This is a genomic window from Halomonas sp. OfavH-34-E (assembly GCF_024124525.1).
Lineage (GTDB): Bacteria > Pseudomonadota > Gammaproteobacteria > Pseudomonadales > Halomonadaceae > Halomonas > Halomonas litopenaei.
Genome location: NZ_JAMXRY010000024.1, coordinates 1 through 57165 on the forward strand (window position 1 = coordinate 1; position 57165 = coordinate 57165).

Annotated in this window: 53 protein-coding genes (1 of these 53 only partly in view); 15 read left to right on the top strand and 38 right to left on the bottom strand. The window is 63.6% G+C overall.

The genetic code is table 11. From position 1 onward, the window contains the following. The coding region (locus NH448_RS11905) for a hypothetical protein (protein ID WP_253028793.1) at positions 1–703 on the bottom strand (703 nt) is incomplete at its 3' end. 107 nt (positions 704–810) lie between these two features. Beyond that, complete coding sequence (gene tssI / locus NH448_RS11910; protein ID WP_253028794.1) at positions 811–4035, bottom strand: type VI secretion system Vgr family protein; 3225 nt, start codon at positions 4033–4035, stop codon at positions 811–813. On the opposite strand from tssI, the gene NH448_RS11915 reads away from it, so the two are divergent. Next, complete coding sequence (locus tag NH448_RS11915; protein WP_253028795.1) at positions 4034–4411, top strand: hypothetical protein; 378 nt, start codon at positions 4034–4036, stop codon at positions 4409–4411. The genes tssI and NH448_RS11915 overlap by 2 nt on opposite strands. A 17-nt stretch (positions 4412–4428) precedes the next feature. Here NH448_RS11915 and NH448_RS11920 read toward each other — a convergent pair whose 3' ends face one another. Then, the gene (locus NH448_RS11920) at positions 4429–5463 is read right to left on the bottom strand and encodes a DNA-binding protein (RefSeq protein ID WP_181248715.1); all 1035 of its coding nucleotides are present in this window, start codon (positions 5461–5463) and stop codon (positions 4429–4431) included. A 1338-nt stretch (positions 5464–6801) separates the two neighbouring features. Between NH448_RS11920 and NH448_RS11925 the strand changes: the two genes are divergently transcribed. Beyond that, positions 6802–8010 carry a site-specific integrase gene (locus NH448_RS11925; protein WP_253028796.1) on the top strand — a complete coding sequence of 403 codons (1209 nt, stop codon included), beginning with the start codon at positions 6802–6804 and terminating at the stop codon, positions 8008–8010. A 74-nt stretch (positions 8011–8084) separates the two neighbouring features. On the opposite strand, the gene NH448_RS11930 is transcribed toward NH448_RS11925, so the two are convergent. Then, entirely contained in the window at positions 8085–8243 is a 159-nt protein-coding gene (locus NH448_RS11930; RefSeq protein WP_156088610.1) for a hypothetical protein, read from the bottom strand. Then, entirely contained in the window at positions 8243–8665 is a 423-nt protein-coding gene (locus NH448_RS11935) for a hypothetical protein (RefSeq protein WP_253028797.1), read from the bottom strand. Before NH448_RS11935 ends, NH448_RS11930 begins: the two co-directional genes overlap by 1 nt. A gap of 178 nt (positions 8666–8843) precedes the next feature. On the opposite strand from NH448_RS11935, the gene NH448_RS11940 reads away from it, so the two are divergent. Further along, entirely contained in the window at positions 8844–9269 is a 426-nt protein-coding gene (locus NH448_RS11940) for a SufE family protein (protein WP_045992080.1), read from the top strand. A 34-nt stretch (positions 9270–9303) separates the two neighbouring features. Here the strand turns inward: NH448_RS11940 and yidD are convergent, their stop codons facing one another. From yidD to NH448_RS11970, 6 genes are all read right to left on the bottom strand, one after another. Further along, positions 9304–9603: a membrane protein insertion efficiency factor YidD gene (yidD, locus tag NH448_RS11945; RefSeq protein WP_197037158.1), complete on the bottom strand. Its 300-nt coding sequence runs from the start codon at positions 9601–9603 to the stop codon at positions 9304–9306. A 100-nt stretch (positions 9604–9703) separates the two neighbouring features. Continuing rightward, complete coding sequence (hisI, locus tag NH448_RS11950; RefSeq protein ID WP_045992079.1) at positions 9704–10147, bottom strand: phosphoribosyl-AMP cyclohydrolase; 444 nt, start codon at positions 10145–10147, stop codon at positions 9704–9706. Positions 10148–10152: 5 nt separating this feature from the next. Continuing rightward, positions 10153–10671: a transcriptional repressor gene (locus NH448_RS11955; RefSeq protein WP_045992078.1), complete on the bottom strand. Its 519-nt coding sequence runs from the start codon at positions 10669–10671 to the stop codon at positions 10153–10155. Between the two features lie 72 nt (positions 10672–10743). Then, positions 10744–11724, bottom strand: a complete 981-nt coding sequence (locus NH448_RS11960) for an alpha-L-glutamate ligase-like protein (RefSeq protein WP_045992077.1) — start codon at positions 11722–11724, stop codon at positions 10744–10746. Positions 11725–11727: 3 nt separating this feature from the next. After that, positions 11728–13242, bottom strand: a complete 1515-nt coding sequence (locus tag NH448_RS11965; RefSeq protein WP_108447945.1) for an inactive transglutaminase family protein — start codon at positions 13240–13242, stop codon at positions 11728–11730. A gap of 61 nt (positions 13243–13303) precedes the next feature. Continuing rightward, positions 13304–14155 carry an ATP-dependent zinc protease gene (locus NH448_RS11970; RefSeq protein ID WP_253028798.1) on the bottom strand — a complete coding sequence of 284 codons (852 nt, stop codon included), beginning with the start codon at positions 14153–14155 and terminating at the stop codon, positions 13304–13306. A gap of 450 nt (positions 14156–14605) precedes the next feature. On the opposite strand from NH448_RS11970, the gene NH448_RS11975 reads away from it, so the two are divergent. Beyond that, positions 14606–15289 carry a type 1 glutamine amidotransferase domain-containing protein gene (locus tag NH448_RS11975; protein ID WP_045992074.1) on the top strand — a complete coding sequence of 228 codons (684 nt, stop codon included), beginning with the start codon at positions 14606–14608 and terminating at the stop codon, positions 15287–15289. A gap of 368 nt (positions 15290–15657) precedes the next feature. On the opposite strand, the gene NH448_RS11980 is transcribed toward NH448_RS11975, so the two are convergent. The 12 genes from NH448_RS11980 to gorA all read right to left on the bottom strand — a co-directional run bounded on the left by NH448_RS11980 (position 15658) and on the right by gorA (position 28586). After that, positions 15658–16416, bottom strand: coding sequence for a FadR/GntR family transcriptional regulator (locus NH448_RS11980; protein ID WP_045992073.1), 759 nt, complete (start codon positions 16414–16416; stop codon positions 15658–15660). A gap of 233 nt (positions 16417–16649) precedes the next feature. Continuing rightward, positions 16650–17462, bottom strand: a complete 813-nt coding sequence (locus tag NH448_RS11985) for an NAD(P)-dependent oxidoreductase (RefSeq protein ID WP_045992072.1) — start codon at positions 17460–17462, stop codon at positions 16650–16652. Positions 17463–17512: 50 nt separating this feature from the next. After that, on the bottom strand, positions 17513–18376 hold the full coding sequence (locus NH448_RS11990) for an amidohydrolase family protein (protein ID WP_083970299.1): 864 nt from the start codon (positions 18374–18376) through the stop codon (positions 17513–17515). Beyond that, the gene (locus tag NH448_RS11995) at positions 18373–19515 is read right to left on the bottom strand and encodes a mandelate racemase/muconate lactonizing enzyme family protein (RefSeq protein WP_045992071.1); all 1143 of its coding nucleotides are present in this window, start codon (positions 19513–19515) and stop codon (positions 18373–18375) included. Before NH448_RS11995 ends, NH448_RS11990 begins: the two co-directional genes overlap by 4 nt. Positions 19516–19588: 73 nt before the next feature. Continuing rightward, a complete protein-coding gene (locus NH448_RS12000; protein WP_045992070.1) occupies positions 19589–20869 on the bottom strand; it encodes a TRAP transporter large permease in 1281 nt (426 codons plus the stop codon). 2 nt (positions 20870–20871) lie between these two features. Next, positions 20872–21501: a TRAP transporter small permease gene (locus tag NH448_RS12005; RefSeq protein WP_231498708.1), complete on the bottom strand. Its 630-nt coding sequence runs from the start codon at positions 21499–21501 to the stop codon at positions 20872–20874. A 57-nt stretch (positions 21502–21558) separates the two neighbouring features. Next, positions 21559–22566, bottom strand: coding sequence for a TRAP transporter substrate-binding protein (locus NH448_RS12010; RefSeq protein WP_045992069.1), 1008 nt, complete (start codon positions 22564–22566; stop codon positions 21559–21561). Between the two features lie 589 nt (positions 22567–23155). Continuing rightward, entirely contained in the window at positions 23156–24127 is a 972-nt protein-coding gene (locus tag NH448_RS12015) for a transporter (protein ID WP_052704298.1), read from the bottom strand. Between the two features lie 261 nt (positions 24128–24388). Beyond that, positions 24389–24781, bottom strand: coding sequence for an ectoine synthase (locus NH448_RS12020; protein ID WP_045992068.1), 393 nt, complete (start codon positions 24779–24781; stop codon positions 24389–24391). 202 nt (positions 24782–24983) lie between these two features. After that, positions 24984–26249 carry a diaminobutyrate--2-oxoglutarate transaminase gene (gene ectB, locus NH448_RS12025; RefSeq protein ID WP_045992067.1) on the bottom strand — a complete coding sequence of 422 codons (1266 nt, stop codon included), beginning with the start codon at positions 26247–26249 and terminating at the stop codon, positions 24984–24986. Between the two features lie 85 nt (positions 26250–26334). Then, the gene (gene ectA / locus NH448_RS12030; RefSeq protein ID WP_045992066.1) at positions 26335–26913 is read right to left on the bottom strand and encodes a diaminobutyrate acetyltransferase; all 579 of its coding nucleotides are present in this window, start codon (positions 26911–26913) and stop codon (positions 26335–26337) included. 311 nt (positions 26914–27224) lie between these two features. Then, complete coding sequence (gene gorA / locus NH448_RS12035; protein ID WP_239452524.1) at positions 27225–28586, bottom strand: glutathione-disulfide reductase; 1362 nt, start codon at positions 28584–28586, stop codon at positions 27225–27227. A gap of 222 nt (positions 28587–28808) precedes the next feature. Between gorA and can the strand changes: the two genes are divergently transcribed. The 8 genes from can to NH448_RS12075 all read left to right on the top strand — a co-directional run bounded on the left by can (position 28809) and on the right by NH448_RS12075 (position 37754). Beyond that, positions 28809–29456 carry a carbonate dehydratase gene (gene can, locus NH448_RS12040; protein ID WP_045992064.1) on the top strand — a complete coding sequence of 216 codons (648 nt, stop codon included), beginning with the start codon at positions 28809–28811 and terminating at the stop codon, positions 29454–29456. A gap of 397 nt (positions 29457–29853) precedes the next feature. Then, the gene (locus NH448_RS12045) at positions 29854–31425 is read left to right on the top strand and encodes an ABC transporter substrate-binding protein (protein ID WP_045992063.1); all 1572 of its coding nucleotides are present in this window, start codon (positions 29854–29856) and stop codon (positions 31423–31425) included. Positions 31426–31529: 104 nt separating this feature from the next. Continuing rightward, entirely contained in the window at positions 31530–32576 is a 1047-nt protein-coding gene (locus tag NH448_RS12050; protein ID WP_045992062.1) for an ABC transporter permease, read from the top strand. Further along, positions 32573–33514, top strand: coding sequence for an ABC transporter permease (locus NH448_RS12055; protein ID WP_045992061.1), 942 nt, complete (start codon positions 32573–32575; stop codon positions 33512–33514). Before NH448_RS12050 ends, NH448_RS12055 begins: the two co-directional genes overlap by 4 nt. Before the next feature lie 10 nt (positions 33515–33524). Further along, on the top strand, positions 33525–34547 hold the full coding sequence (locus NH448_RS12060) for an ABC transporter ATP-binding protein (RefSeq protein WP_045992060.1): 1023 nt from the start codon (positions 33525–33527) through the stop codon (positions 34545–34547). Positions 34548–34612: 65 nt separating this feature from the next. Next, entirely contained in the window at positions 34613–35641 is a 1029-nt protein-coding gene (locus tag NH448_RS12065; RefSeq protein ID WP_045992090.1) for an oligopeptide/dipeptide ABC transporter ATP-binding protein, read from the top strand. A gap of 109 nt (positions 35642–35750) precedes the next feature. Beyond that, a complete protein-coding gene (locus NH448_RS12070) occupies positions 35751–36680 on the top strand; it encodes a LysR family transcriptional regulator (RefSeq protein ID WP_045992059.1) in 930 nt (309 codons plus the stop codon). Between the two features lie 27 nt (positions 36681–36707). Beyond that, positions 36708–37754, top strand: coding sequence for a hydrolase (locus tag NH448_RS12075; RefSeq protein ID WP_239452523.1), 1047 nt, complete (start codon positions 36708–36710; stop codon positions 37752–37754). A gap of 29 nt (positions 37755–37783) precedes the next feature. Here the strand turns inward: NH448_RS12075 and NH448_RS12080 are convergent, their stop codons facing one another. The 5 genes from NH448_RS12080 to NH448_RS12100 form a co-directional block, all read right to left on the bottom strand. Next, a complete protein-coding gene (locus NH448_RS12080; RefSeq protein ID WP_045992058.1) occupies positions 37784–38077 on the bottom strand; it encodes a HigA family addiction module antitoxin in 294 nt (97 codons plus the stop codon). Positions 38078–38176: 99 nt separating this feature from the next. After that, positions 38177–38455, bottom strand: coding sequence for a type II toxin-antitoxin system RelE/ParE family toxin (locus NH448_RS12085; protein WP_045992057.1), 279 nt, complete (start codon positions 38453–38455; stop codon positions 38177–38179). Positions 38456–38627: 172 nt separating this feature from the next. Next, a complete protein-coding gene (locus NH448_RS12090) occupies positions 38628–42716 on the bottom strand; it encodes a translocation/assembly module TamB domain-containing protein (RefSeq protein WP_045992056.1) in 4089 nt (1362 codons plus the stop codon). Positions 42717–42750: 34 nt separating this feature from the next. After that, complete coding sequence (locus NH448_RS12095; RefSeq protein ID WP_253028799.1) at positions 42751–44631, bottom strand: autotransporter assembly complex family protein; 1881 nt, start codon at positions 44629–44631, stop codon at positions 42751–42753. 32 nt (positions 44632–44663) lie between these two features. After that, a complete protein-coding gene (locus NH448_RS12100; RefSeq protein WP_124804730.1) occupies positions 44664–45533 on the bottom strand; it encodes a hypothetical protein in 870 nt (289 codons plus the stop codon). 234 nt (positions 45534–45767) lie between these two features. Here NH448_RS12100 and NH448_RS12105 point away from each other — a divergent pair, with 234 nt between their 5' ends. Further along, positions 45768–46334, top strand: coding sequence for a Fe-Mn family superoxide dismutase (locus NH448_RS12105; RefSeq protein ID WP_083970298.1), 567 nt, complete (start codon positions 45768–45770; stop codon positions 46332–46334). A 154-nt stretch (positions 46335–46488) separates the two neighbouring features. On the opposite strand, the gene NH448_RS12110 is transcribed toward NH448_RS12105, so the two are convergent. Further along, complete coding sequence (locus NH448_RS12110) at positions 46489–47781, bottom strand: nucleotide sugar dehydrogenase (RefSeq protein ID WP_045992054.1); 1293 nt, start codon at positions 47779–47781, stop codon at positions 46489–46491. A gap of 4 nt (positions 47782–47785) precedes the next feature. Then, positions 47786–48676, bottom strand: a complete 891-nt coding sequence (gene galU, locus NH448_RS12115; protein ID WP_045992053.1) for a UTP--glucose-1-phosphate uridylyltransferase GalU — start codon at positions 48674–48676, stop codon at positions 47786–47788. A gap of 145 nt (positions 48677–48821) precedes the next feature. On the opposite strand from galU, the gene ubiG reads away from it, so the two are divergent. Together ubiG and NH448_RS12125 are read left to right on the top strand one after the other, a co-directional pair. Continuing rightward, on the top strand, positions 48822–49547 hold the full coding sequence (gene ubiG, locus NH448_RS12120; protein WP_108133608.1) for a bifunctional 2-polyprenyl-6-hydroxyphenol methylase/3-demethylubiquinol 3-O-methyltransferase UbiG: 726 nt from the start codon (positions 48822–48824) through the stop codon (positions 49545–49547). Next, positions 49544–50206 (top strand): HAD-IA family hydrolase, encoded by a 663-nt coding sequence (locus NH448_RS12125; RefSeq protein ID WP_045992051.1) that lies wholly within the window; start codon positions 49544–49546, stop codon positions 50204–50206. Before ubiG ends, NH448_RS12125 begins: the two co-directional genes overlap by 4 nt. Before the next feature lie 257 nt (positions 50207–50463). On the opposite strand, the gene NH448_RS12130 is transcribed toward NH448_RS12125, so the two are convergent. The 8 genes from NH448_RS12130 to ruvB form a co-directional block, all read right to left on the bottom strand. Further along, positions 50464–51228 (bottom strand): YciK family oxidoreductase, encoded by a 765-nt coding sequence (locus NH448_RS12130; protein ID WP_045992050.1) that lies wholly within the window; start codon positions 51226–51228, stop codon positions 50464–50466. A 13-nt stretch (positions 51229–51241) separates the two neighbouring features. Next, the gene (gene ybgF, locus NH448_RS12135; protein ID WP_253028800.1) at positions 51242–52069 is read right to left on the bottom strand and encodes a tol-pal system protein YbgF; all 828 of its coding nucleotides are present in this window, start codon (positions 52067–52069) and stop codon (positions 51242–51244) included. Positions 52070–52100: 31 nt separating this feature from the next. Then, positions 52101–52652 (bottom strand): peptidoglycan-associated lipoprotein Pal, encoded by a 552-nt coding sequence (pal, locus tag NH448_RS12140; RefSeq protein ID WP_045992086.1) that lies wholly within the window; start codon positions 52650–52652, stop codon positions 52101–52103. A 58-nt stretch (positions 52653–52710) separates the two neighbouring features. Beyond that, a complete protein-coding gene (gene tolB / locus NH448_RS12145) occupies positions 52711–53970 on the bottom strand; it encodes a Tol-Pal system beta propeller repeat protein TolB (RefSeq protein ID WP_045992085.1) in 1260 nt (419 codons plus the stop codon). A 95-nt stretch (positions 53971–54065) separates the two neighbouring features. After that, positions 54066–55307 carry a cell envelope integrity protein TolA gene (tolA, locus tag NH448_RS12150; protein ID WP_045992048.1) on the bottom strand — a complete coding sequence of 414 codons (1242 nt, stop codon included), beginning with the start codon at positions 55305–55307 and terminating at the stop codon, positions 54066–54068. Between the two features lie 8 nt (positions 55308–55315). Continuing rightward, a complete protein-coding gene (gene tolR, locus NH448_RS12155) occupies positions 55316–55756 on the bottom strand; it encodes a protein TolR (RefSeq protein WP_045992047.1) in 441 nt (146 codons plus the stop codon). A gap of 15 nt (positions 55757–55771) precedes the next feature. Further along, positions 55772–56461 (bottom strand): protein TolQ, encoded by a 690-nt coding sequence (tolQ, locus tag NH448_RS12160; protein ID WP_045992046.1) that lies wholly within the window; start codon positions 56459–56461, stop codon positions 55772–55774. An 18-nt stretch (positions 56462–56479) separates the two neighbouring features. After that, positions 56480–57165 carry the 3' portion of a Holliday junction branch migration DNA helicase RuvB gene (ruvB, locus tag NH448_RS12165; protein WP_045992045.1) on the bottom strand. It continues 343 nt past the right edge of the window, so 686 of the gene's 1029 nt are visible here — the last part of the coding sequence; the start codon falls outside the window, past its right edge; it ends in the stop codon at positions 56480–56482.

Here is a 57165-nt window from a genome sequence, read left to right on the forward strand (position 1 = left end):
GACGGTCGTCACCAAAGGCCTCGAGCAGGCGGTCAAAGGCAATGAATACGACACGCTTGCCTTTCTCGAGAAGGTTCCACCACTCGGGGTTCTCGTCGATCAGTTTGAGCTGTGTGGCGGCATCGACCGGATTGTTGATGAACTCGGTGAGTTTGCCGACGATGGTGTCAATTTCGCGCACCAACTTCGGTTTCTGTTCCTCGAGCTTGGAGTCGAGTTCTGCCAGAAAATCCATCGCCGCACCGCCGGCCATGTTGAGCAGGATATCTGCGGCGATATCGACGCCTTCACCGCGGGCAAAGGCCTGTATGCCTTCGCGGGTACCCACGCGGATAGGGCGGGAGGCGTTGCCAAAGGCGGGCACCAGACCGATGGCGTCGATCACCAGCACCGCCCAGAGCCAGACGTTCTGGTAGTTCGGCGTGCCGTCTGCGTCGTTGCCATCGAGGTCAACCACGTCGCGGGCGACGTCGCCGATGGCCATGACGTTACCGACCACCGGCAGCATGTAGGCGGCCTGGACGACCACGTCGAGTACCGTGACGGAATCTTCCTCCACGTCCATCATGATCACGGCTTCCGGGGTCTCGCCTTCGCTGTAGGGCTCGGCGGTGACCACCCGGCGATGGTTGAGTGCCTCTTTCAGAGGATCGTGGTCCAAACCTGGAATGACGTGGTTGCCCCAGCTTCTTCTCGCGGCCATGCTAAGTTTCCTTCCTTATGTCCCCACAAGAGGGCGCCATCCCTGATGCATTCAGTGAGGTATTGACCGCTACCCACCGAGCCCCTTGGCGATATTGGCCTGTCGACTCAGGAGCGTTTCTTCGGTGATCCACCCGGCCAGCCTGGCGACGTCAGGTCGGTGTCCTGAGCGTGAGGGGTATCCTTGAGGTCGCCGAATGTCGGACTGGTGGGGACGTCACCCTTCCAACCGGGTGATGACAGCTCGGTATTGCCAAGCCCTGGGAGCTGCTCCTGAAGCTTCTCCTGCGCGATCTTTTCGAGTTGTGTCCTGGCTTGCTGACCGACACGCCCCGGAAGATCGCTCGGGATGTCACCTGGGATGGTTGGCAGCGGAGGCCCCTTGGGCCAACCTGGCGACGATAGACCCGCGCCGGAAGTGCTTGGCATTCTTCCGGACGTTCCGCCGGCCCAGCCAGGAGACTGGAGGAGGCTGGGCGCTGGTTGGCTGGTCGACCCCAGGCCACCGGCGCTGCCCGGTACGGCGGCCTGGGTATCGCCGGACGCCGTGGCATACGTTGGCTTGATCGGCACCTTGACGGGCCATGCCTGGGGCCGTTTGTCGATTTCTCGCGGGTCCTGGAAGTACTCGACCTGGACTCCCCCCAGAGGCAGCCCAGGCAGCGTTGCCTTGCCGGCGGCGTCCAGCACCCCTTGGCGTACCGAGCCATCGGCGAGGAAAGCGCGATAGCGGGCGCCGGGCACCGGCCGACCGTTGCCATAGAGGTGTTCAAGATCCAGGTTGGAGGGTTCGGTTTCTGGAAGGTTGTCCAGCGGATAACTCAGACTCGTGGGCCCGCCAAACAGGTGCTGGCTGCCCTTGACGTCGATAGTGCCGGGGGCGTGAATTTCGATGTCGCCACCCTTGAGTCGGATATAGCCGCCGCCGCAGGTCAGCAGCACTTCCTCGGCAGCGGCAATGTGCACGGCGTCTTCGGTGGAGGTGATGCTGAGCTTTTTCTCTGCTGTCAGCGCCATCTCGTCGCTCTGGGCCTGCACCTCGACCTTGCCCTGGGCGGCGAACAGCTTGATCCCGGCACGCTGGACGAACAGCGACAGTCGGTCGGCGATGCTGGCGACCAGGCGTTTGCCGGCGGCCAGGTTGATGTCCTCGCTTGCGGTGACGCTCAGCGACTTGCCCTGGGCCAGGTGGGTGGACTGGGGGGTGCTGATGGCGATGCCCGCCGGGGAGGCCAATTGCAGCCAGGGCTCCTTGAGTCGCGCGGCCTCGCCACGCCCACCTTTGCTTGCCGTTGTCACACTGCTGCCGTCGAAGGCTGTGGCAGAGTCGGCACTACCGTGGCGCTCCTGGGCGTCGTCGCTGGCCTTGTGCAGGTCGGTGCGGCTGGCAAGCGCCTCGGCGTCGTGGTCGACAGCGCTGTCGCTGAGGCTGTCGGCAAGCTGCCAGGCGCTTTGTAGCTCGCGCCAGGCGGGGCGCATGTCGAGCTGCTCACCGTTGGCACCAAGCTGTCCCCAGCTGCTGACCAACAGGCCCTGGTTGGCGCGCACGGCGCCGTAGGCGTCGGTGCGCAGCTCGAAGCCGGTGCCGCGAAAGTCGCCGCGGGTATTGCCGTGCTGGTGGATCAGATAGCCGAGGTTCAACTGGCTCTTGGCGTGCTCGGAGTTGAGCCGCACCCGCTCCTGGTCGGTGGCGTCATCGAACACCAGCTCGTTGTACTTGCCGCCGCGATAGGTCTTCGACTTGAAGCCCGACAGCAGGCCGTTGGAATGCCATTCCGGACGTTCATCGCCGTTGTAGACCCGACCGGTGATCAAGGGGCGATCCGGGTCGCCCTCGAGGAAGTCAACGATCACCTCCTGGCCGATGCGCGGGACAAAGACCGCGCCCCAGCCGGCGCTGGCGTTGGGCTCGCTGACCCTCAGCCAGCAGCTCGAGCCAGCGTCGTGGTGACCCAGCCTGTCCCAGTGAAACTGCACCTTGACCCGGTTGAGCCCGTCGGTGTGGATTTCCTCGCCTTCCGGCCCCACCACGGTGGCGGTCTGGGGGCCACCCATCACTGGGCGCGGATGGTCGAGGCTCGAGCGATAGGGCAGGCACAGGCGCTGGGTCTCGATGTCGACCAGATAGTGACCGGTGCCGGCGCGCTGGTAATCGTCACGGTGGAGGCTGGAGTCTTTATCAGAAAGACCCAGCCCGTGGGCGCGACGCGCCTGATCGAGCTGTTCCTGCAAGCTGCCGGGCAGGGTCGACAGATGCGCCGATACCGGCAGGGCATTCTCGGCATGCACGCTGAGGCCCAGCACCAGGAACTCGCGCTCGCTGTCGTCGCCGCGCTCATGTTGGCCATGCTGGGTCAGGGTGAAGTGGCCGCCTACCTGAAGCTGGCGGGCGCCACCGGCGCCATGGAAGCGCTTGGCGCGGGACTCCAGGGCTTCCAGACGATTGACCGCCAGTCGCTCACCGCGACGGTGGTCCGGGTAGTAGTACTCGCCGGGATAATCGTAGACCTCGGTGTCCGGCAGGTGGCCCTGGTCGCGGATGGTGTCCTGGGCGATGTCGCTGGGGTGGCGAGGCTGCTTGTAGTTGAAGGTGGCGAGGCTTACGCGGGTGGGCTGCTGCTGACGGCGCCCACCCCACTGAGTCAGTGCGTCCTCGGCCTCAGTGGCGGCCTGGCGATGGAAGCGGATGGCCTGGGGGGTTACCGCTGGGCAGGTATCTACGCTGTCGGTGATCACCAGGCAGTGATCGCCTTCGCCATGGCTGAAATAGAAAAACAGTCCTTCTTGTTCCATCAGCCGGTTGACGAAGTGGAAGTCGCTCTCTCGGTACTGCACGCAGTAGCTGCGCGCGGGGTAGTCGCGACGAAGATCAAAGCGGTAGCGCCCCTTGGCGATCTCGTGGCCCTGGAACACCACCTCGATCACCTCGGTGACGGTCTTGTCCTGGAAGATGCGGCTGTCACGACCGAGGCTCAACAGGGATAGCCAGGGCACCAGCACCAGTTGGTAGTAGTAGACGCCACCGTCTTCGCCGAGCAGGGCGGCGGTGTCGACCAGGCCTGAGAGCGGACGGTAGCCGCCGTCGGCCTGGCGGATCTCGATCAATGCCGGCTGCGCGATCAGCGACTTGAGCTCGATGTCGCCACGCTGGGAGATCACGTCGAGGGTGTAGCAGAAGGGGCGCGAAATGGCCTCTTCACCGACCAGGCGATGGGGGATCAGCGATTGCCCGGCCAGATGAAACTTGAGCAGGCGCTGATCCTGACTCAGTGTGACGTCAAAAGCACCCAGCAGGTCGCTTGGGCGATACGAGGACCAGGAGGGGTCGTCCATGCTCAGCACCCTCCTGCCAAACGTGCCCACTCGGTGGGCGCCGATGGAAGACGCAGTGATGCGCGCAAATGATGGGGAGCAGATGGCATGGCGGTTCCTCCCTGAACGATTCCGTCAGTCCGAATCTGGAGGATCTTACCGGCGGGACGGGGCCCGGGCAGCAGGGGAAAGGCGTTTTCAGAAAGGGCTTACGCAGGAAAACGACATGTCGAGCAAGCTGTGCCTTGGCAACACCGCAAACCGGGCATTGAAGGAGGCGGTGCACGCCGCTTGGGCCCTGAATGGCGGCTTGTGGTTTGCAGTGCCGCTGCGCTGGATCCCGGGCTTGCCGTGTGAACGCCACCCTATGCAATCACACGGCAAGGCCGCTGGCTGAATCCTGGAGGCGCTGCCCTAGGGCGAAGAGGTCTGTTGTTTGGCGTTTCCGCTGGATGTGCCTTCGTTGTCATCGGGGCGTTCGCGCTGTTGTCTGGCCAGCGCCCAGATCTTCTCGTCAAGCTTGGCCTCGAGCGCCTTGAGTCGCTCTGACTGATTTGCCAGCAGGCGCCTCTGCTCTTCGATACGCTCGTTGAGCAGGTCAACCTCGTGGCCTCGAGCGCGCAGGTTCTCCTCGGCTCGCGAGCGCTCCATCTGCGTCTCGCGATGGCGCTTTTCCTCTTCTGACAGTTCGCCCCGCAGTGCCTGAAGCTGCTGCTGCAACACCTCCTGGCGCTGATCGGCCTGCTTGAGGCGCTGGGCATGAGCCTTTTCCGCACTTTGTCGTTCCTGGCGTGCTTCGTCCAGCATGGCCATCAGCCGCGCCTCGGCGGCCTCGTGGCGCTGTTCTTCCTGGGCCAGGCGCTCGCGATGCTGCTTCTGCTGGTCATCCAGCGCCTGCTGGTACTCCCTGCCTTCACGCTCCTTGTCCTGCTGCAGACGATCAAGCTGAGCTTCGAGCTGGGTGGCGCGTTCGCCTTCCTTGATGAGCTGCTGCTCCAGCGCTTGATTGGCGCTCGCCAGTCGTGCCGATTCCGAGGCCGCCTCCTGCAGGCGCTGCTCCATGGATGACAGATGGGCCGACAGGGCGCTTTCGCGCTGTTCGGCGTCCTCGGCGCGACGATCAGCGGCGGCCACCTTTTCAAGCGCGCCTTCCACGTTGCGATCGGCCTCCTGGCGATAGTGGGCCAGGTTTTCCGCCGCTGCCTCCTGGGCCTTGCTCCAGAGCTCTTCGGCCAATCCCTGAAGCTCCACGGGCATCCCCTGGGGTGGCGGAACGTCTCGTCGCTCTTCCCGGCGTGAACGCCATTCGCGCAGATGTTCGCTGATGGTGGTGAAGCTGCCGGTGCCGAGTATCTCTCGGACCTTCTGAACGCTGGGGGCTTCCTGCTGCTTGAGCAGAGTATCCACCGCTCGTTGAACGTCGTCGTAGGTGATCCCGGTACGGGCCATGAAGCTCTCCTTGTGCGGTGGTCGATTCCGCCAGCGGCTGATCATGCCTGAATGCCCCCTCGCTCGCCATGCTCCGGTTCGCTTTCTGTGACACCCGTTGGCACTGCCTTGCGGTGTCGTCACGTGAGCGGTGCTCACATTCCTGCGAACCCCTGCCTGCTCCGTGAGGGGGCGGCTGGTGCCGCCAGCCATCATTTCCATTAAGCAAAGGCGATAGTACGTGTAATTACATAAAGCGTAAATACGTAGGAATATTTATGATATGCGACAATAAATCAAGATTACGCGCCTTATCTTGAATTTATTGGCCTACAGGGGCAGACTAAAGCGATCAGCGCTCGTTGCGGATGCATGGGAGAAGTTGGCGTCGTATAGCGCGGGAAGGGCTGCTGCGAGTTGGTTGCAGCGGTAGAAGCGGCGCGCCTTCTCGTTGATGTCGAACAAGGGCGCGTAGAGGACGTCTAGGGAGAAGTTCTTCTTCGGATAATGGATGGTTTAAAATCAATGCGTTACATGGTTTCTTGCTCGCCCGGCAGGGCGGCCTTGGGTTAGGCTAGAGCAGGGAAAAACGAGACCAGGAGAGAGCGCGGGCATGGCAGCGCCAGACCGGGGAAAGCGAGAGCGGAGAATGGCTAGAGAAGAGAAGAGCTAGAGCCGAGAAGGGCCAGGCCGGGGAAAAGCGAGAGCTGAGAATGGCTAGATCAGAGAAGGGCCAGAATAGAGAGCGGCAAAAGTAGAGAAGCACGAGGGCGGGAGAGGGCGGCTGGCAGGTGAGTAGCGGTCAAGCCACCCTGACATCAAGGGTTATGCCCACGCCACTTGGCATAAGCTGCCGTTTCAAGCGCCAGAACGATCAGCGGCGAAGCCACGAACAGGAACGTCTTCAGGGATTCGAGAATATCCGGTGTCATACGTCCTCCTCAGAGGAAAACCTCTTCTTAGAATAGATTCCGAGAGCTGCACAGCCAATCCCCAGCAGCACCCCCGCGAGCGAAAGGAGTGCGGGTATCTGAGGCGTGAACAGGCCGCCCATGAGACTGAGTGCCGCGATGGTGGCACCAACCCGGTCAACGAAGTCCCCGAAGCCACGGGCAACGAAATGCTGGTTGTGACTCATGATCCATCTCGACGGCTCCCTGTCGTTCATACATCAGCATACCCGAGACCCTCAGATACCGGCGCAACCAGGCTGCGCGCTATCGCGTTCTCGCACATTGGCCGCGCGCAACCGGATGTGGCCATCGGTGTCTTGAGCGGCCAGCTGGTCAGCAGGACTTTTTATCTATTCAGCCGCGCCAAGCGACGACACGCAATGGCGCAAGCCAATGGGCAGGTCATATGAGCAAGACACCTCCGATACAGGCACAGGACGGCAGGGCGATCGTCGGCAGCACGCCGGGGGGCACCCTGGTCGAGGGCGAATTACCGTCTTCGTCGTCCCCGCAGGCCCTGATCGAGGCGGAAGATGACTGGCAGGCGGTGGCTCACTGGCTTGCCGAATACGCCGGCAGTGCGCAGACCCATCGCGCCTACCGCCGCGAGGCCGAGCGGCTGCTGCTGTGGCTTGAAGAGCGCCGCCTTTCTTTGGCCCAGATGACCCGGGGTCACCTTGATGAGTTCGAGGCCTTTCTCGCCGACCCGCGCCCCCGCGAACAGTGGATAGGCCCGGTCAGGCCGCGCCAGGATCCTCGTTGGCGACCGTTTCGTGGCCCACTGTCGCCGGCAAGTCGACGCCAGAGCCTGGTGATCCTGCAAGGCATGATGGCCTGGCTGGTGGAGGCGGGCTGGCTGTCGCGCAACCCGTTTCGATTGATGCGCGACAAGCGCAGGCGCCTCAACAATGGCCAGCGGCGTGTCGAGCGCTATCTGGAGCGTCCGCTGTGGGACTGGTTGTGGGCCTGGCTCAATGAGCCAATGGAGCCAGGTGCCGACCGACGAGCCAGATTTCTCTGGACCAGGCGGCGGCTGGTGTTCGGCTTTGCCTACCTGCTGGCCCCGCGGATCAACGAGATGAGCCAGGCGCGCATGGAGGATCTGGTGAGGCGGGAAGGGCGCTGGTGGTGGCAGGTGGTCGGCAAGGGCGGCAAGTTTGCCGAGATTCCGGTGCCGCCCGACATGATCGAGCTGGTCCGGGAGGCGCGGACGCTCTACGGCGAGCCGGCAGATCCCGCCGGAGACCCGGCGCCACTGTTGAGACGCCTGGATGGAAAGACCGCGCTGGGTGACAACCAGTTGTACCGACTGATACGCACGACCTTCAGTCAGGCCGCGGACTGCCTGGAAGAGCAGGGCGGGGATCCCCAGGCGGTGGCACGGCTACGACAGGCTACGCCGCACTGGCTCAGGCATACCGCTCTGACCCATCAGGCCCAGGCGGGCGTGGAGCTTCGTTATCTGGCGCAGTCGGCACGTCACTCACGCCTGGAGACGACGTCACGCTACCTTCACACCGAAGATGAGGAATGGCATCGCCAGCAGTCGCTGCACGGCCTTGGCCAGGCAGAAGGGGCAACATGGGGGAAAGGGATGGGGGAGAATAAGGAATGAAGAAACAGCCCCTTGGACAGGTTTCTGGCTGAGGGCTGCTAGTGGAGCCCGCCAATGGAGCCAACCAGGCAAGCCTAGTGCTCGAGGGGGCCGCGCTTTCGGGCGATATAACGATTGGCGTGCTCGGTGAGCGCCTTGACGTCGGACTTGTAGCCACGGTCGAGTCGGTAGGCAGCCACCGCCAGCGCCAAGGTGGCGCCCAGCATGATCAGCATGGCGATATGGAATGTCATCACTTGTCCCTCCAGGTGAGCAGGGCCTTGGCATAGGATGCCACGAGAGCCAGACCAAAGCCAACGAAGGCGCCCCAAAGCGGCTTGGCCGTGCTGGCCACCACCAGCGTCGCCCCCGAGCTATCCTTGTCGGCGAAGAACAGCGCAATCAGCGAAAGCGCGCCGACGGTGGTGCCCGCGCGATCGGCCAGATCCAGCAGATTGGTAAGGATGGCCGCTCGCTTGGCTCGCCGCTGGGCGGCCAGGTGAGCGATGATTTCTTCCAGCTGCTGCTGCGTCAGGCCTCGCTCGGAGGCCGGCGTGCCGGTCTTGTCGGCCCGTGACGAGCCCAGGTACTGGTCGAGCTCCTTTTCCAGTGCATCGAGTCGTCTGTCACGTGCGCGATGCGGGCCCTGTCCTTGGGGGTCTGGCGCTGCTGGCATGTCTATCTCTTTACGTAGCTTAGGCGGCGAGCGACAGCGAGTGCTCCGCTCCGTTGTCACCCGCTCAGGGCGAATTCTAGCATGACGCCTGGCCGGGTTCTCCGAACCGGGGCTGACCGGGGGAGGACGACGGCGGGGCCTGGCAGGTATAATCCTGGCAGCATTCTAGGGAGTCACCATGACCACGACGAGTACCGCAGAACAGGCCCAGCAGGAGCTGCTGGAAGAGTTTGAACTGTTCGACAACTGGATGGACCGCTATCAGTACATCATCGACATGGGCAAGGCATTGCCGGCCTTCCCCGATGAGCACAAGCGTGACGAGCTGAAGATTCAGGGCTGTCAGTCCAATGTGTGGATGCACCACGAGCGCCAGGGCGACACCCTGCACTTTGCCGCCATCTCGGACGCCGCCATCGTGTCAGGGCTGATCGCCGTGCTGATGCGCATCTACAACGATCGAAAGCCCAGCGACATCCTCGCCACCAGTCCGCATTTTCTCAAGGACCTGGGTCTCGACAAGCACCTGTCGCCGACCCGCAGCAATGGCCTCAACGCCATGCTCGAGCGCATCTATCGCGTCGCGGAGCAGGAAGCTGCCTGACGCTTGAACCCTGGGCGTCGACGAGGCGCCCGCGTCAGTCCGCTGATCTCGAGTCGCTGTCGCCGCGCACCTCAAACCGCTCGTCGAGCTCCGGATCCTGGCGGCAAAGCCTCTCGCTGGGCCCGCCAGGCACAGGATCGATGCCGCCCTTGGCGCCAGGATGGCAGCGCAGAATACGCTTGAGCGCTAGCCAACCGCCCCGTATCGGGCCGTGAACCGTTATGGCTTCGTGACTGTAGTGCGAGCAGCTTGGCCAGTAGCGACAGCGTGGGCCCAGCAATGGGCTGATGACACCCTGGTAGAGGCGAATCAGCGCCAGTAACGGCCATGCCAGCCAGCGCTTCGGTCCGCGCCCTCGGAGTGATGGCTCCTGCGCGGGGGGCGATCGATCATCGCGACCACGGCCGCTGTCAGCCCCGGCCGTCGCCGATGACTCAGGATCCCTTGGTGTAGAGCTCATCGGGATCGATCAGCGCAGCGCTGCTGATGCGGGCGCTGTCAGCCTCCAGGGACAGATAGAAACAGCTACGACGGCCGGTATGGCAGGCCGGACCGGTCTGCTCGACCTGCAGCAGCAGGGTATCGCCGTCACAGTCCAGCGACGCACTCTTGAGATGCTGCTGCTGGCCGGAAGACTCGCCCTTGCGCCACAGCTTGGCGCGGGAGCGGGAGTAGTAGCATACCCGGCCAGTGCGCAGCGTTTCCTCCAGCGCCTCCCGGTTCATCCACGCCATCATCAGCACTTCGCCGCTATCGTGCTGCTGGGCGATGGCCGGCAGCAGACCATCGCCGTTGAATCGCACATTGGCCAGCACCTCTTCGAGAGAATGACGGCTATCGCAGGGTTCGCGCTCGAGGCGTTTGAGCAGGTCGGTCATGGGGCTCAGGTGGCGTCCTTGGGGGTGGAAGAGGATGTATTGACTGGATCAGCGGTGGCGTCGGCACGCTCCTCCGCACCATCGTTGCTGCCGCCTTGGCAGGCCTGGCACAGGCCAAGCAGTTCGATGGTCTGGCGCTGTACCTGGAAGCCCAGCGTCCTGGCACGGCTTGCCAGTTGCTCGTTGATCTCGTCGAGGTGCAATTCCTCGACGCGCCCGCAGTCCCGGCAGATCAGCAACTGGAAGCGATGGGCATGCTCGGGGCAGGGGCAGGCGACGTAGGCATTGAGCGACTCGATGCGATGTACCAGCCCCTGTTCGATCAGGAACTCCAGCGCACGGTACACCGTCGGGGGGCGCGCGGCGGCGTGATCCTTGGCTAGCCGATCCAGCAGATCGTAAGCCTTGAGGCCACCGCTGGCCTCACCGATCAGTTCCAGTACACGTCGCCGGATGGGGGTGAAGCGCACGCCACGATGTGCGCAGTGAGCTTCAGCCTGTTGTAGCAGGGCGGTTTCGGTCATGGGGTCCAATATTCACGAAGCGGCAACCTAGTCTACGCGCTGGCCCGCCGGCGGGCCAGACACGCGAAACTGTCAAATGGCTTCTGCCGGGGCTTCCTGCAGCTCGCCCTGGCGGGCGAAATGGTGCTGGGCGAAGGCCACCCGCTCGGCAGCGCTGCGCTCCTCGGTCTGCGCCTCGATCAGATCGAGGCGTCGCCGCAAGCCTTCGCCATTGGCCATCTGGATCGCCAGGCCAGGGCGGGCGTTCAGCTCGAGCAACATGGGGCCGCGGTCACGATCGAGCACCATGTCGGTGCCGAGATAGCCAAGCCCGGTCATCTCGTAGCAGCCGGAGGCGAGTTCAAGAAGGGTGGTCCAGCCAGTGATCTGCAGGCTGGCCAGTTCGTGGCCGGTATCGGGATGGTCGGTGCGCGAACGATCGAACTGGACACCTCGTACGGCGCGCCCGCTGGCGATATCGATACCGACGCCCACCGCACCCTGGTGCAGGTTGGCCTTGCCGTCGGAGGCGGCGGTGGACAGCCGCATCATCGCCATCACCGGGTAGCCCTTGAACACGATGACACGGATATCCGGCACGCCTTCGTAGGTATAGGCAGCGAAGGTGGTATCGAAGTTGATCAGCCCCTCGACCAGGGCAACGTCCGGGGAGCCCCCAAGCGAATAGAGCCCCGAAAGGATATTGGAGACGTGGCGTTCGACATCCTCGATATCCAGCTCCGCGCCGCTGGGCTTGATGAAGTGCTTGCCCTCGACTCGCTCGATGACCAGGATGCCCTTGCCGCCGCTGCCCTTGGCCGGCTTGATCACAAAACCGTTGTGGCCCGCCAGCATCTCGCTGATGTGCTTGACACTAAACTGGGTCGACACCGTACCGATATGCTCCGGCGTGGTGATGCCGTATTCCTGTGCCAGCAGCTTGGTCTTGAGCTTGTCATCCACCAGCGGATACAGCTTGCGACTGTTGTAGCGACCGATGTAACGGATGTTACGCCGGTTCATGCCGATGATGCCCTTGGCCTTGAGCTTGCCGGGACTGGTCCAGTTGAGCATGGCTCAGTCCTCCGTGACCGGCTTGAAACGACGCAGTTCTAGCAGCCGGTAACCGGTGTAGTTGCCCAGCAGCAGGATCAGCGCCATCAGGATGAGCTGCAGGCCGAGGAAGTTAAAGGTGATGTGGCGAATCCACGGATTGTTCATCGCCAGATATGCCAGTACCGCGGTCAGCAGGCTGCCGCCGCCCTGGATCAGCACCTCCTTGGGGCCTTCTTCTTCCCACAGGATCGACATCCGTTCGATGGTCCAGGACAGGATGATCATCGGGAAGAAGGTGATCGTCAGGCCCGCATTGAGGCCAAAGCGATAGGACAGCACGGTGAAGATCGAGATGATCGCTATCACCGTTATTATCACCGCCGTCACCCTGGCCACCAGCAATAGATTCAAGTGTGACAGATAGCTGCGGATGACCAGACCGACGGCCACCACCAGCAGAAACCCGACCAGGCCGGTGAGCAGGGTGGTCTGGATGAAGGCCAGGGCAATCAGTACCGGCATGAAGGTACCGGACGTCTTGATGCCGATCAGCACCCGCAGCAGCACCACCACCAGCGCACCGATCGGGATCAGCAGGATCGTCTGGAACAGCGCCTGCTCCTCGAGCGGCAAGCTGTGAATCGAGAAGTTGAGCAGGGTATCGCTGTCCTCGGCGAGCTGGCTGCGCACTGCCGCCGCGGCGGGCTGATTGCGTACCAGCATGGAGAAGGAAATACGTGAATCGCGACCGCCTTCCACCTCGAGCACGGCATTGCCAGCGCTTTCCCACATCAACAGGTTGTCGGGCTTGCCCTGTTCGCCGGTGGCCGGATTGAACAGTGCGCGCTTGTCGCCGTCATAGACCTGTATCCACGAGGTCAGGCTCTGGCGCCGACGGCCGCTGTCGAGCATCAGGCCACTGACCTCACGGGCGGCAACGCCGGCCTGGTTCAACAGGCGCACGGCCAGCGGCACACGATCGAACTGGGTCAGCAGTAGCCTGGCATTTTCCCCCTGGCGGTCATCGGCGAATTCGCTCAGCAATTCACGGGCGAAGGTAAAGGCGTCGGACGAGCGTGCCCAGGCGCGGTCGATCACCTGCTGGGCGGCGGTGTCGTAGGGACGCTCCCAGGCGACATCGGTCACCGGCGGCGGCGGGGGCGGAGCAGTTGCCTTGCGGGCACCTTCGGTCACCAGTACCTGGGCGGTGTAGTAGAGGCGCTGATCGCCCACCGCCTCGCGGGTGGACCACTCGGCGCGACGTGCGCCGTTTTCCTGCAGGAACGCCAGGCCATAACCCGGCGAGGCGGTGTGCTCGGTCAGCACCCGAAAACCGGCCTGAGAGGAGGGCAGGGCCATGTCCACCTTGGCCGGCTCGCCCTGGCCATCGAAGGTGACCTGAGCCTCGATTTCCCAGACCTGGCGCTGTTCACCCGGCGTCCAGGGGACCTCGAATTCCACGTGGCGGTGAATGCTCATCGCGATGCCAACCACCATCAGCAGGGCGACGATCAGATAAAAGGGCAGTCTGGACATGGGTCTTCCTTAATCGGGAGCGAAAGGCCGACGCCCCGGGGCGTCGGCACACAGCGTTATCTCAGGGCTGTTCCTGATCATCACGATCGGCCGCTTCCTCGTCGGCGGCTTCGCTGGCCGATTCCCCTCCTGGGTATTCGGGACGGTCGTGCAGGTAGTGGCGTGCCACGTCGATGACGGCGATATCCAACAGGAAACGACGGCCAAGCAGGACGGGATAGCTCAGGTGGGTGCGGTCGTTCAGGGTGAATTCAACCTGTTCACGCAGCGGGCCGAGGGTCATCAGCAGGCTGACCACAGGGCGGCTTTCTTCACCGTTGGCCTGGACGATGGTCACCTTGCGTTCTACCGGTGCCTCGATCCATTCATCGCGCACGGCCTCGACCACCGAATCCTCTTCATTGAGGCCAAGCTTGAAGCGCACCCATTCGTCACCATCCCGTTCGAAGGTGGTGACATCGGTAGCGGACAGCGATGAGGTATTGGCCCCGGAGTCGATCCGCGCCTTGAGATAGGTGCCCACATCGGGCAAGCCAACCCACTCGCTGCGTCCCAGCAGTTCCTTGTTGTCGATACCGGACTCGGTGCTGGCCTCACACTGCGTCGTCCGAGGACCGGGCTCCGCGCTGCCGCGCTCGAGCCCGGCCAGATCCTGGCGTACGCCGCGCAGCAGGCTACCGACTTCGCGGATATCGGCGGTCATGCGGCGATCCTGCGCTGCCTGTTCACTGAGCATGTCGTGGGTCAGGTCGCAGCGTCCCGCCAGGCGCGTCTCGAGCCCTCGGATCTCGGCGTGGAATTCCGAAGGCGTGAGAGGTTCGGGGGGGGGCGGAGCGTCGACCGGTGCCAGTGCACAACCACCGAGCATCGCGGCGGCGGCCAAGGAAAGAAAACAAGTCGGTCGGAGGGGCATGACGCTAGCGTCCTTGTATCGGCATCGACAAAAATGGTGAGACTCGCAAAGATCGCTCCCGAAGAAGCCCATCGAACGAGACAAATTGAAGCGATGATAAGGAGCGACGCCAGCGCTGTCCATGCTGGGGCCGGGTTGATCACGCCTCAGGTGCTCCGCTGTACTGCTGAGAACCGCCTACAATCCCGAGCCCGCACCCCTGGAAAAGCGCTAGGGTGTCTACTGGGCGGGGCTCATGTCTACCTCATCAGAAATCGGGACAATAGACCCAAGGAGTTGCCTGAGTATTGGTGGCTACACATGTCCCTATACACGCCCCTGGGCATTCCGCTTCTACTATGCAGAACCTTTCGTGCTTTGCTGAAGCTAGCACGAGGCTGACTACAATAACGCAACAAGATAGCGACAGAGTCGACTAAAAGGTTCAACGTTCTCGTCGGAGCCCTCGCCATGGACAACAAGTTTCTTGTGGTAGTGACCAGTCACGCCAAGTATCCCAATCATGATCGAGCCACGGGTCTGTGGCTAGGTGAAGCCGTGCATTTCATCGATCATGTCGAACAGGCTGGCTGGACCTGCGACATCGCAAGCCCCAAGGGGGGCTATACGCCCATCGATCCCCACAGTCTGGCGGCCGCCGAGCCGATTGACTGGGACTACTATCAGAACAAGGACTTCATGAACCGCCTGGGTACGACGCTGGCCCTGGACGAGGTCAACGCAGCGGACTATCGGGCAATCTATCTGGCGGGCGGGCATGGAGTCATCTGGGACTTTCCGGGCAACGAGACGCTCCAACGCCTGTGTCGGGACACCTACAAGGCAGATGGTATCGTATCCTCTGTGTGTCACGGTGCCGTGGGCTTGCTCAATGTGACCCGGGATGATGGGGAATACCTGATCAAGGGCATGAAGGTGACCGGCTTCTCCAATCACGAGGAGCACCTGGCCAAGCTCGACGACATCGTGCCGTTTCTTACCGAAACGGAGCTTGTCGAGCGTGGCGGACTCTATTTGAAGGCGGATCGCGCCTGGGAGCCATTCGCCGTAGTCGATGAGCGGCTGGTCACCGGGCAAAATCCAGCCTCGGGCCGACGCGTGGCCGAACTGGTGCTGGAAGCGTTGGGCGACTGATCACCGTCGGTCAGCAAGATCTTTTCTATCCGGACATCACCATGGCAGCCAGACATCGTCAGGGAAGACGCAAGCTCCAAAGGGGAGGCAGCAGAGCATCAGAGGCTTGTCTGGGAGAACCGGCAAACACCTCATTTAACATAATATAGATTATGCGAACCATGGGTCATGAAAGCTTGTGAAGGCTGATAACAGCCTCTTGTCACCAGAACCCCGCATCAATCGCTGTCCTTATCTACCTCGAACTTACCTCGAACTCGGCGGTAGCTTCCCACCGAGCCCAACGGATTCAGATCACCGAACTGGCAGTCCTGTCGAGCTGCCTGCGTCAACCGATGACAACTGACGTACTGGCGGCCGGCACTGACTCACCCCTTTTCTTTGAACCGCTGGTAAGTCTCCCGGGCGCGTTCCAGGTGGCGCGCCATGGCGGCTCTGGCGGCGTCGGGCTGGCGTGACAGGATGGCGTCGAGCACGTCCTGGTGCTCGGCTTCCACGCGCTTGAGATAGGTGCTGGTGGAGTCGGTGTTGACCTCGCTGGTCGCCAGCTTCGAGCGTGGAATCGCTCTCAGGTTGAGCTGCTCCAGCGCCTGAGGGAAGAATGGATTGTGGGTGGCCCTGGCAATCGCGTGGTGGAACTCGAAGTCCTCGTTACGCGCCTGGCTACGCTGCTGACGAGCCTTGACGAAGGCCGCATGGGTGTCACGCAGGCGAGTCTCGTCGTCGGCCTCGAAGCGCTCGGCGGCCAGTGCCGCCGCAGCGGGCTCCAGATTAAGCCTCAGTTCGATGACATGCAGGATGTCTTCGACGGTGGTTGGACGAATCCGCTTGGCGGGCATGGCCTCGGCCGGTGCGGCCCGGATCACCGTGGTGCCGACGCCACGCCGTGCCTCGACCAGGCCCAGCGACTTGAGGTGAGCCACCGCCTCGCGGATCACCGTCCTGCTGACACCGAAGGAATCACACAGGCCGCTTTCTGTCGGCAGCTTCTCGCCGACGGCGATGGTTCCGGCGGTGATCAGACCTTCCAGCTGGTCGGCCACGTTCATCGACAGACTGCCTTCACGCGTCAGCTTCTTGACGTTTAGCGGTGCCGGTTCCGTGCGGGGTGCTGGCTTGGCTGCCATGGTCGATTCCTCTTCAGTTCGCGTGGCGATGACGCGACGTGCCGCAAAGCGCTATTTTTCAGGGCTATTTATCAGGGCTGTATATCAGCACTGACTATCAGGACGCCAGTGTATCAAGGCGATGGCGTCAGGTCCCCGGTGTCAGGCTGCTCGATCCTCTATCCCTCTATCCCTCTATCCCTCTGCCAGTGTCGGAGACGGATGCCTGGTGGCTTTCCGCGACGATTCAGTGGCTATTCATCGTCAGGATGGCCCTGGCCTGCAAACTTGCCGCCCTGGAAGCGCACCGAAGGGTCATCGGGAGCCAGCCGCCCTCCCCTGGCCTCGATCTCGGTACGCCAGGGTTCGGAGCTGTCCTTGGGCACCCAGCCCAGAAAGCCTGCTTCGCGATTGTCCCACCATTGTTCGGCGTTGTTGGAGGCGCCGTAGACCACGGTGTAGGCCAGTTCAGGGACGCAGAAGGCGCGCTCGAGCAACGCCATGAAATCCTCGACGCTCATCCAGGTAGCCAGCATGCGGGCATCGGCGGGCTCAGGGAAGCAGGAGCCAATACGCACCGCCAGGGTTTCGACCCCGAACTTGTCGAAGTACAGACTGGCGAGGTCCTCGCCGAAGCTTTTCGACACGCCATAGAGCGAATCCGGGCGTTTCGGCACCTTGGCGTCCAGCCGCTGATGCTGTGGGTAGAAGCCGATGACGTGGTTGGAACTGGCGAATACCACCCGCGGCTTGTCATGACGGCGCACCGCCTCATAGAGGTGATAGGTGCCCATGATGTTGGCCGGCAGGATCTGCTGCCAGGAGCGCTCCACCGATACACCGCCCAGGTGGACAACACCATCGCAGCCTTCCACCAGGCGAGCGACAGCATCGACGTCGGTCAGGTCTGCCGTGACGATCTCTTCATGGCGGGTGTCGTGGGTCACGTCCTGGTCGACGGTGACCATGTCGGACAGGCGGACCTCCTTCGCCAGGCGACTCAGATGAGGTCTCAGAGCGGTGCCCAGGCCCCCGGCGGCGCCGGTGACCAGCAGTCGATTCAACATGTCAGAATTCCTTCTCGGGTGTCGTGTCTCGTGTCTCGTGATACGCGCCTTCAGCGACCGAAGCCGTACAGTTCGGCGGGATTGTCGACCAGGATGCGTTGGCGCTGCTGCTCATTGGCCCAGGCCAGCAGTACGTCGAGCTGGTCAGGGTCGCCGGGGTACTGATCTCGCGGGACACCAACATGGGGCCAGTTGCTGCCCCAGAGGATGCGTTCCGGTGCGTGGTTGATGACCCGCCGGGCGATGGCGCCGACGTCGTCGTAGTCGGGCCCTCCGCTCAGGCTGGTCTCGTAACCGGCGCAGACCTTGAACCAGGCGTTGCCGCGGTCAAGCAGCCTGAGAATGGCATCGACGCGAGGATCATCGGCCGGCACCGGATCGATGAACTTGCCGATATGATCGATGATGTACGGGCACTCGATACGTTCCAGCATCGGCAGGTGCTGGTCGAGCTCGCGGCCATTGAACTGTACCATCAGGTGCCAGCCCAGGGGCGCGATCAACGGCTCGACCTCGGGCAGGCGAGCCAACGGCATGGCGCCTCCGCCCAGGTTCATGATGCGTGCGCCGCGTACACCTCGGCCATGCCAGTCTTCGAGGGTTTTCAAAGGGGTGTCAGGACTGACGGCGGCGACCCCGCGGGCCTTGTCCAGGCCCAGTTGATCGAGCGAAGCAAGCAAGGCGCCATTGTCGAACTGATAGGCGTTGGACTGGGTCACGACCACCCTGTCGAGCCCCATCCAGCGCTGGAAGCGCCGGAGATCCTCGACGGTTGCCAACTCCTTGATCGGCGGCCCGCCTGGCTGGCCTTTGTAGCCATCGAGGAAGAGATGAATATGGCAATCGGTGGCGCCGGCGGGTGCCTTCAGCCTGGGCGCGCGCCCTTCCAGCGGACGGGTATTGGCCGGTATCACTGTCTTGTCTCCTTGAGGGCGAAACGTGTCAGGGCGTCGCGATCGATCTCGATGCCCAGTCCAGGGCCGTCAGGGATATCGACCCAGCCCTGATGATGCTCCAGCGGCTGGGTAACAATTGCCTGGCGGAAGGGATTGTGGGTCCGATCGAACTCCATGATGGGTTCGATCGGCTCACGTCTCGGCGGATTGGGCGGCAGCGCCGCCATGGCCTGAAGGCTGGCGGCGATGCACACGGCGGTGCCCCACACATGGGGAATCAGGCGCACGCCATGAAGCGCCGCCATATCCACGACGCGCCGCATCTCGGTGAAGCCGCCGACGCCGCATATGTCGGGCTGGCAGATATCGATGGCGCGACTGGCCAGCGGCTCCTGCATGGCGTAGCGGCCATGCCAGTTCTCGCCACTGGCGACCGGTAGAGGCTGGCCATCGCGCACCGCGCGATAGGTATGAATCTGCTCCGGTAGTACCGGTTCCTCGAACCAGTCGACGTCGTAAGCCGCCGCCCGCTTGCCGACCTCGAGGGCCTCCAGCAGGTCATAGCCGTGGTTGGCATCGATCATCAGACGCCGATCGGGACCGATGGCCTCGCGCACGGCGGCGATGACCCGAAGATCTTCCTCGACGTTGAAGCCGATCTTGATCTTCACCCCGTGAAAGCCTTCCTCGGCGTAGCCCGCCACCTCCGCGGCGATATCACTGACCCGGTCCACGCCATCGCGACGAAAGGAGCCGGTGGCGTAGGCCTGGACGCGTTCGCGAAAACGCCCTCCCAAGAGCTCCGACACGCTGGCACCGTAGTGCTTGCCCTTGATGTCCCACAGCGCGATGTCGATGCCGCTGAGGGCGGTCATGGTCAGCCCCCGCTGGCCCTGGTCACGCAGCCGGTTGTAGAGCACGAGCCACAGTCTTTCATGCTCCAGCGGGTTGGCGCCGATCAGGGTGTCGGCGTAGGTGGCCACCACCGCGGCGTTGGCCTGGGCCGGACCGAGGCACTCCCCCCAGCCGACGGTGCCGTCTTCGCAGGTGATCTCCACCAGGCAGTGCTGGCGGCGTTCGAAGCGCATGGAAGCACTTTCGAAGGCCTGTTCAAGGGGATGATCCAGCAGATGGGTCTCGACCCTGGCGATCTTCATCGGTGTGCCTCTTTTCCTGTAGGTGGTCAGCGGTGTGTGGCGCCTCGTCGAAGGGGGCTTGGCATGGTCGCCATCACTCCAGCATGTTGGGCAGCGCCATGGACAGTGCCGGAACGTAGGTCACCAGCATCAGAGCGGCGAACAACGCCAGGTAAAACGGCCAGATGGTGCGAACGGTCTGTTCGATCTTGATCTTGCCGACCACGCTGCCGACAAACAGGCAGGCACCCACCGGCGGCGTGCACAGCCCGAGCCCCAGATTCATCATCATCATGATGCCGAACTGGATCGGATCCATGCCGAACTGGGCGGCAATCGGCAGAAAGATCGGCGTGCAGATCAGGATCAGCGCCGCCATGTCCATGATCATGCCGAGTGCCAGCAGGATCAGGTTCAGCATCAGCAGGATGGCGAGCGGATTGTCGGTGATCCCGAGCAGCGTGTTGGACAGCAACTCCGGCACGCTATAGAGGGCGAGCAGATAGGAGAACGCCGAGGCGCAGCCGACCAGGATCATCACCAGCGCGGTGGTGCGCACCGACTGGTAGACCGCCTGCTTGAACGATGCCCAGTGCAGCTCGCGATAGACCAGCGCGGTGACGACGATGGCGTAGATGGCCCCGAAGGCGCCTGACTCGGTCACCGTCAGCACGCCAGACAGCACGCCGCCCACGATGATGACCGCGGTCAGCAACCCTGGCAGTGCGGCGGCAAAGCTGATCGCCAGCGCCTGCCAGCCCGGAAAGTGTTCGCCCTGGTAACCACGCTTGACCGCTACCAGATAGGCGGCAAGGGCCAGCAGGCCACACATCAGGATGCCCGGCACGATGCCCGCCATGAACAGCTTGGTGATGGACAGGCCGCCACCGGCCGCCACGGCGTAGAGGATCATGTTGTGGCTGGGCGGAATCACCACCCCGGCCACCGACGAGGTCACCGTCACGTTGACCGCGTAGTCCGCGTCGTAGCCCTTCTCCTTCATCACCGGAATCAGGATGGAGCCGAGCGCTGAGGTGTCCGCCACCGCGGAACCGGAAATCCCGCCGAACAGCATCGAAGAGGTCACATTGACCACCCCGAGCCCTCCGCGCACTCGGCCCACTGCGGCAGAGGCCAGGCGCACCAGGCGCTGGGAAATACCGCCGTGCAGCATCAGCTCGCCGGCGAAGATAAAGAACGGAATGGCCAGCAGGGAAAACACCGAAATGCCCGAGAGGATGCGCTGGAATGCCACGAACAGCGGCAGTCCCTCATAGAGAAAGCCCCCTACTGCTGCCAGTCCTACCGCAAAGGCCACCGGAGCGCCGACCGCCAGTCCCAGGGCAAAGAGTCCAAAAACGATAGCGAGTCCCATGCTCAGTCCTCCTGGGTCGGGTTGTGCCGGCCGCCAAGCCGCTTGACAATGTTGGCCACAGCGAACAGCACCATCAGCGCGCCACAGATCGCCAGCGGCGCGGCACGCCAGCTTTCGGAGAGTCCGAGCATCGGGATAGGTCGTGCCAGGTTGGTCATCATCAACTGCCAGCCCTGCCAGGCCATGAAGCCGCCAAAGGCCACCACGAACAGATCCGCCAGATGGTGCATCAGACCCTTGATGGGCGCCGGCATGTTGTCGCGCAGCAGGTCGATGGACAGGTGGCTGTTGTGACGAACGCCGGCAGCGGCGCCGAGAAAGGTGATGTAGGCCACGCTCAGAAGCGCCGTCTGCTCGACCCAGGTGGGGGTGTCATTGAGCACGTAGCGGCCAAATACCAGCCAGCCAAAGGTGATGATCAGCAACACCAGCAGCACCCCGGCCACCATGATGCAACCATGGGCGATACTGTCGAGGATGCGGTCCAGTCGGCTGGGTGTTTCACGCTTGTAGCGTATGCTTCGTGACTCCGGCGATGCCGGAGGAAAGGCACCACGGCGTACCGTGGCGCCCTCTTGCTCTGACTCGGTTTGCTCGGACCCGACGTCAGAGGTGTCGGTGGGTGCGTTCACGCATCAGCCTCCCCGCCCGCCCCCGGCACCGGGGACGGGGCTCTCGTATCAATGGGATCAGTCGGCCTGAGCCGCGCGAATGTCGTCGACCAGCGAGGCCAGGTCCGGGTTCTCAGCAAGAAAGCCCTCATAGACCGGTTGCATCAGCGCCTGGAATTCTGACTTGTCCGGAACCTCATTGATCTCGACGCCTGCATCCAGCGCCGTTTGCCGACTGGCCGCGGTACGCTCTTCCCACAGTTCACGCTGCTGCTCGGTGGCGACCTGCCCGGCCTCCCGGACCGCCGCCTGGTCCTCTTCGGACAGCTCGTCCCAGGTACTGCGGGCCATGCACAGGCACTCGGGAATGACCAGGTGGTTGGTCAGTGAGTAGTAGCCGGCAACCTCGTAGTGGCCGCTGGATTCGTAGGACGGGAAGTTGTTCTCGGCGCCGTCGATCACTCCGGTCGTCAGCGATTGGTAGACCTCACCGTAGGCCATGGGGGTGGCGTTGCCACCCAGCGCATCGATCATGTCGACGTAGAGGTCGTTGTTCATGACCCGGACCTTCATGCCCTCGACATCTTTCGGAGTCTCGACCGGATGGTCGGTGTTGTAGAGGCTGCGCGAGCCTGCCCCGAACCAACCCAGCGCGACCAGGCCCTGCTCCTCCATCGCTGCGGCGAAGCGTTCGCCGATCTCGCCATCCATCAGTTCGTACATGCGCTCTTCACTTTCAAAGATGAAAGGCAGCGAGAGTACGTTGGCCGCCGGCACCATCGGACCCATGGGGCCCATGTTGAAGTTGCCGAAATCCAGAGCACCGTTGCGGGTCTGCTCGATGGCATCAGGCTGATCCCCCAGCACGGCGTTGTGATAGACCTTTGGTGTGATGCGCCCTTCTGTTCGCTCGTCCACCTCCTTGGCGAAGGTCTCCAGCGCAATGCTGTTGGGGTACTCGGGAGGATGAATGTTCCAGCCGCGCCACTGTTCGGCCAGGGCTGGCGTTGCCAGCAAGGCGGTGGTCGCGGCCAGGCCGGCAAGATGGATGGCGCGGGTGAGCTTGCGTGAAGCGGCGGGATTCATGGCGAGTCCTCTGGTTGACCTTGTTGGCGTTGTTGTCATACCCGGTTGGGCAAGTGTCCGGCCCTCTCGTACTGCCATCACATGGCGATGGCCTGAGCCGTTTTCTGGAAACCATGGCATACTATGTATGACAAAGTAGAAGAGAGGACTTCCTGGCTGCAACCCCTTCCTGACACTTTTTGACTAAAGTGCAATGCCACTGTCGAGGTGCGTTAGCCAAGGCGGCCAACATGATCGACATTTTTCGGAAAAGCCCTTTATTAGCGGGCAATAACGATCTGTCCGAAACCTGTTTCTGGTGCAGAGAGGCCCCGCTGCAGCGGCAGCTTAGTTGTAAAATGCTGTCATTTTCGAGCGTGACGCGTGGCCTGCTGTGTCCCTGTGCCGCCTGAGCTGCATAGGCGGCAGGAAGTCTCGAGGGACGTGCAGGGCCTCGGCTGATAAAGACGTTCAGCGTAGACAATATCGATGCAGAACAACCGTAGAATCGGGCGCCGCTGAGCGCCCGAGAACATGGCGGAGATTCGTTCGGGGGAAGGATCGAGGCGGCGCGCCCGAACCATCGGATCGGGCGCTGGTCGGGAGATGGCTAGAAGGCCCAGGCCGCCGACAGCGACACCGTATCGCCATCGAAGCGATTTTCGGATGACACATCGTGAAGCCACTTGCCGATCAAGGTGACCGGCGCCTGGCCGAGTGAGACGCTCTTCATGAAGGCCGGCCCTACCCCTGCCCCGCTACTGCGAAAACCATCTTCCAGGCGATCCGGTACCGGTCCCGAGTCCGACTCGAGCTGTTCGTACACGTACCCGGCCAGACCCAGTCCGAAGCTTGGTGTCAGGTACTTCGCCGCCAGCACGTCCAAGTGAAACTCGTCGCCGGTGGTGTAGTCGGTGGCATCGTTCTTGAAGTTGAACAGGATGCCCGCGGTCATCGACAGGTCCCATCCGCTTTCGGGCAGCCAGCTGTAGGTAATGGTGGGATCGATCGACCAGTAGTGCCGCCCCAGGTTGATCCGATCGTCCTCGTCGTAGCGCCCCACCGGAATATTGATACCCACCGCCGCCGTGGTGTGGTGAGTCCCGTTGGCCCAGTTGAGGGCGACCGGCACCAGGTACGGATCACCGAAGCCGCTGTTGCTTCCGGTGTTGAAGCGTTCCTGGCCTGGGATGCTGGCCTCGAGATCGACGCTGACGTCAAACACGTAGGGAAGATTGATCCCGGCGATGTAGGTGGCACCGAGCCACTCGACGTCGGTCACCCAGGTCAGCTTGAGCAGGTTGAACCACAGCGTCTGGTCGAGACCCGCCGACAGCCGCCCGCCCAGGGGGCGCGCGCCGATATCGCCCTCGTAGCGCACCAGGTCGTTGCGCGCATAGACCCCGGGTGGCGGGGCCAAGCCTGCGGCAAAGTCGTTATAGGCGCCCGGTACATAGATGCTGCTGCCACCTTCCGAGGCATGAGCCGTCGCTGGGGCCAGCAGTGCTGCACCAAGGATCGGCGCTGCCAGCAGGTAGTGATACATACCGGAGGTCAGGAGTCGGGGGCGACAAATGGCCATGGGGACGGTTCCATTGAGAAGTTTGCTGCAAAGTATAGGTAGCACTCCAGACTTTTGGGCACAATTTTGACGTACCTGCCTCCTATGCCCCCACGTACCCTGCTGCTCTTCCCGTGACGTCTACCTCCAGCGTCCTGCGATTACTTCGGTCGATTGGCCAGATACGACAACGGCGCCCCAAGGGGCGCCGTTGTCGGGTGCGGGAAGCGAGACTTGCCCGCTCCCACACGCTCTTTCCTGTTCAATCCTGGCGGTACGCCCTTACTCGCCGGCGGGCGCGTAGGAGCCATCTTCGCGGTGCACTTCCTTGCCGGTCAGGCCCGGAGTGAACACGCAGGCCAGGTGCATGGTCTTGGAAGCACGCAGCAGGTGCTCGTCATGCTGATCCAGGATGTAGATGTCGCCCGGCTTGATCGGCCAGATCTTGCCGTCGGCCAGGGTCTCCACTTCGCCTTCGCCCTCGATGCAGAACACCGCCTCGAAGTGATGCTTGTAGTGGATGTGGGTCTCGGTACCCTCGAAGATACGGGTGATGTGGAAGGAACACTGACCGCCGTCATCGGCGAGCATCAGGCGGGTGCTGTCCCAGTTACCGTTCTCTGCCTTTACCAGGCGGTCGGTCTGACGAGCTTCTTCCAGGTTGCGAACGATCATCGAATTCTCCGTTGTCGGGTGTCGGGTGTCGGGGGGCGTCGGCGGTGCCGGGCATCGAAAGGCCCTGTGCGAGGCTTCGAGCGCTGGTGGCGTCCGCAGAAAAAGCGAGGGCGAGCCCTCGCTTTACATATTGCTCAGGGCAGGATCAGCGGCACCTTGCTGCTGGCGCCTGCCCGCAGATAGCCTGCGGGCGTATCCTGTTTCAGCTCAGCGCCTCGTGGGTGCTGCGCTCGAGGATATCGAGACCTTCGATCAGATCCTCGTCGGTGATGGTCAGCGGACACAGGCACTTGACCACCTCACCGTCCTGGCCACTGGTCTCGATCACCAGGCCGTTCTCGAAGGCCTTGGCGGTGATCTTGTCGGCGATATCGCCGCTTTCCACGTCGATGCCGCGCATCAGGCCGCGGCCACGCTCGGATGCCGGATACCCCTTGTCGCTAAGCCAGGCGGCGATCTTCTGAAAGCGCTCTTCCACGATCCGCGCCTTGCGCTGGATGTCACGCTCGAAGGTATCGTCGCTCCAGTACTTGCGCATGGCAGCGGTAGCGGTGACGAAGGCCAGGTTGAAGCCACGGAAGGTACCGTTGTACTGACCCGGCTTCCACTTGTCGAGCTCCGGGCGCATCAGCACGTGGGCGAACGGCAGGCCGAGTGCGGACAGCGACTTGGAGTTGGTGACGATGTCCGGTGTGATGCCGGCATGCTCGAAGCTGAAGAACTTGCCGGTACGACCGCAGCCCGCCTGGATATCATCGATGATCAGCAGGATGTCATTGTCGCGGCAGATGCCCTCGAGACGCTTGAGCCAATCCAGGCCGGCCACATTGATGCCGCCCTCGCCCTGGACCGTTTCGACGATGACCGCGGCGGGCACGTCGAGACCACCGGACTTGTCGCCGAGCAGCTTCTCGAAGTAGTCCAGGGTATCGGTCTCGCTACCCATGTAGCCATCGAAGGGCATGAAGGCCGCACCCTGGGTCGGAATACCGCCGGTCGCCTCGCGGAACTTGCGGTTGCCGGTGGTGGCCAGCGCCCCCATGGTCACGCCGTGGAAGCCATTGGTGAAGGTCACGATGTTGTGACGACCCTTGGCCACACGAGCGAGGCGAATGGCAGCCTCGACGGCATTGGTGCCGGTCGGCCCCGGGAGGTGGACCTTGTAGTCGAGACCACGCGGCTTGAGGATCACCTCTTCCAGGGTCTCCAGATAGTCGCGCTTGGCGGCGGTCCAGAAATCAAGACCGTGGATGATGCCGTCGGTGGCCAGATAGTCGACCAGCGCCTGCTTCAGGTGCGGGTTGTTATGGCCGTAGTTCAAGGTGCCGGCACCGGCCAGAAAGTCGATGTACTCGCGGCCTTCCTCGTCGGTCAGGCGAGCGTTCTGCGCCTTGGTGAAGACCACCGGAAAGGAACGGGAATAGGTACGAACTTCGGATTCCATGCGTTCGAGGATCTGGGTCTGCATTGCGACCTCCTGTCGGGTTCGTAGGGGAAGTTATCGGGTATCGGTGGCGACGGACGCTGGCGCCCTGTCACCACCCTGGAAGCCGTTAGATACGCGTCGTGTCGAAGGGACCGATGCGCACCAGGTTTTCCGGATCGTGCTCTCCACCCAATTGGTCGGTAGAGAAGTACTCGCGGCTGTTCAACGGCGCCTGCCAGCGATCGGCCAGGCGGCGGAACAAGCCCCAGGAAGCCTGGTTATCCGGTGTGATGGTGGTCTCGAGGTGGTGGACCTCGGCAAATTCAGGGCGGGTCAGGATGGCTTCGACCAGTCTGCGGGCCAGGCCGGTACCGCGGGCCTTCTCGCCCACCGCGACCTGCCATAGAAAGTAGGTGTCCGGAGCATTGGACTTCACGTAGCCGGAGACAAAGCCGACGATCTCGCCTTCCTCGTTGGTGGCAACGGCACAACTGTCACGGAACTGGGTGGCCAGCAACAGGTAGGCGTAGGCGGAGTTGACGTCCAGGGGCGGGCAGGACTTGACCAGCTCGTAGATGCCCCAGCCATCCTCGGGAGTAGACTTGCGAATAAACAGCGGCGCCGCTTCGTGACCCACCACCGCGTCGGCCACCGTAGGCTTGGCGAGGTCGGCTGATGGTGTGAAGGGCTCAGTGCTTGCGGTCATGTTCGTTATGCTTCGCTGTAGCGAATTTGGACAACCATTATAACAGTCGAGTATGACATTTCAAAATCTGGATTATTCTTAACCCCTGGAAGCATAAAAAAAAATTATGCGAGCGGCGCCAGGCCACGTCTCATGGCGGCTCGGAGCGATCGCTGCCGCTCACCTCCCCTATCCCTTTGGCGTAATCGATTGCCTCTCCAACGAGACGATTTCGTCCGCCTGAAGCAGTATAGTCGGCCCTTTCGGATCGGCGAGAAAAGGCCACAAAAAAGGGCACCCACAGGTGCCCTTGTCGTATCGTGACGCCGGTCTCAGGTACGCGTCGGCGTGCGCATGGTGACGAACTCTTCGGCGCCGGTTGGGTGGATGCCCACGGTGGCGTCGAAATCTGCCTTGGTCAGGCCCGCACGCACGGCGATAGCGATGCCCTGGATCACCTCGCCGGCCTCCTCGCCGACCATGTGCGCCCCTACCACCACGTCGCTTTCGTCGTCGACGATCAGCTTCATCAGGCAGCGTTCATCGCTGCCGGACAGGGTGTGTTTCATGGGACGGAAGTCGGCGCTGTAGACGCGGACCGCCTTGCACACCTCGCGGGCCTTCTCTTCGGACAGGCCAACGGTGCCGATGTTGGGATGGCAGAACACCGCAGTGGCGATGTTGTCGTAGTTCATCGGCGCCTTGGGCGCGTCACCGTAGTGGTGTGCAACCAGATGCATGGCCTCGGCCAGGGCCACCGGCGTCAGCTCAGGACCGCCGGTCACGTCACCCAGCGCCAGGATCGAGGGCACCGAGGTCTCGAAGCGATCGTTGACCTGGATGGAGCCGTTCTCGTTGAGCGCGATGTCGAGCTGGTCCAGACCCAGGCCTTCCAGATGGGGCTTGCGGCCGGTGGCGGACAGCACCGCATCCACCTCAAGGGTCTCGCCATTGGTCAGGGTGGCCTTGATCCCGCCTTCGACCTTCTCGAGGGACTCGATGTTGGTGTTGAAGTGCAGGTTGACGCCTTTCTTGGCCATCTCGTCGCGGGTGAACTCGCGCACCTCCTGGTCGAAGCCGCGCAGGAACAGCTCACCGCGATACAGCAGGTGGGCGTCGGCGCCCAGGCCGTTGAAGATGCTGGCGAACTCCACGGCGATATAGCCGCCGCCAAGCACCAGAAAGCGCTTGGGAAACTCGTCCAGGTCGAAGATCTGGTTGGAGTTCATGGCCAGTTCGCTGCCGGGGAACGGCGGCACCCAGGGCCAGCCACCCACCGCCACCAGGATCTTCTCGGCGCTGATGGTCTCGCCGCCAACCTCGACACGGTGTTCGTCCACCACCTTGGCGCGACCGTTGATCAGGCGCACCCCGGCGTTGTCCAGCAGCTTGCCGTAGATGCCGTTGAGTCGCTTGATCTCACCGATCTTGTTGTCGCGCAGGGTCGCCCAGTCGAAGCTCGGCGCCTGGTCGAGCTGCCAGCCGAAGCCGCGAGCGTCGTCGAAAGCCTCGTGGAAGTGTGCGGCGTAGGAGTAGAGCTTCTTGGGCACGCAGCCCACGTTGACGCAGGTACCGCCGAGGTAGCGATCCTCGGCGACGGCCACCCTGGCCCCGGTTGCCGCCGCGGTACGGGCAGCGCGGACACCACCGGAGCCGGCACCGATGACAAAGAGGTCATAGTCGAATTGTGACACTTGCGTCTCCTGATTCTGTTGCTGGGGCCCTTGTTGTCGGGACCGCTGTCGGATCATTAGGGGCCTGGCCTACCAGGGACCTGCCTCGAGGCCCACCAGGATGGGAAACCTTCCCATGATACCAGCGGGCTGGCTACCACGGGAGGGTGCTTGACCACCTTGACCGAGGGGGGTAAAAACATGCACCACTTTAGCCATCCACTGCTTGCACGGGGAAAGTTCATGAGTGATATCGACAATCTGCTCGCCAATAATCGGGCCTGGGCCGACAGAATCTGCCAGGAAGACCCTGATTTCTTTGCCCGCCTTGCTCAGCAGCAAAGCCCGGAGTATCTGTGGATCGGTTGTTCCGACAGCCGCGTGCCGGCCAACCAGATCATCGACCTTCCCCCGGGTGAGGTGTTCGTCCACCGTAACGTCGCCAACCTGCTCTATCACAATGACATGAACGCCCTGTCGGTGGTGCAGTTCGCGGTGGACGTGCTCAAGGTACGTCACATCATGATCGTCGGCCACTACAACTGTGGCGGCGTGCGCGCTGCGGTCACCGGCGGCGAGAACGGTATGGTGGACAACTGGTTGCACAGCGTACGCGAACTCTACAGCATGCATCGCTCGGAACTCGAGCATCTGCCGCTGGACGAACAGGTGGATCGCATGTGCGAGCTCAACGTCAAGTCTCAGGTCAAGACGCTGTGTCGTACCAAGATCGTCCAGCGTGCCTGGCAGCGCGGCCAGGCGCTGTCGGTGCATGGCTGGGTCTATGGCCTCAGCGACGGTCGTGTCACCGATCTGGAATGCAGCGTGCACGGCCTGGATCAGGTCGCCCAGCTCTATCGCATCGACCGCGTCTGCCCGCCCCAGCAGTGACGGCTGGTCTGAACTGACCGATTGACCGCCAGGCGACCCTGGACACCACTGTCGCCTCGGCGCTGTGTCGATTGCCCTTTCGCGCCCCCGAATCTCGTTCGGGGGCGCTTGCACTTGCGGTTACCTCACTCGCCTCCGCCGGCTACCTCAGCTCCTCTATTTCCCCTTACTTTTCTGTCTGCGCCACCTTCTCGTCGCTCAGCGCTTGTCTGCTCCTTGAAGACACGCTCCCCGGGCCCATATTCGTTCCTCGCATGGGTGCTGTCACAATTTCGATTGTGTTTAAACGCGACACCTCACTATGTTGATGCAGGACATTGACTAGCCGGCGCTTACAACATTGACCAAGGCGTCCGACTGGCAATTACAACAACCTCAACAAGCAGGAACTCCTTCCATGTTCAAGAAGACCCTTCTGGCCGGTGCCCTCGGTGCCGCCATGCTGACGGCTGCCCTGCCCCAGACCGCACTGGCCGAAAACACCCTGCGCATGGCCTACGACGCCGATCCGGTGTCGCTGGACATCCATGAGCAGCTCTCCGGCGGTATCCTGCAACTGTCGCACATGGCCTTCGATCCGCTGGTGCGCTGGACCAAGGACTTCGAGTTCGAGCCCAGACTCGCCACCGAGTGGGAGCAGGTCGACGACACCACCATGCGCATCAGCCTGCGCGAAGGGGTCACCTTCCATTCCGGCAACCCCTTCACCGCCGAGGACGTCGCCTGGACGGTGGAGCGCCTCAAGCGCAGCCCGGACTTCAAGGCCATCTTCGAGCCCATCGAGACGGTCAACGTGGTCGACGAGCACACCGTGGAGATCGTCTCCAAGCGGCCCAACCCGCTGCTGCTGAACATGGCCACCTACATCTTCCCGATGGACAGCCAGTTCTATTCCGGCGAGACCGACGGCGGCAAGGCCAAGGACGAGATCGTCAAGAACGGCAACTCCTACGCCTCGCGCAACATCTCCGGTACCGGCCCCTTCCAGGTGACCAACCGCCAGCAGGGCGTTCGGGTCGACTTCGAACGCTTCGATGACTACTGGGACAGCGAGTCCCCGGGCAACGTCGACGCCATCACCCTGACCCCGATCGGCGAGAACGCCACCCGCGTCGCCGCCCTGCTGTCCGGTGACGTCGACTTCATCGCGCCGGTACCGCCCAACGATCTGGAGCGTATCGAGAGCGACGAGGACACCAATCTGGTGACCATGTCGGGCACCCGCATCATCCTGTTCCACATGAACCAGGAGCGGGTCGAGGCCTTCCAGGACCCGCGCGTGCGTCAGGCCTTCAACTACGCGATCAACCAGGAAGGCATCGCCGATCGTCTGATGAAGGGCTTCGCCACCCCGGCCGCCCAGTTCTCGCCAGAGGGCTACTCCGGCCACAACCCGGATCTCGAGCCGCGCTTCGATCTCGACCGGGCCAAGGAACTGATGGCCGAAGCGGGCTATGAGGACGGCTTCTCGGTCAGCATGATGGCGCCCAACAACCGCTACGTGAACGACGCCAAGATTGCCCAGGCGGTAGCCGCCATGCTGGCGCGGATCAACGTCACGGTGGACCTGAAGACCCTGCCCAAGGCCCAGTACTGGGGCGAGTACGATGATCGCGCCGCCGACATGATGATGATCGGCTGGCACTCCGACACCGAAGACTCCGCCAACTTCCACCAGTACCTGACCGAGTGTCCGGACGCCGACAGCGGTGGCGGCCAGTACAACGCCGGCAACTACTGCAACGAGGAGCTCGACCAGCTGATGGTCGACGCCAACCTCGAGGTGGATCTGGAGAAGCGTGGCGAGATGCTGCGTGAGCTCGAGCAGGGCCTCTACGACGATGCCGCCTTCATTCCGCTGCACTGGCAGAATCTGGCCTGGGCTTCTGCGGCCAACGTCGACATCGAGCCGGTGGTCAACGTGATGAACTTCCCCTATCTCGGGGATCTGGTCATCGAAGAAGAGTAAGACGACAGGCACCGCCACGCGGTGCCTGCAAGCTCCCATTCAGCAGCTGCCTCGGCTCCGTGACATGGTCGCGGAGTCGAGCGCCTGTACCCTGGACAATCCCCATGATCGCATTTCTGATCAAGCGCCTCTTTCATGCGCTGCTGGTGATGTTTGTCATCAGCGTGATCGCCTTCGCCATCCAGGACAACCTGGGTGATCCCATCCAGCAGATGGTGGGTCAGTCGGTGCCCGAGAGCGAGCGCGAGGTGCTGCGCGAGGAACTGGGGCTCAACGATCCCTTCCTGGTGCAGTACTTCCGTTTCGCCGTCAACGCCGCCCAGTTCGACTTCGGCTATTCGTACATCTACAACGAGCCGACTACCGAAGTGGTCCTGCGACACCTGCCGGCGACCCTCGAGCTGGTATTCGCCTCGACCCTCCTGATCATCTTCCTGTCGGTGCCGATCGGCGTCTACAGCGCGATCAAGCCCCGCGCCTGGCTGTCCCGTTTCTTCATGGGGGTGTCGATCATCGGCATCTCCATCCCGGTGTTTCTCACCGCTATCGTGTTGATCCAGCTGTTCGCCATCGGCGTGAGCTTCACGCCCTTCCCCGCCGATACCGGCTGGGGCGCCTGGCTCAACGGCCTGCTGTCCACCGAGGGCGGCATGCCGGCCTACGGTCGCGGCGACCCGATCCACGTGTTCGGCACCTGGACCACCAACTTCGCCTCGCTGGAAGGCCTGACCTACCTGGTGCTGCCGGCCATCTCGCTGGCCTCGATCATGCTGCCGCTGTTCATTCGCCTGATCCGCGCCGAGATGCTCGAGGTGATGCAGTCGGAGTACGTCAAGTTCGCCCGGGCCAAGGGCATCTCGATGCGTCGCATCTACTTCCTGCACGCGCTGAAGAACACCATGTTGCCGGTCATCACCGTCGGCGGCGTGCAGATCGGCACCCTGGTGGCCTACACCATCCTCACCGAGACGGTGTTCCAGTGGCCCGGCATGGGCCTGATGTTCCTCGACGCCATCGAGCGCTCGGACATCCCCCTGATCGTGACCTACCTGATGATCGTCGGCCTGATCTTCGTGATCACCAACACCCTGGTCGACTTGATCTATGGCCTGGTCAATCCCACCGTCAAGCTGACAGGTAAGCCCGCATGAGCACCCAGAGCACTGCGACGAGCAGCCGGTGGGAGCGGTTTCGCGACTCCTACCTCTTGTACAGTTTCAAACGCGACCTGATCGCCCAGACCAGTCTTCTGATCTTCGTGGTGATGGTCCTGGCCGCGCTGCTGGCGCCTTGGCTTGCGCCGGCCGATCCCTACGACCTGGCCCAGATCGACATCCTTGCATCCGAGCTGCCGCCGTTCTGGATCGACGGCGCCGACCCCCAGTACCTGATGGGTACCGATTCCCAGGGGCGCGACCTGCTCTCGACCATCCTCTACGGCATGCGGGTGTCGCTGGTCATCGGCTTCGGCGCCGTGGCGCTGCAGGCCACCCTGGGGGTGTGCTTCGGTCTACTGGCGGGCTATCTGGGTGGGCGCGTCGACGCCTTTCTGATGCGCCTGGCAGATATCCAGCTGTCGTTCTCGACGTTGATGGTGGCCATCGTGGTGGGCGCCCTGTTCAAGGCGATCTTCGGCGGCGCCACCTACTCCGACTATGCCATGTGGCTGCTGGTGCTGATCATCGGCCTGGCCGAATGGCCCCAGTACGCCCGTACCGTGCGTGCCTCGGTGCTGGCAGAGCGCTCCAAGGAGTACGTCGACGCCGCCCGGGTGATGGGCCTGCGCAGCCGGCGGATCATGTTCCGTCACATCCTGCCCAACACCCTGTCGCCGATCTTCGTCATCTCCACCGTGCAGGTGGCCAACGCCATCATTTCCGAGGCGGCGCTGTCGTTTCTCGGCCTCGGCATGCCCGAGACCCAGCCGTCGCTGGGCTCGTTGATCAAGTCCGGCTTCGACTACATCCAGTCCGGTTCCTGGTGGATCACCCTGATTCCGGGCCTGGTGCTGGTGGTGCTGGTGCTGGTGATCAACCTGCTCGGCGACTGGCTGCGCGACGTGCTCAATCCACGACTGTACAAGGGCTGAGGTAGACATCATGGCACTACTCGACGTCAATCACCTCGACGTGCGCTTCGCCCTGCGACAGGGCGACGTGAAGGCACTGCGCGATGTGTCGTTCAGCCTGGATCGTGGCGAGCGTCTGGGCATCGTGGGCGAATCCGGCGCCGGCAAGTCGGTCGCCGCCTTCAGCCTGCTGAATCTGATCGCCAAGCCGGGCTATATCGCCGGTGGCAGCATCACCTTCGATGGCCAGGAACTGACCGGACTCGGTGAACGCGCCCTGCGCAAGGTGCGTGGCCACCGCATCTCGATGATCTTCCAGGATCCGATGATGACGCTCAATCCGGTGCTGTCCATCGGTGAGCAGATGGTGGAATGCCTCAAGGCCCACCGCCGAATCTCCAGCAAGGAAGCCCGCGCGATCTCGCTGCGCAAGCTCGAGCAGGTGCAGATCCCGTCGCCGGAAAAACGCCTGGACCAGTATCCCCATGAGCTGTCCGGCGGGATGCGTCAGCGCATCATCATCGCCATCGCGTTGCTGCTCGACCCGGATATCATCATCGCCGACGAGCCCACCACCGCCCTGGATGTGACCATTCAGGCGGAGATCATGGCGCTGTTGCTGGAGCTGTGCGAGAAGCACAACGTCGGCCTGATCCTGATCACCCACGATCTTGGCGTGGTCAGCCAGGTGACCCAGCGCATGCTGGTGATGTACGCCGGACGGGTGATCGAACAGGGCCCGACTCGAGAGATCATCAATGATCCGCAGCATCCCTACACCCAGGGACTGATCAACGCCCTGCCCCAGATGGCGACCCCGGGCGAGCGGCTCAACCAGATACGCGGCAGCATGCCGTCGTTGAGCCAGCTCCCCAGCGGCTGTCCATTTCATCCGCGCTGCGACTTTACCCAGCGCCAAGACGGCAGCGAACGGACACCCTGCAAGACCGAGGTACCGGCCTTCGTGCGCTCCGGCAACTGTGAGGTGGCCTGCCATATGGTCGCCGAGATGCAGGATGCCGAACGCATCGTGGCCAGGGAGGACAACTCATGAGCCAGACCACTCAGGCAGCCGTCAAACCGCCGACCGAGCCGATTCAGCAGGACGGCCCCGCCGACATGAACCCTGCCGCTGGAGGCGACAGCCTGCTCGAGATCCGCGGGCTGGAAAAGCGCTTTTCACTGTCCGGGGATTTCCTCGAGCAGCTCAAGTTCCGGCGTGGGCGTATCGTGCGCGAGCAACAGCACGTGCACGCGATCAACGGGGTCGACCTGGACATCCGCCGCGGGGAGTCGCTGTGCGTGGTGGGCGAGTCCGGCTGCGGCAAGTCGACGGTAGCGCGTACCGTGATGGGCCTGCTGCGGCCCAGCGCCGGCGAGATCCATTACGACGGCGAGCGTATCGATCATCTCGATTCGAAAGCATTGCTGCCTTTCCGTCAGCGCATGCAGATGATCTTCCAGAACCCCTACGCCTCGCTCAATCCGCGCATGACCATCCAGCAGACGCTGGAAGAGCCGATCCGCCTTCACCACCCCGACTGGAAGCCACAGCAGGTCGTCGACAAGGTCCACGAGGTGATGAGCTCGGTAGGCATCGCCCCGGACTGGGGCTCGCGCTACGGCCACGAGTTCTCCGGTGGCCAACGACAGCGTATCGCCATCGCCCGGGCGCTGGCGGTGGATCCGGAGTTCATCGTCGCCGACGAGCCGATTTCGGCGCTGGACGTGTCGATCCAGGCCCAGGTGCTGAACCTGTTGATGGAAGCCCAGCGCGAGCACCATCTGACCTACCTGTTCATCACCCACGACCTGGCGGTGGTGGAGCATTTCGGTACCCGGGTGGCGGTGATGTACCTGGGCCGCGTGTGCGAGGTGGCGCCCACGGCGACGCTGTTCGCCCGCCCGCGTCACCCTTACACCCAGGCGCTGATGTCGGCGATTCCACGCCTGGAGGACGACCGTCCCCAGCACCTGCGCCTGCAGGGCGAGGTGCCGACCCCGGTGAACCTGCCCTCGGGCTGCGTGTTCCACGGGCGCTGCCCCCACGCCAACGAGCGCTGCCGCCGGGAGATCCCCCGTCTGATCGCCACCGACGAGGGCGGTCAGGTCGCCTGTCATGGTGTCGAGGAAGGTCGTCTGTCTTGACCGCTGCCTTGACCTCCCATCGCCTTCACCTGCAACACGCCGACGCCGGGTACGCCCGGCATCGGGTTATCTGGCACAATCGACGTTTCGCAGGACAGGTGACACTTCCATGGAAATACGTTGGCTGGAAGACTTTCTCGCCTTGGCCCGCACGCGTCATTTTTCCCGTGCCGCCGAAGAACAGAACGTGACTCAGCCCACCTTCTCCCGGCGCATCAAGCTGCTCGAAGAGGAGATGGGCACCACCCTGATCAACCGTCAGACCCTGCCGCTGTCGCTGACGCCGGCCGGCGAGGCCTTCCTCGCCATGTGTCACGACGTCACCCGGCGGGTCGACCTGACCCGCCAGCGACTGGCGCAGATGGCCGAGGAACAGGCCGGACAGCTACGCCTGGGGGCACCCCAGAGCCTGCTGGCGCAGTTCCTGCCCCAGTGGCTCAGCGGCTGGCAGTCGCCACCGCCGCTGCAGCCCTACCTGCGTGCCACCGCCTGGCTGGTGGGCGACTATTTTCAGGGACTTGCCTCCGGCGAGATCGATCTTGCCCTGTGCTACTGGCCGACCAGCGGCAATCCGCTGGAACTGGCCAACGAGGACACCGATTATTGCGTCATCGGCCGCGAGCGCTTTATGCCGGTGTGCCTGCCGGATGCCAGCGGCCAGCCTCGCTTTGCGCTGGAAGGCGGCAAGGGGCGCGCCCTGCCGTTGATCGCCTATCATCCCCGGGGCATGATCGATGCCGCCATCCGCTCCCATCTGGACCGACTCGGCGACGCCCCTACCCTGACGGTGCTCAACGAGAGCGTACAGAGCGGCAATATCCGAGAACTGGTCGCGCTGGGCTATGGCCTGGGCTGGTTGCCCGAGCGCAGCCTGGGCGAGGCGCTGGCCTCCGGCGCGCTGGTGGCGGCAGGACCACCGCGCTGGACGGTATCCTTCGATATTCGCCTGTATCGCCACCTCTCGACCCGTCGCGCGGCGGTCGACGCCGCCTGGCAGGAGCTGTGTGCTCACGCCCTCGACGCCGAGGCTCAACCATGACGCCCCGATGCCCCCGGAGACCTTGCCTTGCCCCAGCCTGACGCCCATTCAAGCTTGCCCCAGGCCACCTCGGGCCTTCGCGCGGATGCAGCAACACCGGGCGGCTTTCGTGCCGCCCGCTGGCTGTCCAATCCGCATGTCCAGACGCTGCTGCCACGCGTGCTCCGCCCCGCCGAGGTGGACTGGCGGCAGGAGTTTCTCGCGCTGCCCGACGGTGACGAGGTAGAGCTTAGCTGGGTGCGACCGGAACCCGAGGACCCCCGCGCCCCTGTCTTTGTGCTTTTCCACGGCCTCGAGGGGGGAATCACCTCGCCCTACGCCCACGATCTGCTGGCGGCGGCCAGAGACCAGGGCTATCGGGCCTTGCTGATGCACTTCCGTGGCTGCGGCTCTCGCCCCAACCGTCTTCCGCGCGCCTACCACAGCGGCGATACCGGGGACGCCAGGGTGTTGCTGGAGGTACTTGGCGATCGCTATCCCGAGGCAGCCAAGGTCGCCGGTGGCGTGTCGCTGGGGGGCAATATGCTGCTACGGCTGGTCGCCGAAGAGGACGCGAACTCGTTGGGGCTCGACGCCGCGGTGGTGATCAGCGCGCCGCTGGATCTGGCGGCCTGCGCCCAGCGCCTGGGCGAGGGTTTTTCACGGGTCTACGAACGCCACCTGCTGGCCTCGCTCAAGCGCAAGGTGATACCTCGGCTCGAACGCGGTGAGCTTTCCCTCAAGGTCAGCGTCGAGCAGGTGCGCCGGCTTAAGCGCCTGCGCGACTACGACGACGTCATCACGGCGCCGATGCACGGCTTCCTGGACGCCGATGACTACTATGCCCGCGCCTCCAGCGGCCCGGTGCTCGATCGGGTGGCCGTTCCCACCCTGATGCTGCATGCCCGTGACGATCCTTTCATGCCGGCCGACCTAATCGAGCGCTTCCCGGCTCGCTCGCCGCTGGTGACCCTGGAAGTCGCCGAACGCGGCGGCCATGTCGGATTCATGGAGCCAGGCCCTCGCCGCCCTCGCCCTTGGCTTGGCCGACGGCTGGCGCGCTACCTGCAGGAGCTGTCGCTGACACCAGACTAAGCAGTTATGCAGGACTGCCCATGATGCCACTAGGGTGAATCCGTCTCTGCTTGCAACATCTGAACCGTCGGCTGCGGCTTCTTGCGGGCCTGTGCCAAATCATAGTTTGTCTGCATGGCGAGCCAGGCGTAAGCGGTGCTGACACCTGCGGTTTCCAGGCGCAACGCGAGCTCAGGACTGATTGCCGCTCTTCCATTCAAGACCCGTGACAAGGCGACGCGTGACATCCCTAGTCGCTCGGCCGTTTCCTTTACCGATAGGCCAAGCTCCTCGATGACATCCTCGCGCAACAGCTCTCCGGGATGCGGAGGTTCATTCATCATGTTCTTGACTCCTTATCTTGAAGAAACTGAAGACTTGGCGTTCCCCAAGCGGGGAAGTATCCGAGACGTCGATAGCCACGGGCGCTTTTCGGACAGCGCCTAGTGGTAATCGAGATAATTGACCAACTCCACATTTGCGTCCGCGAAGCGAAACGTCACGCGCCAGTTACCGTTGACACGGATAGACCAGCAGCCTTTAAGCGCCCCCTTGAGCTGATGCAACTTGAACGAGGGCAGGTTGAGATCCTCCGGCCGACAGGCGACATCGAGCAGCGCCAGGATGCGTCGAAGCTTGGACGCGTGGGTGGCCTGGATGCCTCGGGTGGTGCCGGTTCGATAGAATGCCTCAAGTCCCTTGTGCTGAAAGCTGATGATCATCAGGTAACCGTAGCGCGACACGTTACAGGATACAATGATAAGAGACTGGCCAGTGCCACTGTTTCAAACCCAACGTCAGTCTCCCTATCTATCCTGTACACACAAGAGCCCCGGCCATGGCCGGGGCTCTTGTGGTTTACGCAGTGTGTTGCGTGCTGTGCTGCGCGCTTGGTCACTGCAGTTCCGGAGGATCTCCCGGCAGGCTCCAGGTGTAGATCAGGTCCACCGCCTGGGCGGCGCCGGAGACCGCTTCCAGGTAGAGGCTCCGCCACAGCTGGTAGGTCAGGGTCAGCTCGGCGATGGGCGAGAAGATGCCGACGCCGTAGCCCACCTCCAGACGGTCGGTGAGACGGCCGCTGACCACCACCTGACTGCTCTCGCCACTGCCGGAGGTATCCAGCGACAGGTCCTGGATGCCGAAGGCCTCACCCATGGCGCCTACCGCCCCCCCGGTCTTGCCCAGGGTCAGGCCGATCAGCGCCGAGGTCAGGGCGCCGCTGGAGTCGCCGCTGTCATCCGGCGCCCGGCCGCGCAGCACGTAGGACAGCGCCCGAGACTCGTCCATCGACGGCTCGGAGAAGATCTCCAGATCGGGCTGGCTGGCGGTACCGGTGACCTTGAGACCGGCGATCACTCCGTCTTCGGTGCTGGCCGGGTTACGGATGGCTTCGAAGTCCAGCGTCGGCAGACTCGGCGGGCCGGCGAAGATCAGCTTGCCCTGGCGAATCTGCAGATCCTGGCCGTAGGCGCGGAAGCGGCCATCGACCAGGCTGACGTCGCCGAACAACTGCAGCGGCCCGTTGTTCTGGCGCACCTCCAGATCCCCTTCCAGCTCGGTCTGCAGACCGTAGGCGCTCAGGCGCATGTCGGGTCCCAGCAGCAGCCGTACGCGGATGTCGATGGCCATGCCCGCCTCGGCCATGGCCTCGGCGGTGGATTCTCCTACCGGGTCTTCCTGGGCACGCCGTTCGGCCTCCTTGGCCTCCTCGTCCATCTCGCGGGTGATGATGATCTCGTCACCGCTCGGGGTGACCGCGGACGCCGGGACGTCACCGACCTTGAGCCTGGCCCAGGGGATCCGCACCTCGCCACGTACCCGCAGTCGCGAGGGGTTGGCGGTGATGGTCAGGTCCGGGGCCAGCTTCAGCTTGCCGAAGGCCGGCATGGCGGCGAGCAGTGGATCCTGCACCGCGGACAGCGCCATGTTGGCCTCCCAGCTACCGTCAGGCCAGGCGGCGTCACCGGTGATATTCAGGCGCCCTTCCTCGGCGTCCACATGGCCGGAAATCCGCGCGCTGTCGCCGGACAGCGCGATATCCAGCCGTCCGTCGGTGACCGCCAGGGGGATATCACCACCGTGGACCCTGAGCCCGGTCAGACTGATGTCGCCACTGAGGTCGGGTGCCTCGCGGCTGCCGGCGATACGGATGGTGCCGCCAAGACTGCCCTCGAGTTCATCGAGGCCGGCCGCCAATGGCTGATACGGTGCCAGGCGCACGTCGGTAATGGTCAGGGTGCCGTCCAGGCCACCGCGTCCCATGGGATCGTCGATGGCCAGGGCCAGGTCGATATCGCCGCTCTGGGCCAGTGACAGCGCCAGGTCCATGTCGATGCGGGCCTCGCTGGCGTCTGCACTGAGCGACATGCTGGTGGCAGGCACCGACCAAGGCTGGCCATAGGCGTCCTCGCCGGTCACGCTGACCTCGCTGTCGACCTGGACGTCGGCCTGCCAGCGACTGCCGCCGGCCGACCAGCCAGCGACGACACGAGCGCCGGTGTCGCCGTCGATGGCCCAGCCCTCAGGCAAGGCCTCGTTGACCAGGTCCATGGGCAGCTCATTGATCTCGAGAGTCAGCGAGCCGGCGTCCGCCGAGGCGCTCAGCGGCTCGCTGATGCACACGGCGCCGCCCTGGCGACGTGCCAGGCAGAAGGGCTCGGCCTGGACCGACCCCGCGGCCAGGTCGGCCTCGAAGCTCAGCGGATCATCGAGGGCGATATCGCCCTGGGGCAGCGTAACTTCCAGCGGCGACAAGGTGCCCTGATAGCGGTCGCGGGCCTCGTTCATGGCCCCGTCAAGGGCCAGCACCAGACGGTTGAGTGGCCCGTCCTCGCTGCCCTCCACGGTGAGCTCAAGGCGGTGATCCGACAGCCGCCCATCGAGATCCAGGGCGATATCGGAGAATCGCTGGCCACCGGCTTCGACCTGTCTTGCCTCAAGACCAATATCGAGCTCGGGGTCGTCGATTCCGGCCACACGGCCGGACAGCGACAGCTCGCCGACACGATTTTCCTCAAACGCTACCCCGCTGCCATTCAAGGCAAGGTCAAGCTGGGGCGCCTGGAGGCTGCCGCTGGCCGTGATGTCTCCGGATAGCTGGCCGGCAAGCCCCGGATACAGGCTCGCCATATCCGGCAGTGATATCTCGGCGTCGACGTCGAGGTTGGACTCGCTGACCTGGCCGACGGCCTGGATGCGATTGTCGCCCTGGCGGAAATCGAGGCTGTCGATGTCCCATTGCATATTGCTGTTGCCGGCGAGTTGGGCCTCCAGCGACAGCGGTCGGCCATCGAGGGTACCCTCGATATCCAGCGCCGGCACCTCCACCCGCCAACCCTCATCGGTCTGGGTGAATGCCACCTGCAGGGTGCCGTCGATATCCCCCGCGAGCCCTTCGACGAAGGGTTCCGGATTAAGGCCCGTGAGGGTCGCTGCCGCCTCCACCGAGACGCCGTCAGACCAGTCGACACGTCCCTCGGTGCTGAGAGCGCCGGCGCCCTCCGGTGCGACCTCAAGCGGCGCCCAGGCAAACTGTGAAAGATCCCCCTGGCCCTGAAGGGCCAGGGTGGTTGGCGGTACATCCGGTCCCTCGGCGGCCAGGGCCAGTTGCAGCGTATAGCCGGTCAGGGAACCCTCGATGGCGAGATCTAGATCGCGGGCGATCCACGGCTCCACCTCGGCCGTGGCAGCGGTGGCATTGCCAGCTTCAGCATTGTCTGGTGCGCTTGTCTCGGCGTCGCTCACCTCGCCAGTCTCTTCGATGCCTTCAGGTAGGGGGCTGTCCATGCCAGGCAGCGGCCATTGCAGTCTGGGGCTCTGGAAGGTGGCGCTGAAGGGCAACGTGGGGTCGAGGGCGTCGAGTCGGGCGACCAGGTGGGTGTCCACCGGGCCCGAGGTCTTCAGGTCGATTTCCAGGTCGGCCAGACTGCCGGCTGCACTCAGCTCGACCCGCTCGCCGGACAGCGCCGGGAAGATTTCCGGCAGGTACAGATCGGCGGCAAAATTGAGCTCCAGCGGGTAGTCGCCGCTCAACGTGGCGCGGGCCTGGAGCTCGGCGTCGGCATCGGCGGAGGCCACCGCCAGGGGCTCGATGGTAACGGTCTGACCGCGGGCATCGAGACTCAGGTCCAGACGCTCGACGTGGTAGTCGAAGGCACCGTCGACGGTGGTGTCCTCGACCACCAGTTCGGGTACTTCAATGGCCAGTGGCAAGGTGACCTCGGGCAGCACCAGACGCTCACGCTCATCCAGCGGGATGTCATCGGCCTTGGCTGCGGCCCCTTCCATCTCGGCGGCGGCCTCGCTCGGCAACGGCGAGCGCACCGCGATGGCGGCGTCGATGGCCTCGGCGCTGACGATGGGCCCTTCGTGTTCGGCGTCGCTCAGGGCCAGCATGGCGCCGGGCGTCAACGGCAGGGTCAGATGAAGACCCGCCAGGCGCGTAGGTCGAACGCTAAGGGTATCGCCCTCGGCCACCGCCGCGGTGGTGAAGCTGTCCCAGGCCAGTCGAGTGCCGTCGGCTAGTTGCACGGCGACGTCCTCGACCGCCAGTTCACGGATCTCGACGGGAAACGGCAGCGCCAGGGGCCCCGGCTCGGCGCTGGTCGGCTCGGGTTCTACGGGAGGCTCCTCCGCGGCTTCGCTCTCGCCCAGGCGGACGTCGGTACCCGACACCCTCAGGTAATCAAGACACAGCCGGCCATCAAGAACGCAGTCCTCTGCCCAGGACAGCGACAACGCGTCCACCGACAGCCGCAGGCTGCCCATCTGCATGCGAAAGCCATCCAGCGCAAAGGTGTCGAGCAGCGCGCCTTCGACCGCCTCGTACTCGAGAAAGCCCATGCGCTGGCCCTGATCCAGCGCCATTCGGGTGCCCCAGGGACTCAGCACCAGGCCGCCAATCAGCAGCACCAGGCCAACCAGGGTCAACGGCAGCCAGATCAGCAGACGTGTCAGGGCCCACAGGGCGCGTCCTTTTCTCATTGAAGCCTCGTGTCAGGGGCCAGCAGCATCGGGTTCAAAACTCGGGCCCGATGGCGAAGTGCAGCCGGAAATTGTCGTCTTCGTCATCGAAGGGATGGGCGACATCGAAGCGGATCGGGCCGACCGGAGAAATCCAGCGCACGCCCAGACCCGCGCCCTTGTTCAGGTCGCCAGGCCACCACTCGGAGAAGGCGTCACCGACATCGAAGAAGGCCGCGCCCCACCACTTGCCGGTGATCCGGCGCTGGGCCTCGACGCTGGCGGTGAACTCGTGCTGACCGCCTTCCAGGTCGCCGTTCTCGTCTTCCGGCGACAGCGACTCGTAGCTGTAGCCACGCACGCTGGAGTCACCACCGGTAAAGAAGCGAAGCGAAGGGGGGATCTTCTCGAAATCGTCGGTATTGATCGCGCCGACACCCAGTCGGCCGATAAAGCGGTTGTCGTCACCCAACTTGCGGATCCAGGCGGTATCGCCGGTCATGCGGAAGAACTCGGCATCAGAGCCCCAGGCATCGCTGGAGTACTGCAGCTCGAGATTCTGACGATCGCCCCAGGTGGGAAACTGAGGGTTGCGCGTACGGGTACGCGACCAGCTTACCCCGGGATAAAGCAGCAGCACCTGATCGGACTGCTCCCCCTGGGTAAAGTCCTCGTAGGTGGCGCGTAGATAGATCGTCTGCTCCCAGTCATTCTCGAACACCCAGTGCCGACCAAAATCGACAGTACTCTCGAAGCTTTCGGTGTCCTCGATGTCCTGCTGGCGCAGCCCGTACTGCAATCGGTAGCTATCGTTGAGCGGATCCTCCAGCGGGATCTTGTAGGTGCCGCTGAACTGCTGATCCGGTGCCGACAGGTATAGCTGATTGGTCCAGCTATGGCCGTAGCGGTTGACCCAGGGCTGCTCCCAGGAGAACTGCAGGCGCGGCCCCACATCGGTGGCGAAGCCGATACCCGCCTCGAACTGGTGACGATCCGCCGGCGTCACGCTGACGTCGATCGGCATGGTCGGGAATTCCGGTGGATACAGTCCAAGTGCCACCGCCAGAGCGTCGCGGCTGATCCGCGGCCCCTGGTACGGCGTCGGGATCTCCGCGACGTCCACCGAGTACCACCAATTGTCGTTCTCGGGCAGCGCCAGGGAGCCCTTCTGGCGTTCCAGGCGGGGGCGTACCGTCAGCGAGCCGAACCATTCGGTCTCGCTCAACTGGTTGTTGAGTTCGGCGACGTCGCTTGCCAGGTAAGGATCGCCGTAGTCGAAGGGCACCAGATTGCGCAGGCGTTCCTCGACGATGTGATGGCCCTTGAAATTGACCCTGCCGAAGCGATAGCGCGGCCCGCTGTCCATGCCCAGGTACAGCCGGGCGCTGTTGGCCCAGGGGCGAATTTCCATGCGCTCATCGGTGAACTGCCAATCGAAGTAGCCTCGCTCCACGATCAGGCCCTGCAGCCTGCCCTTTAGACTCTCATAGGGGGCGTGTTCGAGGATGTCGCCTTCCTCTTGCGGATAGGCGTCGATCGCCAACTGAAAGGGGGCGTCATCGCGGGCGTCGCCCTCCAGGGTGAAATCGATCACTTCCAGCTTGACCGGCTCCCCCTTGTCGATGGTGAGGAAGACCTCCTGGGGCTCGTCATCGCGGTCGAAACGCATCTCGATCTGCGGTTCATAGTAGCCGTAGACCCGCATCGCCTCCTGGGTCAGTCGAACCACCTCGTTGCGCAGCCGCTCCACACGATACTGGCTGCCGTCGAGCCCTTGCAGGTAGACCTCGACATTGTTGGCCATATCCCCTTCGATACCGACGATCTCGGCATCCATGCCCAGGGCCGGCACCGACACCGAGACCAGGCAAAGGGCGGCCCCTGATCGACGGACGAACGGACCCAGACCCGAACGAGCGGGAACGCGATTTTCCATAATAGACTGGCTTTCCTGACGTGGGTGCTGGATCAACGCAGCGCCTCCAGTTGGGCGCTGAACGCGAGCTGGGACTGACGCAGTTCGCGAAGATCGGCGCCAAGCGACCGGGCGCTGTCATCCAGCGCATCCAGGCGCTGCTCGAGCCTGGCTTCCATTGCGCGACGTTCCTCCGCACCATCTTGGCGCGATTGGCGCAGGCCTTCAACGTCCTCGTCCAGGGAGGCAAGCCGCTGCTCCAGGGTGTCGAACCGCGGCAATAGCTGGCCCAGTCGGGTATCCAGGCGCGTTACCACCTCATCGACCCTGGTGGTCAGCGACCCCAACCGGCCGGCAAAGGACTCGCGGGCATCATCGAAGCGGTCCATGCGAGCCTCCAGGGCACCTCGGGCATTGTCGCCGGCTCGTTCAACGGCACCCAGCGATGTGCGTGTCGCCGCCAGCGTATCGGCGATGGAGGCGATACGCTCTTCGACATCCTGCAGAGTGTCGGCGTTGTTGCTGTGTTGGTCCAGCGTTGTCTGTGCCTGTTCGGAAACAGTGTTTCTTATATTCTCGGCGGTCGACTCGAGTCGCTGGGCCAGGGCATCGTCCCGCTGTTCGAGTTCGGCCACTCGACGCTGGATGTCCGCCACCAGGTCCCCTTCTCCCTGCTCGGCGTCGAACCGCGCATGAATGTTGGACAACTCCCCTCTCAAGCGGGTCAGCTCACCCTCGAGCCGCTGACGTTCCTGCCAGGCCAGCCAGCCAGCGGCCCCCACTGCACAGATAATCAACAGCACCAGTAGCCATAACGGCCAAAGTCTAGGCGCCGGGGGCCGGCGATAGCGAGCGGCGGATACACTCTCTCCTGGATCGGGTACGATAGCGCCCGGACGGCCGACTTCCGGTGGATGCCCCATGAAACTCTCCTTGCGGTTCAGCGTGTGGCACTGTGGCACCGGATGGCATCGCTGGCTCAGGGCCGATCACGTGCCACGGGCCTTGGCGGCCAAAGTTGGCTGATAGTGTAAGGTTTTTTACCATATTTACGCACGGCAGACGGATAACGCGTTAGCGCTATCCCTATCAACGCCTTGCTGTGGGGCACCTGCCATACCTCGCTTCACCATGACGTTCACGACCCCGGAGTCCCCATGATCCTTGAATTGCCCGCGCTGCCCTTCGATAGCCACCAACTGGAACCCTACCTCTCGAAGGCCTGGGTCGAGGATCGCTACCAGGGGGACCATCAACGTCATCTGACAGCGCTCAATCGTTGGGCGAGCGGGTCAGGCACGGCTACGAGGTCCCTCGAGGACGTAATGTCAAAGGCCCATGGTGAGGTGCTCGAACACGCTGTCGAAGCCTGGAACCTTACCCTGTTCTGGCACTGCCTGTTACCGCGCCCGACAGCACCGGAGGGTCGACTGAACGAGGAACTGACACAGACGTTCGGTTCCTTTACAGGATTGAGAGAGGCGATGCACGGGCGGGTCGAGGACGAACTGGAGCAAGGGAGCCGGCAGCCAGGCTGGCTGTGGCTGCTGCACTCCAACCGTGGCATGAGCCTGACGATCAGTGCGCGTGGCCAGCGGCTTGATGCCGCATCGGGCAGGCCGCTGCTGGTCATGGATCTTGGCTGTGGAAAATCTCCGGTGGAGCAACTCTGGCCGCTGATTCACTGGGACCTTGTCGCCCAGAATCTCGGCGACTGTCATTGACCGATGACACCTCGAGCAGCTCAGGTCGGGCCAGGCCTGGTCTGGCCAAGACAGAACAAGACACCAAAGTAAAGAGCGCAGTGAATACTGCGCTCTTTACGGGCCAGACCCGGTGCCGGGCCGATGGTTCGGCTGTCAGGGCCTGAGCGATATATCAGGTTGCCGGGTCGGCACGTCGGCCGATGCCGCGATAGTGAAAGCCCTGGGCGGCGACGTACTGGGGGTCATAGATATTGCGACCATCGAGGATCAGGGCGCCCTCCAGCTGTCGTTTCAGCGCCATCCAGTCAGGATTCCAGTAGGCCTTCCACTCGGTGACCAGCATCAGCGCATCGGCGCCATGGCAGGCGTCGAGCGGGTCGTCCTGATGCAGGCTCAACAGCGGGTGGTCACCGACCACCGCACGTACGGCAGGGAGCGCAGCGGGGTCATGCAATCTGACGTGCACACCCTGGGCCCACAGGGCGCGCAGCAGCGTCAGCACGGGCGCATGATCGATGCGTGCGGTGCCGGGCTTGAAGGCAGCCCCCCAGATGGCCACGGTACGGCCTTCCAGACGCCCCTGATAGTGAGCCCACAGCTTGCGGAACAGCGTCTCTTTCTTGTGCTCGTTGATCTCGAGCACCTGGTCGAGCAACTCGGAGTGGCGGCCGCTGGCCGACTGGACATCCACCAGGCCCACCAGATCCCGGCTGAAATTGGGGCCACCGAAGCCACAACCGGGGTACAGGTATTCATAGCCGATGCGCTGATCTGCCCCCATGCCCTGACGCACGTACTCCACGTCCACGCCCAGGGTGTCGGCTAGCCCGGCCATCTCGTTCATGTAGCTGATACGGGTCGCCAGCATGCCATTGATGGCCAGCTTGGTCAGCTCCGCGGCGCGTCGAGGCATCCGCTTGAACACCTCGTGACGCCGATTGAAGGCACGCATCAATTCTCGCACCTGGCGCTCGGCGTGGTCATCGTCGCAGCCCAGCAGCCAGCTGCGGGCGCGGGTAAAGGTTTCCCAGGCGCGCCCTTCCTCGAGGGTGTCAGGCAGCGCCACCGAGGTCACGTTCTGGCCCTCGAGCACAGACTCGAGCCGCTCGGTGTCCCCTACCGGAAAGGTCGCGTTGTTGACGATGATGGCACCGTCGGCAAGACACGAGGCGTTCTCCTCCACCAGACGGCTGGCATCGTCGCGCTGGGTCGGTGACAAGGCCAGCCACAGCACGTCGATATCAGGGCCGTCGACCTCGCTGTTCCGCTCCAGGGTCAGGTGCCCGGCCTCCATGGCCTCCGTCAGGCGTTGCAGTACCGAAGGCTCACGGATCAGCCAGTCACTATCCTTGAGCTCGCTCCAGCGGCGATCCAGCGGTTGCCAGCAGACATCATGTCCAACCCAGGAGAGCGCGGCGGCAGCGGTGGCTGCCGAAAGCTCACTTCCATGTATCACGACCTTCATGGCTTCAGTCCTCGGCGGCGTAGCGTTTCAGCAGCTCGGTGAAGCCCTTGCCATAGCGGGAGTGGCGCCGACCATAGGCCAGGATCGCCTCCAGGTAGCCGAGCTGGTGGCCGCAGTCGTAGGTGGTGCCCTGCATGCGGTAGGCGTCCACGCCTTCGGCGACGCGCAGCTCCTCGATGGCATCGGTAAGCTGGATCTCGTTGCCGGCGCCGGGCGGGGTCTTGGCCAGCAGCGGGAAGATACGACCCGGCAACATGTAGCGTCCGATCACCGACAGGTTGGAGGGCGCTTCCTCGACCTTGGGTTTCTCGACCAGGCCGGACAGCTCACAGGACTCACCGGGCTCGGGGGACTCGCCCTTGGGCGCAACGATGCCGTACTTGTAGACCAGCTCGCGTGGAACCTCTTCCACCATCAGCTGGGAGCGTCCGGTGCGCTCGAAGGCGTCGATCATGCCGGCAAGGTCATTGCGCTCAAGGCCATCATCATCGACCAGTACGTCGGGCAACAGCACGGCAAAGGGCTCGTCGTCACCGATCACTGGACGGGCGCACAGCACCGCGTGGCCGAGGCCCAGAGGTTCAGGCTGACGCACGCTGATGATGTTGACGTCGGCAGGAACGATGGCACGCAGCTCCTCGAGCAGCTCGGTCTTGCCCTTGGCCTCGAGCCCGGCCTCCAGTTCAAAATGCTTGTCGAAGTGGTTCTCGATGGCGCTCTTGGTGCCGTGGGTCACCAGCACGATGTCACGAATGCCCGCCGCAACGGCCTCCTGTACCACGTACTGGATCACCGGGCGATCGACGATGGTGATCATTTCCTTGGGGATGGCCTTGGACGCCGGCAGACACCGTGTGCCAAAACCTGCGACGGGGAGAACGGCCTTGCGGATCATGAGACTTCCTTCTTCTCGAAATTGGGTTCGGCTGTCGTCCATGGCGATCTGGGCCATGGGACTCGGAACAGGGAATGCGTAGAATAGCGTACCAGACGAACTCGGTCCGCTGACATCGGCGGCATGGAACGCCCTGGAGATACAGATGAGCATATCCGATACCCCTTCCGCCAACGTGGACCACAACGAGATCGACAAGTTCTCCGCGCTGGCCGAACGCTGGTGGGATCCCGAAGGCGAATTTAAACCGCTGCATGCCATCAACCCGCTGAGGCTCGATTTCATCGACGCCAGAGTAGGACTGGCCGGACGCGAAGTGCTGGACGTCGGTTGCGGCGGAGGCATCCTCTCCGAGGCCATGGCACGCCGCGGCGCTCGGGTGACCGGTATCGATCTGGCCGAGGCGTCGCTCGCGGTTGCGCGTCAACACGCCGATGAGCAGGGGGTCGCTCTCGAATACCGCTACATCAGCGTCGAAGACATGGCCGAGGAAGCGCCGGAGCGCTTCGAAGTGGTGACCTGCCTGGAAATGCTCGAGCACGTGCCCGATCCCGAAGCCATCGTGCGTGCCTGCGCTCGCCTGCTCAAGCCCGGCGGACAGCTCGCGCTGTCGACCATCAATCGAAATCCCAAGTCCTACGCCCTGGCTATTCTCGGCGCGGAATACGTGCTCGGCATGGTACCTCGTGGTACCCATGACTACGCCCGTTTCATCCGACCAGCCGAACTGGCCCGCTGGTGCCGCGATGCAGGACTCGAGATCGAGGAGCAAAGCGGTCTGGTCTACCACCCGATCACTCGTCGCTTCTCGCTGTCCGCCAACGATGTCTCGGTCAACTACCTGATGATCTGTCGCAAGGAGACCGCGTGAACGATTCGCTACCTCGCGCCCTGCTGTTCGACCTTGACGGCACCCTGGTGGATACCGCTCCTGACCTGGCCCAGGCCACCAATCGATTGCGCCGGCTGCATGGTCTGGACGAGCTGCCCTACCCTGCCATTCGCGCCCAGGTGTCCAATGGTGGCAGCGCCCTGGTCACCCTGGCGCTGGGGCTCGAAAGCGAGCATCCCGACCACGCTGCGGCGCGTCAGCAGCTGCTCGACCTCTACGCCGAAGCGGTGGCCGAACACAGCCAGGTGTTCCCGCCGCTCGACCGTCTGCTGCTCCACTGGGATGGCCTCGACCGGCCCTGGGGGATCGTCACCAACAAACCACGTCTGTATGCCGAGCCCCTGGTCGAGGCGCTGGGACTCGCGCCGGGCGTCATGCTCTGCGCAGACGACCTGCCGGTGAAGAAGCCACATCCAGAACCACTGCTGGAGGCGGCCAGGCGCCTCGACGTCGCGCCCGAGGCGTGCTGGTATCTAGGCGACCACGTGCGCGACATGCAGGCGGCAAAAGCCGCGGGCATGCCGGCTATCGCCGTGGGCTATGGCTACATTGCCGAGGAAGAAGATTACCGGGACTGGCCGGCCGACCGCTGGTTCGATACCGCGGAGGCGGTTCTCGAGGCGCTGAAACGGCCCTGAGAGTCCAATGAGAGGACTCCGAGAGGCGTTGAGAGGCCATTGAGAGGCCACTGAGACGTTGCTGGAAGCCAGAGGTCGACGAGGCCAGGGCGGCGCTGCACGACGACACGAGGCGCGAGCTGAGCGACCATGAGCGTCGCTTCGCTGGCGCTGGGGTCGGGATCGGCAGTTTCGGCGGTTTGACGCAAGGAACGGCGGGCCTATTGGCTCGCCGTTCCTTTTGCAACGCTCGTTGCTCGCTTCGCTTGCCTGTGACGTCAGCTTCTCGGCGGCTGGGCGTCGAAGGCTTCCCCGTTGCGGCCCTTGCTGTCAGGGCCCATCAGCCACAGATAGGTCGGCATAATGTCCTCTGCGGTCCGCAGGCTCATGGGGTCCTCGCCCGGGTAGGCGCTCTTGCGCATGGCGGTGCGGGTCGCCCCGGGGTTGAGGGTGTTGATCCTCAGGGTCCCCAGATGATCGATCTCCTCGGCCAGTACCTGGGCAAAGCCTTCGGTGGCGAACTTGGAGACCGAATAGGCGCCCCAGTAGGCCCGCCCCTTGCGGCCAACGCTCGACGAGGTAAAGATCACCGAGGCGTCGGCAGACTTGGTCAGCAGTGGCAACAGCGCCTGGGTCATCCAGATGGGCCCGTTGATGTTGACCTGCATGACCTGATCCCACAGTTCCGGATTGTACTGCTCGAACGGAGTGATCCGGCCTAGCTGCCCGGCGTTGTGCAGGATACCGTCGAGCCGGCCGAACTCCTTGTCCAGCGCCTCGGCCATATCGTGGTAATCCTTGAGCGTCGCCCCTTCGAAGTTCAACGGGAAGATCGCCGGTTGCGGGCCTCCGGCGGCCTCGATCTCGTCGTACACCTTCTCGAGCTTGGCGGTGGTGCGGCCCAGCAGAATCACGGTGGCCCCGCGACGTGCGTATTCGATCGCCGCGGTGCGCCCGATGCCGTCTCCGGCACCGGTCACCAGCAGAATGCGATCCTTTAGCAGGTCTTGAGGTGCCTGGTAATCAATCTTGCACTCGGTCATGGCGCTTCCTTGATCAGGCCCCGGCCTGACGCAAATAGTCATCGGCAAGAGACGCCGCATTGCTGTCAGGATAGTCCTGCTGGACGGATTCCAGAAGTGCGTGGCCGCCTTCGGTATCTCCCTGCCGCGCTTTCAGCAGTCCCAGCTTGTACATGGCGTCGGGAACCTTGCTGCTGTCGGGAAAACGGTCCAGTACGGTCTCGAAGGCAACGGCGGCATCGCCAAAGGACGACTGCGCCGAATGCAATTCACCGAGCCAGTAGTAGGCGTTGGCGGTCAGGCTGGAGTCGGGATAACGATCGACGAAGGTATCGAAGTCGCTGATCGCCTGATCGAAGTCTCGCGACTGAACCTTGGAGAACGCCGACTGATAGGCCTCCCTGGCATCATCGCTGGCCTGGCCAGAGGACGATGAGGATGCTCCGCTGCCGCTGCCGCTGCCGCTGCCGCTGCTGTCTGCGGATTCGCTCGGCGGCTCCGTGGGCTCACTCGGGGCGCTTGGCGGCGCTGCCTGGCGCGGCAACTCGGACATGCGCTGATCGAGGTCCATGTACTGCTGGCGACTCTGTTGCTTGAGCTGATCCAGCTGGTAGCGCAGTTCTTCGATCTGCCCGCGCAATTCTCGCAGCTCGCGCTGGTGCTGCTCGACCTGGTTGAACAGTGCGAGATTGCCGCTGGCCTGGGCCTGGGTGGCCGTCTGATCGTAAAAGCTGTTGCCACCGCTGAGGTCTCTGACGACCGGCTGCTGAGCCAGTGCAGGTGACAGGATGGCGGGTACCATGACGGACAACGGGAGCACCAGGGCTCCCGCGCCGCACAGTCCCTTAAGACTGTGTCTCATTGACTTCTCCCACGTCCGACGTCAGTGGCTTTCAGTAAGCAAAGACCACACGGCGGTTCTGTGCAAAGGCATCCTCGTTGCTGCCGCGAGCTGCGGGGCGCTCTTCGCCGTAGCTCACCACTTCCATCTGCGAGGGATTGACGCCCTGCAGGCGCAGGTAGCGCTCGACGGACCCGGCACGGCGCTCGCCAAGCGCGAGGTTGTACTCGCGGGTACCGCGCTCGTCGGTGTGGCCCTGCAGCACGACGGAGGCGTTGGGGTTGCTGCTCAGGTACTGGGCGTGGGCGTTGACCACCGATTCAAACTCGGGACGGATAGCGTCGCTGTCGTAGTTGAAGTAGATGGTGCGCACTTCCGGGATGCGGCCGTCGGCCATCTGGCCGGCACCGTCGGTGCCATAGCCGGAGCCGCTGACCTGGCCGCTGCCGGCGGTGCCGGTACCGACGCCGGTGCCACCCATGGTACCGCCGGTACCGGTGCCTGCGGCGCTGCCGTCCTGGGTGCCGCCGGTGCTGGAGCAGCCAGCCAGAACGGCCAGGGAAGCGGCGATGGCCAGCGAACGGGCGTAGGGCTTGAGAAACATCATGTCACTCTCCTTGCGTGATGCATCAAAGTCGATTCATCGGCATATGGCCGTCGAATCAGTTCAGAAACGGGGACCAGGCCGGCTCACGGACATCGCCCTGGGCGGCGGGCAGACGGAACTGCGCACGTCCATCGGCGGTGACCGCTCCCAGCACCCCGGTGCTACCCTGCTGGGTGGCGAAGATTACCATGGTGCCATTGGGCGCGATACTGGGAGATTCGGCCTGCTGGGCATCACTGATTTCCACCAGACGCCCGCTCTCGAGGTCCTGCTTGGCCACCTGATAGCCATTGTTGCCGCGGTGGATCAAGAACAATGTTTCGCCATCCGGCGACAGGCGACCACGAGCATTGTAGTTGCCGGTGTAGGTCAGACGCTCGGCCTCACCACCAGACACGCTCTGGCGATAGATCTGGGGGCCGCCCGAGCGGTCCGAGGTGAAGATCAGGGAGCGGCCGTCCGGCGCCCAGGCCGGCTCGGTCTCGATGCTCGAGGAGTTGGTGACACGCTGAACGTTGCGCGAGCCGATATCCATCACGTAGATCTCGGGCTGGCCATCCCGGGACAGCGCCATCGCCAGGCGACGGCCATCCGGCGACCAGCTCGGTGCGCTGTTGAGCCCCTCGAAGTCGGTCAGCTTGACGCGCTGACCGGTGGCAAGATTCTGCACGTAGATGGCCGGCCGTTCGGTCTCGAAGGACACATAGGCCAGCTTGCCGCCATCCGGCGACCAGGCCGGTGACATGATCGGTTCATCGGACGTCAGGACCTGCTGGCTGTTGCGCCCATCGGCGTCGGCCACATAGAGCCCGTACTGGGTGTTGTCGCCCACCCCCTGCGAGGTGACATAGGCGATGCGGGTCGAGAATGCGCCACGAATCCCGGTGATCTCCTCGAAGATCTGGTCACTGATATAGTGCGCCGCGCCGCGCAGATCGGAACTCGATGCCGTGACTGTCTCGCCCAGCAACCGGCTCTCGCCACTGACGTCGAGAAGCTCGAAGCGCACCTTGACCTGGCCACCCTCCTGACTGGTGCTGCCGACCACCAGGTAGCGCGAGTCGAGACTGCGCCAGTCACCGTAGGTGACCTCCTCGCTGGTCGAGGGCTGGTTGAACATCTCTGAGCGCGGCAACGGTTCGAAGTAGCCGCTGCGCTCCAGGTCATCGGAGACGACCTGGGCGATATCCTCCGGTAGCCCACCCGCCTGGTCGGCAAAGGGCACCACCGCGATCGGTGTGGCCCTTTCGTTGCCGCGGGTGATATCGATGGTCAGATCGGCCTGGGCCGCTGGCCCGGCCAGCCATACCAGCATGCCTGCCACAACAGCAAGCAGACGCTTGGCAAGGCTTGTGTGAGCGACGGTCATGCTGACCCTCCTGGTCCACCAACTCGCATTCAAGGCTCTCATCAGCGAATGTCTCCCGGTCTGAATCGCAGATTGAATTGACGATAGTCGCGTTGCACGCCGCTGGGAAGGTCTCGCAGTTCGGTGAACGGAGCAGCAGACTCCACCGCCTGGATGGCGGAGTTGTCGAAGGCGGCGTTTCCGCTCGAACGTGTGACCGTTGCAGCAAATACTTCACCCGAGGGCCCCAACCTGACCTGTACCTCGGCGGTGGTGCCGTCGCCCACATTGGGCGGGATGACCCAGGCCTGCTCCACCGCACGCCGCACCAGCTGGATAAAGCCATTGGCGGCCTCGTTCCCCTGTTCGGCGTTGGAGACGGCACTGGAATCGCCCTCGATGATCCGCTGAAGCTGCCGCTCGGCCTCTTCTCTGGCCTTCTGTTCGGCGGCCTCGCGGGCCTGGCGTTCGGCTTCTTCCTGTGCCTTGCGCTCGGCTTCCTCGCGGGCCTGACGCTCGGCTTCCTCTCTTGCCTTCTGCTCGGCTGCCTCGCGGGCCTGACGTTCGGCCTCTTCCTGTGCCTTGCGCTCGGCTTCCTCTCTTGCCTGCTGCTCGGCTGCCTCGCGGGCCTGACGTTCGGCTTCTTCCTGTGCCTTGCGCTCAGCCTCCTCTCTTGCCTGCTGCTCGGCTTCCTCTCTTGCTTTCTGCTCGGCTGCCTCGCGGGCCTGGCGTTCGGCCTCCTGCTGTCGCGCCGCCTCTTCCTGACGACGTCGCTCGGCTTCGGCCTGGCGCTCCTGCTCGGCCTGCTGGCGAGCGGCTTCACGCTCAGCTTCCTCTTCGGCCTTGCGCTGGGCGGCGGCTTCGGCCTCGGCGGCCCGCCTTTCGGCTTCCGCCTGGGCCTGCTCGGCAGCTTCTTCCCTTGCCTGCTGCTCGGCTTCCTGCTGAGCCTGTTGTTCTGCCGCCTGACGCTCGGCCTCTTCGGCGGCCTGCTGCTCTGCGGCCTCGTGGGCCTGACGTTCGGCCTCCTCCTGGGCCTGGCGCTCGGCTTCTTCCTGAGCCTGACGTTCGGCCGCGCGGGTGCGTGCCTCGGCCGCCTGCTGGGCCTGATCGGTACGTGTCTCGGTGCTGATCAGGGTAGCCTGCACGATGGCGTTGTTGGGCGCCTCGGGTTCACTGCTCGGCCACTTGATCACACTGATGACCAGGATACCCAGGTGCAGGGCAACGGCCAGCACCGTCGGCAGACCATAGCCAACTCGCCCGGCGGAACGCTTAAGTGTCTTTCGCCGCTGTGGTTTCGCCATGAGCGCTCCTAACCGTCCTGGGGCGGGGGTTCGGAGATCAACCCGACGTTGGCGACGCCGGCGACCTGCAGCGTGCTCATCAAGGTCACCACCTGGCCGTAGGAGACGTTGCGATCACCCCGCACCATGACCGGCGTGCCGGGATTGCGCTCGAGCAGAATGACCACCCGGTCACTCAACTCGTCCAGGCTGACCTGGGTCTCGTCGCCACCGAGGCTGATGAAGTACTGCCCATCCTTGTCCACCGAGACGATGATCGGGTCGGTGTCTTCGGTGTCCTCGATCGGCTCCGAGGTCGCCTGAGGCAGGTCGACCTTGACCCCCTGGGTCAGCATCGGCGCGGTGATCATGAAGATCACCAGCAGCACCAGCATGACGTCGATAAAGGGGACCACATTGATTTCCCCCATGGGCTTGCTGCGCCCACGGCGATTGAAGGGTCCAAGCATGCGGCGTCTCCTTGATCAGGCGGCGCCGGCGTCGGGCCGGCCCTGCAGGTTGCGGTGCAGGATGGAGTGGAACTCCTCGGCAAAGTCTTCGTACTTGCCCAGCAGGCGCGACGATTCCGCCGACAGGCGGTTATAGAAGATGACCGCGGGGATCGCTGCAAACAGGCCCATGGCGGTCGCGACAAGCGCCTCCGCGATCCATGGTGCCACCGTGGCCAGGGTCGCCTGCTGGGCCATCGACAGCGACTGGAAGGAGCCCATGATGCCCCAGACGGTGCCGAACAGGCCGATATAGGGGCTGGCCGAGGCCACCGTGGCGAGGAACACCAGGTGCAGGTTCAGGCGCTCTTCTTCACGTGACCAGGCCACCCGCATGCTGCGTTGGACGCCGTCGAGGATCGCCTGGGGGCTGCGGGTCTTCGGCATCAGTCGATTGAACTCGCGAAAGCCGGCGCGAAAGATGTGCTCGGCGCCCTGGGTCTCGCCCTCGGCCGGGGCGTCTCGATACAGCTCGTTGAGGTCGACGCCGGACCAGAAGCGGTCCTCGAAGGCGCGATGCGCCTTGCGTGCACGGCGCATCACAAAGCTGCGCTGGAACACCACGATCCAGGAAAGCACGGAACCGATCATCAGCAGCAGCATGACAAATTGCACCACGCCGCTGGCGTTCATGATCAGATGGGGAATGGACATGGAGTCGTTCACGGAAATCCTCGTCTCGGGTCAGTCGTTGGAAGCGTCGAAGGCCTGGTCGTCAGGGGCCATGCCGAAATGGGTCCAGGCCTGGCGCGTCACCACCCGGCCTCGTGCGGTGCGCATCATCAGACCTTGCTGAATCAGGTAGGGTTCGATCACGTCCTCGATGGTGTCGCGCTCCTCGCCGATGGCCGCCGACAGCGAATCCACCCCCACCGGGCCACCGTCGAACTTCTCGAGCATCGCCAGCAGCAGGCGACGGTCCATATGGTCGAGGCCATGGTGGTCAACGTGGAGCATGTTGAGCGCCTGGTCGGCCACCTCGGCGGTGATGCGCCCTGCCGCCTTGACCTCGGCGAAGTCGCGAACCCGCCGCAGCAGCCGGTTGGCGATACGTGGCGTGCCACGGGAGCGCCTGGCCACCTCACGGGCGCCATCCGTGTCGGTGTGTACCTCGAGCAGGCGCGCCGAGCGTGCCACGATCTCGGTCAGCTCGTCGATGGCATAGAACTCGAGGCGCTGCACGATACCGAAACGGTCGCGCAGCGGTGACGTCAGACGGCCGGCTCGGGTGGTCGCCCCGACCAGGGTGAAGGGGGGCAGATCGAGCTTGATCGAGCGGGCCGCAGGGCCCTCACCGATGACGATATCCAGTTGGAAGTCTTCCATGGCGGGATAGAGGATCTCTTCCACCACCGGCGAGAGTCGATGGA

Coding starts and splice junctions, on each gene's coding strand:
- NH448_RS11955 (WP_045992078.1), bottom strand. CDS start 10,671: ATGACCGAAACCGCCCTGCTACAACAGGCTGAAGCTCACTGCGCACAT.
- NH448_RS11975 (WP_045992074.1), top strand. CDS start 14,606: ATGGACAACAAGTTTCTTGTGGTAGTGACCAGTCACGCCAAGTATCCC.
- galU (WP_045992053.1), bottom strand. CDS start 48,676: ATGATCCGCAAGGCCGTTCTCCCCGTCGCAGGTTTTGGCACACGGTGT.
- NH448_RS11930 (WP_156088610.1), bottom strand. CDS start 8,243: ATGACATTCCATATCGCCATGCTGATCATGCTGGGCGCCACCTTGGCG.
- NH448_RS11920 (WP_181248715.1), bottom strand. CDS start 5,463: ATGGCCCGTACCGGGATCACCTACGACGACGTTCAACGAGCGGTGGAT.
- NH448_RS12015 (WP_052704298.1), bottom strand. CDS start 24,127: ATGGCCATTTGTCGCCCCCGACTCCTGACCTCCGGTATGTATCACTAC.
- NH448_RS12010 (WP_045992069.1), bottom strand. CDS start 22,566: ATGAATCCCGCCGCTTCACGCAAGCTCACCCGCGCCATCCATCTTGCC.
- NH448_RS11965 (WP_108447945.1), bottom strand. CDS start 13,242: ATGTCCAGACTGCCCTTTTATCTGATCGTCGCCCTGCTGATGGTGGTT.
- NH448_RS11925 (WP_253028796.1), top strand. CDS start 6,802: ATGAGCAAGACACCTCCGATACAGGCACAGGACGGCAGGGCGATCGTC.
- NH448_RS12070 (WP_045992059.1), top strand. CDS start 35,751: ATGGAAATACGTTGGCTGGAAGACTTTCTCGCCTTGGCCCGCACGCGT.
- NH448_RS12100 (WP_124804730.1), bottom strand. CDS start 45,533: ATGGGGCATCCACCGGAAGTCGGCCGTCCGGGCGCTATCGTACCCGAT.
- tssI (WP_253028794.1), bottom strand. CDS start 4,035: ATGGACGACCCCTCCTGGTCCTCGTATCGCCCAAGCGACCTGCTGGGT.
- ectB (WP_045992067.1), bottom strand. CDS start 26,249: ATGCAGACCCAGATCCTCGAACGCATGGAATCCGAAGTTCGTACCTAT.
- NH448_RS12110 (WP_045992054.1), bottom strand. CDS start 47,781: ATGAAGGTCGTGATACATGGAAGTGAGCTTTCGGCAGCCACCGCTGCC.
- NH448_RS12045 (WP_045992063.1), top strand. CDS start 29,854: ATGTTCAAGAAGACCCTTCTGGCCGGTGCCCTCGGTGCCGCCATGCTG.
- NH448_RS11995 (WP_045992071.1), bottom strand. CDS start 19,515: ATGAAGATCGCCAGGGTCGAGACCCATCTGCTGGATCATCCCCTTGAA.
- NH448_RS12080 (WP_045992058.1), bottom strand. CDS start 38,077: ATGATGAATGAACCTCCGCATCCCGGAGAGCTGTTGCGCGAGGATGTC.
- can (WP_045992064.1), top strand. CDS start 28,809: ATGAGTGATATCGACAATCTGCTCGCCAATAATCGGGCCTGGGCCGAC.
- NH448_RS12065 (WP_045992090.1), top strand. CDS start 34,613: ATGAACCCTGCCGCTGGAGGCGACAGCCTGCTCGAGATCCGCGGGCTG.
- NH448_RS12000 (WP_045992070.1), bottom strand. CDS start 20,869: ATGGGACTCGCTATCGTTTTTGGACTCTTTGCCCTGGGACTGGCGGTC.
- NH448_RS12095 (WP_253028799.1), bottom strand. CDS start 44,631: ATGGAAAATCGCGTTCCCGCTCGTTCGGGTCTGGGTCCGTTCGTCCGT.
- NH448_RS12060 (WP_045992060.1), top strand. CDS start 33,525: ATGGCACTACTCGACGTCAATCACCTCGACGTGCGCTTCGCCCTGCGA.
- pal (WP_045992086.1), bottom strand. CDS start 52,652: ATGTTTCTCAAGCCCTACGCCCGTTCGCTGGCCATCGCCGCTTCCCTG.
- tolR (WP_045992047.1), bottom strand. CDS start 55,756: ATGCTTGGACCCTTCAATCGCCGTGGGCGCAGCAAGCCCATGGGGGAA.
- NH448_RS12090 (WP_045992056.1), bottom strand. CDS start 42,716: ATGAGAAAAGGACGCGCCCTGTGGGCCCTGACACGTCTGCTGATCTGG.
- NH448_RS12130 (WP_045992050.1), bottom strand. CDS start 51,228: ATGACCGAGTGCAAGATTGATTACCAGGCACCTCAAGACCTGCTAAAG.
- NH448_RS12085 (WP_045992057.1), bottom strand. CDS start 38,455: ATGATCATCAGCTTTCAGCACAAGGGACTTGAGGCATTCTATCGAACC.
- NH448_RS12105 (WP_083970298.1), top strand. CDS start 45,768: ATGATCCTTGAATTGCCCGCGCTGCCCTTCGATAGCCACCAACTGGAA.
- hisI (WP_045992079.1), bottom strand. CDS start 10,147: ATGACCGACCTGCTCAAACGCCTCGAGCGCGAACCCTGCGATAGCCGT.
- ubiG (WP_108133608.1), top strand. CDS start 48,822: ATGAGCATATCCGATACCCCTTCCGCCAACGTGGACCACAACGAGATC.
- tolA (WP_045992048.1), bottom strand. CDS start 55,307: ATGGCGAAACCACAGCGGCGAAAGACACTTAAGCGTTCCGCCGGGCGA.
- NH448_RS11980 (WP_045992073.1), bottom strand. CDS start 16,416: ATGGCAGCCAAGCCAGCACCCCGCACGGAACCGGCACCGCTAAACGTC.
- ybgF (WP_253028800.1), bottom strand. CDS start 52,069: ATGAGACACAGTCTTAAGGGACTGTGCGGCGCGGGAGCCCTGGTGCTC.
- NH448_RS11985 (WP_045992072.1), bottom strand. CDS start 17,462: ATGTTGAATCGACTGCTGGTCACCGGCGCCGCCGGGGGCCTGGGCACC.
- NH448_RS12020 (WP_045992068.1), bottom strand. CDS start 24,781: ATGATCGTTCGCAACCTGGAAGAAGCTCGTCAGACCGACCGCCTGGTA.
- NH448_RS12055 (WP_045992061.1), top strand. CDS start 32,573: ATGAGCACCCAGAGCACTGCGACGAGCAGCCGGTGGGAGCGGTTTCGC.
- NH448_RS11935 (WP_253028797.1), bottom strand. CDS start 8,665: ATGCCAGCAGCGCCAGACCCCCAAGGACAGGGCCCGCATCGCGCACGT.
- ectA (WP_045992066.1), bottom strand. CDS start 26,913: ATGACCGCAAGCACTGAGCCCTTCACACCATCAGCCGACCTCGCCAAG.
- NH448_RS12050 (WP_045992062.1), top strand. CDS start 31,530: ATGATCGCATTTCTGATCAAGCGCCTCTTTCATGCGCTGCTGGTGATG.
- NH448_RS11915 (WP_253028795.1), top strand. CDS start 4,034: ATGCTCAGCACCCTCCTGCCAAACGTGCCCACTCGGTGGGCGCCGATG.
- NH448_RS11940 (WP_045992080.1), top strand. CDS start 8,844: ATGACCACGACGAGTACCGCAGAACAGGCCCAGCAGGAGCTGCTGGAA.
- NH448_RS11960 (WP_045992077.1), bottom strand. CDS start 11,724: ATGCTCAACTGGACCAGTCCCGGCAAGCTCAAGGCCAAGGGCATCATC.
- tolB (WP_045992085.1), bottom strand. CDS start 53,970: ATGCTGGTATGGCTGGCCGGGCCAGCGGCCCAGGCCGATCTGACCATC.
- NH448_RS11970 (WP_253028798.1), bottom strand. CDS start 14,155: ATGCCCCTCCGACCGACTTGTTTTCTTTCCTTGGCCGCCGCCGCGATG.